General features: G+C 71.3%; 56 protein-coding genes (2 of these 56 only partly in view). 45 read left to right on the top strand and 11 right to left on the bottom strand.

Annotation, left to right across the window (positions count from 1 at the left end):
- The 8 genes from fliG to R3E98_15230 form a co-directional block, all read left to right on the top strand.
- A protein-coding gene (gene fliG / locus R3E98_15265; protein ID MEZ4424769.1) for a flagellar motor switch protein FliG crosses the window boundary here: on the top strand, positions 1–874 show its 3' portion. It extends 140 nt beyond the left edge of the window; 874 of the gene's 1,014 nt are visible here — the last part of the coding sequence; its start codon lies off the left edge, out of view; it ends in the stop codon at positions 872–874.
- Positions 861–1,505, top strand: coding sequence for a FliH/SctL family protein (locus R3E98_15260; protein ID MEZ4424768.1), 645 nt, complete (start codon positions 861–863; stop codon positions 1,503–1,505). Before fliG ends, R3E98_15260 begins: the two co-directional genes overlap by 14 nt.
- Positions 1,498–2,835 carry a FliI/YscN family ATPase gene (locus R3E98_15255; GenBank protein MEZ4424767.1) on the top strand — a complete coding sequence of 446 codons (1,338 nt, stop codon included), beginning with the start codon at positions 1,498–1,500 and terminating at the stop codon, positions 2,833–2,835. The genes R3E98_15260 and R3E98_15255 overlap by 8 nt, the downstream gene beginning before the upstream one ends.
- Positions 2,832–3,299 carry a flagellar FliJ family protein gene (locus R3E98_15250; protein MEZ4424766.1) on the top strand — a complete coding sequence of 156 codons (468 nt, stop codon included), beginning with the start codon at positions 2,832–2,834 and terminating at the stop codon, positions 3,297–3,299. The genes R3E98_15255 and R3E98_15250 overlap by 4 nt, the downstream gene beginning before the upstream one ends.
- A complete protein-coding gene (locus R3E98_15245; GenBank protein MEZ4424765.1) occupies positions 3,296–3,937 on the top strand; it encodes a hypothetical protein in 642 nt (213 codons plus the stop codon). The genes R3E98_15250 and R3E98_15245 overlap by 4 nt, the downstream gene beginning before the upstream one ends.
- A complete protein-coding gene (locus tag R3E98_15240) occupies positions 3,934–5,775 on the top strand; it encodes a hypothetical protein (protein ID MEZ4424764.1) in 1,842 nt (613 codons plus the stop codon). The genes R3E98_15245 and R3E98_15240 overlap by 4 nt, the downstream gene beginning before the upstream one ends.
- The gene (locus R3E98_15235) at positions 5,772–6,431 is read left to right on the top strand and encodes a flagellar hook assembly protein FlgD (protein ID MEZ4424763.1); all 660 of its coding nucleotides are present in this window, start codon (positions 5,772–5,774) and stop codon (positions 6,429–6,431) included. Before R3E98_15240 ends, R3E98_15235 begins: the two co-directional genes overlap by 4 nt.
- 76 nt (positions 6,432–6,507) lie before the next feature.
- Positions 6,508–7,755 (top strand): flagellar hook protein FlgE, encoded by a 1,248-nt coding sequence (locus R3E98_15230; protein ID MEZ4424762.1) that lies wholly within the window; start codon positions 6,508–6,510, stop codon positions 7,753–7,755.
- A 232-nt stretch (positions 7,756–7,987) separates the two neighbouring features.
- On the opposite strand, the gene R3E98_15225 is transcribed toward R3E98_15230, so the two are convergent.
- Positions 7,988–8,452 carry a hypothetical protein gene (locus R3E98_15225; GenBank protein MEZ4424761.1) on the bottom strand — a complete coding sequence of 155 codons (465 nt, stop codon included), beginning with the start codon at positions 8,450–8,452 and terminating at the stop codon, positions 7,988–7,990.
- 353 nt (positions 8,453–8,805) lie between these two features.
- Here R3E98_15225 and R3E98_15220 point away from each other — a divergent pair, with 353 nt between their 5' ends.
- From R3E98_15220 to flgK, 20 genes are all read left to right on the top strand, one after another.
- Positions 8,806–9,345, top strand: a complete 540-nt coding sequence (locus tag R3E98_15220; protein ID MEZ4424760.1) for a flagellar basal body-associated FliL family protein — start codon at positions 8,806–8,808, stop codon at positions 9,343–9,345.
- Positions 9,342–10,301 carry a FliM/FliN family flagellar motor switch protein gene (locus R3E98_15215; GenBank protein ID MEZ4424759.1) on the top strand — a complete coding sequence of 320 codons (960 nt, stop codon included), beginning with the start codon at positions 9,342–9,344 and terminating at the stop codon, positions 10,299–10,301. Before R3E98_15220 ends, R3E98_15215 begins: the two co-directional genes overlap by 4 nt.
- Positions 10,302–10,312: 11 nt before the next feature.
- Positions 10,313–10,690: a flagellar motor switch protein FliN gene (gene fliN / locus R3E98_15210; protein ID MEZ4424758.1), complete on the top strand. Its 378-nt coding sequence runs from the start codon at positions 10,313–10,315 to the stop codon at positions 10,688–10,690.
- The gene (gene fliP, locus R3E98_15205) at positions 10,687–11,778 is read left to right on the top strand and encodes a flagellar type III secretion system pore protein FliP (GenBank protein ID MEZ4424757.1); all 1,092 of its coding nucleotides are present in this window, start codon (positions 10,687–10,689) and stop codon (positions 11,776–11,778) included. The genes fliN and fliP overlap by 4 nt, the downstream gene beginning before the upstream one ends.
- Positions 11,775–12,041, top strand: coding sequence for a flagellar biosynthesis protein FliQ (gene fliQ / locus R3E98_15200; protein ID MEZ4424756.1), 267 nt, complete (start codon positions 11,775–11,777; stop codon positions 12,039–12,041). The genes fliP and fliQ overlap by 4 nt, the downstream gene beginning before the upstream one ends.
- A complete protein-coding gene (fliR, locus tag R3E98_15195; GenBank protein MEZ4424755.1) occupies positions 12,041–12,814 on the top strand; it encodes a flagellar biosynthetic protein FliR in 774 nt (257 codons plus the stop codon). The genes fliQ and fliR overlap by 1 nt, the downstream gene beginning before the upstream one ends.
- A gap of 4 nt (positions 12,815–12,818) precedes the next feature.
- The gene (locus tag R3E98_15190) at positions 12,819–13,919 is read left to right on the top strand and encodes an EscU/YscU/HrcU family type III secretion system export apparatus switch protein (GenBank protein ID MEZ4424754.1); all 1,101 of its coding nucleotides are present in this window, start codon (positions 12,819–12,821) and stop codon (positions 13,917–13,919) included.
- On the top strand, positions 13,916–15,988 hold the full coding sequence (gene flhA / locus R3E98_15185) for a flagellar biosynthesis protein FlhA (GenBank protein ID MEZ4424753.1): 2,073 nt from the start codon (positions 13,916–13,918) through the stop codon (positions 15,986–15,988). The genes R3E98_15190 and flhA overlap by 4 nt, the downstream gene beginning before the upstream one ends.
- Positions 15,978–16,802, top strand: coding sequence for a hypothetical protein (locus R3E98_15180; GenBank protein MEZ4424752.1), 825 nt, complete (start codon positions 15,978–15,980; stop codon positions 16,800–16,802). Before flhA ends, R3E98_15180 begins: the two co-directional genes overlap by 11 nt.
- Positions 16,799–17,650, top strand: a complete 852-nt coding sequence (locus R3E98_15175) for an AAA family ATPase (protein ID MEZ4424751.1) — start codon at positions 16,799–16,801, stop codon at positions 17,648–17,650. The genes R3E98_15180 and R3E98_15175 overlap by 4 nt, the downstream gene beginning before the upstream one ends.
- 5 nt (positions 17,651–17,655) lie before the next feature.
- The gene (locus R3E98_15170) at positions 17,656–18,396 is read left to right on the top strand and encodes a FliA/WhiG family RNA polymerase sigma factor (GenBank protein ID MEZ4424750.1); all 741 of its coding nucleotides are present in this window, start codon (positions 17,656–17,658) and stop codon (positions 18,394–18,396) included.
- Positions 18,397–18,411: 15 nt separating this feature from the next.
- Complete coding sequence (locus R3E98_15165) at positions 18,412–19,122, top strand: hypothetical protein (GenBank protein MEZ4424749.1); 711 nt, start codon at positions 18,412–18,414, stop codon at positions 19,120–19,122.
- Positions 19,123–19,259: 137 nt separating this feature from the next.
- Entirely contained in the window at positions 19,260–19,955 is a 696-nt protein-coding gene (locus R3E98_15160) for a flagellar hook-basal body complex protein (protein MEZ4424748.1), read from the top strand.
- A 31-nt stretch (positions 19,956–19,986) separates the two neighbouring features.
- A complete protein-coding gene (flgG, locus tag R3E98_15155) occupies positions 19,987–20,775 on the top strand; it encodes a flagellar basal-body rod protein FlgG (protein ID MEZ4424747.1) in 789 nt (262 codons plus the stop codon).
- Positions 20,772–21,467: a flagellar basal body P-ring formation chaperone FlgA gene (gene flgA, locus R3E98_15150; protein ID MEZ4424746.1), complete on the top strand. Its 696-nt coding sequence runs from the start codon at positions 20,772–20,774 to the stop codon at positions 21,465–21,467. The genes flgG and flgA overlap by 4 nt, the downstream gene beginning before the upstream one ends.
- The gene (locus R3E98_15145; protein ID MEZ4424745.1) at positions 21,464–22,078 is read left to right on the top strand and encodes a flagellar basal body L-ring protein FlgH; all 615 of its coding nucleotides are present in this window, start codon (positions 21,464–21,466) and stop codon (positions 22,076–22,078) included. The genes flgA and R3E98_15145 overlap by 4 nt, the downstream gene beginning before the upstream one ends.
- A 5-nt stretch (positions 22,079–22,083) precedes the next feature.
- A complete protein-coding gene (locus R3E98_15140; protein ID MEZ4424744.1) occupies positions 22,084–23,115 on the top strand; it encodes a flagellar basal body P-ring protein FlgI in 1,032 nt (343 codons plus the stop codon).
- The gene (locus R3E98_15135; GenBank protein MEZ4424743.1) at positions 23,112–23,453 is read left to right on the top strand and encodes a rod-binding protein; all 342 of its coding nucleotides are present in this window, start codon (positions 23,112–23,114) and stop codon (positions 23,451–23,453) included. Before R3E98_15140 ends, R3E98_15135 begins: the two co-directional genes overlap by 4 nt.
- Positions 23,450–23,956: a flagellar export chaperone FlgN gene (gene flgN / locus R3E98_15130; GenBank protein MEZ4424742.1), complete on the top strand. Its 507-nt coding sequence runs from the start codon at positions 23,450–23,452 to the stop codon at positions 23,954–23,956. The genes R3E98_15135 and flgN overlap by 4 nt, the downstream gene beginning before the upstream one ends.
- A gap of 3 nt (positions 23,957–23,959) precedes the next feature.
- The gene (flgK, locus tag R3E98_15125; GenBank protein MEZ4424741.1) at positions 23,960–25,342 is read left to right on the top strand and encodes a flagellar hook-associated protein FlgK; all 1,383 of its coding nucleotides are present in this window, start codon (positions 23,960–23,962) and stop codon (positions 25,340–25,342) included.
- A 75-nt stretch (positions 25,343–25,417) separates the two neighbouring features.
- On the opposite strand, the gene R3E98_15120 is transcribed toward flgK, so the two are convergent.
- The 4 genes from R3E98_15120 to R3E98_15105 all read right to left on the bottom strand — a co-directional run bounded on the left by R3E98_15120 (position 25,418) and on the right by R3E98_15105 (position 32,366).
- Positions 25,418–25,882, bottom strand: coding sequence for a TlpA disulfide reductase family protein (locus R3E98_15120; protein ID MEZ4424740.1), 465 nt, complete (start codon positions 25,880–25,882; stop codon positions 25,418–25,420).
- A gap of 35 nt (positions 25,883–25,917) precedes the next feature.
- The gene (locus tag R3E98_15115; protein ID MEZ4424739.1) at positions 25,918–28,125 is read right to left on the bottom strand and encodes a TonB-dependent receptor; all 2,208 of its coding nucleotides are present in this window, start codon (positions 28,123–28,125) and stop codon (positions 25,918–25,920) included.
- Positions 28,126–28,293: 168 nt separating this feature from the next.
- Positions 28,294–28,998 (bottom strand): hypothetical protein, encoded by a 705-nt coding sequence (locus R3E98_15110; GenBank protein ID MEZ4424738.1) that lies wholly within the window; start codon positions 28,996–28,998, stop codon positions 28,294–28,296.
- Positions 28,995–32,366 (bottom strand): response regulator, encoded by a 3,372-nt coding sequence (locus R3E98_15105; protein ID MEZ4424737.1) that lies wholly within the window; start codon positions 32,364–32,366, stop codon positions 28,995–28,997. The genes R3E98_15110 and R3E98_15105 overlap by 4 nt, the downstream gene beginning before the upstream one ends.
- Before the next feature lie 460 nt (positions 32,367–32,826).
- Here R3E98_15105 and lipA point away from each other — a divergent pair, with 460 nt between their 5' ends.
- The 7 genes from lipA to R3E98_15070 all read left to right on the top strand — a co-directional run bounded on the left by lipA (position 32,827) and on the right by R3E98_15070 (position 39,317).
- Complete coding sequence (gene lipA / locus R3E98_15100; GenBank protein MEZ4424736.1) at positions 32,827–33,954, top strand: lipoyl synthase; 1,128 nt, start codon at positions 32,827–32,829, stop codon at positions 33,952–33,954.
- A 71-nt stretch (positions 33,955–34,025) separates the two neighbouring features.
- A complete protein-coding gene (pdhA, locus tag R3E98_15095) occupies positions 34,026–35,108 on the top strand; it encodes a pyruvate dehydrogenase (acetyl-transferring) E1 component subunit alpha (GenBank protein ID MEZ4424735.1) in 1,083 nt (360 codons plus the stop codon).
- Complete coding sequence (locus R3E98_15090) at positions 35,105–36,097, top strand: pyruvate dehydrogenase complex E1 component subunit beta (GenBank protein ID MEZ4424734.1); 993 nt, start codon at positions 35,105–35,107, stop codon at positions 36,095–36,097. Before pdhA ends, R3E98_15090 begins: the two co-directional genes overlap by 4 nt.
- Positions 36,097–37,422, top strand: a complete 1,326-nt coding sequence (locus R3E98_15085) for a pyruvate dehydrogenase complex dihydrolipoamide acetyltransferase (GenBank protein MEZ4424733.1) — start codon at positions 36,097–36,099, stop codon at positions 37,420–37,422. The genes R3E98_15090 and R3E98_15085 overlap by 1 nt, the downstream gene beginning before the upstream one ends.
- Before the next feature lie 140 nt (positions 37,423–37,562).
- Entirely contained in the window at positions 37,563–38,009 is a 447-nt protein-coding gene (locus R3E98_15080) for a LuxR C-terminal-related transcriptional regulator (protein ID MEZ4424732.1), read from the top strand.
- A 266-nt stretch (positions 38,010–38,275) separates the two neighbouring features.
- Positions 38,276–38,836 (top strand): DUF4199 domain-containing protein, encoded by a 561-nt coding sequence (locus R3E98_15075; protein MEZ4424731.1) that lies wholly within the window; start codon positions 38,276–38,278, stop codon positions 38,834–38,836.
- A gap of 109 nt (positions 38,837–38,945) precedes the next feature.
- Positions 38,946–39,317, top strand: coding sequence for a VOC family protein (locus R3E98_15070; protein ID MEZ4424730.1), 372 nt, complete (start codon positions 38,946–38,948; stop codon positions 39,315–39,317).
- A 3-nt stretch (positions 39,318–39,320) separates the two neighbouring features.
- Here R3E98_15070 and R3E98_15065 read toward each other — a convergent pair whose 3' ends face one another.
- Both R3E98_15065 and R3E98_15060 read right to left on the bottom strand, forming a co-directional pair.
- The gene (locus tag R3E98_15065; GenBank protein MEZ4424729.1) at positions 39,321–39,776 is read right to left on the bottom strand and encodes a hypothetical protein; all 456 of its coding nucleotides are present in this window, start codon (positions 39,774–39,776) and stop codon (positions 39,321–39,323) included.
- Positions 39,777–39,917: 141 nt separating this feature from the next.
- Complete coding sequence (locus tag R3E98_15060) at positions 39,918–40,751, bottom strand: creatininase family protein (GenBank protein MEZ4424728.1); 834 nt, start codon at positions 40,749–40,751, stop codon at positions 39,918–39,920.
- Between the two features lie 237 nt (positions 40,752–40,988).
- On the opposite strand from R3E98_15060, the gene R3E98_15055 reads away from it, so the two are divergent.
- On the top strand, positions 40,989–42,404 hold the full coding sequence (locus tag R3E98_15055; GenBank protein ID MEZ4424727.1) for a Glu/Leu/Phe/Val dehydrogenase: 1,416 nt from the start codon (positions 40,989–40,991) through the stop codon (positions 42,402–42,404).
- 5 nt (positions 42,405–42,409) lie between these two features.
- Here R3E98_15055 and R3E98_15050 read toward each other — a convergent pair whose 3' ends face one another.
- Complete coding sequence (locus tag R3E98_15050) at positions 42,410–44,140, bottom strand: DUF2207 domain-containing protein (GenBank protein ID MEZ4424726.1); 1,731 nt, start codon at positions 44,138–44,140, stop codon at positions 42,410–42,412.
- A 5-nt stretch (positions 44,141–44,145) separates the two neighbouring features.
- Positions 44,146–44,688, bottom strand: a complete 543-nt coding sequence (locus R3E98_15045; protein ID MEZ4424725.1) for a LemA family protein — start codon at positions 44,686–44,688, stop codon at positions 44,146–44,148.
- Positions 44,689–44,968: 280 nt separating this feature from the next.
- Between R3E98_15045 and asnB the strand changes: the two genes are divergently transcribed.
- The 3 genes from asnB (at position 44,969) to R3E98_15030 (ending at position 48,720) form a co-directional block, all read left to right on the top strand.
- On the top strand, positions 44,969–46,633 hold the full coding sequence (gene asnB / locus R3E98_15040; protein MEZ4424724.1) for an asparagine synthase B: 1,665 nt from the start codon (positions 44,969–44,971) through the stop codon (positions 46,631–46,633).
- Between the two features lie 180 nt (positions 46,634–46,813).
- Entirely contained in the window at positions 46,814–48,217 is a 1,404-nt protein-coding gene (gene lpdA, locus R3E98_15035; protein MEZ4424723.1) for a dihydrolipoyl dehydrogenase, read from the top strand.
- A 23-nt stretch (positions 48,218–48,240) separates the two neighbouring features.
- Positions 48,241–48,720, top strand: a complete 480-nt coding sequence (locus R3E98_15030; GenBank protein MEZ4424722.1) for a MarR family transcriptional regulator — start codon at positions 48,241–48,243, stop codon at positions 48,718–48,720.
- A 32-nt stretch (positions 48,721–48,752) separates the two neighbouring features.
- On the opposite strand, the gene R3E98_15025 is transcribed toward R3E98_15030, so the two are convergent.
- Positions 48,753–49,982: a 4-hydroxy-3-methylbut-2-enyl diphosphate reductase gene (locus R3E98_15025; protein ID MEZ4424721.1), complete on the bottom strand. Its 1,230-nt coding sequence runs from the start codon at positions 49,980–49,982 to the stop codon at positions 48,753–48,755.
- A 269-nt stretch (positions 49,983–50,251) separates the two neighbouring features.
- Here R3E98_15025 and R3E98_15020 point away from each other — a divergent pair, with 269 nt between their 5' ends.
- The 4 genes from R3E98_15020 (at position 50,252) to R3E98_15005 (ending at position 53,338) form a co-directional block, all read left to right on the top strand.
- Positions 50,252–50,680: an FxsA family protein gene (locus tag R3E98_15020; protein MEZ4424720.1), complete on the top strand. Its 429-nt coding sequence runs from the start codon at positions 50,252–50,254 to the stop codon at positions 50,678–50,680.
- A gap of 184 nt (positions 50,681–50,864) precedes the next feature.
- Positions 50,865–51,938: a M42 family metallopeptidase gene (locus tag R3E98_15015; GenBank protein MEZ4424719.1), complete on the top strand. Its 1,074-nt coding sequence runs from the start codon at positions 50,865–50,867 to the stop codon at positions 51,936–51,938.
- Positions 51,939–52,074: 136 nt separating this feature from the next.
- Positions 52,075–52,545 (top strand): GAF domain-containing protein, encoded by a 471-nt coding sequence (locus R3E98_15010; GenBank protein MEZ4424718.1) that lies wholly within the window; start codon positions 52,075–52,077, stop codon positions 52,543–52,545.
- A 43-nt stretch (positions 52,546–52,588) separates the two neighbouring features.
- The gene (locus R3E98_15005) at positions 52,589–53,338 is read left to right on the top strand and encodes an MBL fold metallo-hydrolase (protein ID MEZ4424717.1); all 750 of its coding nucleotides are present in this window, start codon (positions 52,589–52,591) and stop codon (positions 53,336–53,338) included.
- A 65-nt stretch (positions 53,339–53,403) separates the two neighbouring features.
- Here R3E98_15005 and R3E98_15000 read toward each other — a convergent pair whose 3' ends face one another.
- A complete protein-coding gene (locus R3E98_15000) occupies positions 53,404–53,751 on the bottom strand; it encodes a hypothetical protein (GenBank protein MEZ4424716.1) in 348 nt (115 codons plus the stop codon).
- 230 nt (positions 53,752–53,981) lie between these two features.
- On the opposite strand from R3E98_15000, the gene R3E98_14995 reads away from it, so the two are divergent.
- Together R3E98_14995 and R3E98_14990 are read left to right on the top strand one after the other, a co-directional pair.
- The gene (locus R3E98_14995) at positions 53,982–55,394 is read left to right on the top strand and encodes an FAD-linked oxidase C-terminal domain-containing protein (GenBank protein MEZ4424715.1); all 1,413 of its coding nucleotides are present in this window, start codon (positions 53,982–53,984) and stop codon (positions 55,392–55,394) included.
- A 13-nt stretch (positions 55,395–55,407) separates the two neighbouring features.
- Positions 55,408–56,239 carry the 5' portion of an FAD-binding protein gene (locus R3E98_14990; protein ID MEZ4424714.1) on the top strand. 464 nt of this gene lie beyond the right edge of the window, so only the first 832 of its 1,296 coding nucleotides appear in the window; the start codon lies at positions 55,408–55,410; its stop codon lies beyond the right edge, outside the window.

Below are 56,239 nucleotides of genomic sequence, written 5' to 3'. Positions count from 1 at the left end.
CGCCCGCATGGGCGCCGTTCCACCGGATGTGGTGGACCAGGTGCTGGCCGAGTGGGAGCGCATGGAGTCGGCGAACACCTCCGTGTCCGGCGGCGTCGACTACGCCCGCCAGGTGCTCGAGAGAGCGTTCGGCGCGCGCAAGGCCGGTCAGCTTCTGGAACGGGTGGGCCCGCAGTCCACCGAACGCCCCCGACTGACCCTCTTCCAGGATGCCGAGCCCGCGCAGATCTCCCGTATGCTCGCGAGCGAGCATCCACAGACCGCCGCGTTGGTCCTCTCTCAGCTCGAGACCAACCAGACGGCCGAGGTGCTGGCCGCGCTCGACATCGACGAGTCCGCCGAGATCCTGCACCGCATGGCCGCCATGCAACCCGTGGCACCCGAGATCCTCGAGGTGATCGCGGGCGCCCTCGAGGCGGGCTCGGAGCTCTACCTGGCCGGTGCGGCCACGAACCCGGCCGGGCCGGATTCGGTGGCTGCCGTGCTGAACCGTCTTCCCGGCCAGAAGGAAGCGCTGCTTGCCGGGTTGGGCGAGCGGGATCCCGAGCTGCTCGAGCGCGTGCGCAACCTGATGTTCGTCTTCGAGGACCTGGTCAACGTGGACAAGCGCTCGCTGCAGACGCTTCTCCAGAACGTCGAGACCAAGGACCTGGCGCTCTCGCTGAAGGTGGCGAGCGAGGGCGTGAAGGGGGCCCTCCAGACGGTGATGAGCCAACGCGCGCTGTCCGCCCTGAACTCGGAGATCGAGTTCCTCGGGCCGGTGCGCGTGAGCGAGGTCGAGGAAGCCCAACGCCGCGTGATCGCCGTGGCCCGTCAACTCGAGCAGAACGGCGAGCTGATGCTGGCCAGCGGTGGGGACGATGCCCTCGTATGACGACGATCAGGGAGGCCCGGTCGTGAACCCGACCACCTGGGCGTTGGAGGAGCTCGACACGCTCGGCTTCGCGTCGACCGTGGAGCCCGTGGCCGAGTCCCCCGAGGACCGCCACCGCCACGAGGTGGAGGAGGCGTTCGAGCGTGGGCGGGCCGAAGGCCTGCGCGAAGGCGAAGCCCGGGCGCAGGCACGGCTGACCAGCGCGCTGCAGGCGCTGGAGACCGCGACGACCGGCCTCACCGCCGAGTCGCTGAGCTGGCGTGAAGCGCTCGCGCGCAACCTGCATGCGCTGGCGGTTGCCGTGGCGCGACAGATCGTGCAGCGCGAGCTGCGCACCGATCCCGAGCAGCTCGAGCAGATCGTCTCGCGCGCCCTTTCGCACTTCCAGATGGAGGAAGCGGTGACGGTGCGCCTGAATCCGGCGGACCTGTCCCTGCTGTCCACGCATGCGGTGGAGATCCAGAGCACGGGCGCTTCATCGGGGAGTCTGGCGGGCGGACGCGAGATCCGCTGGCGCGCGGACGCCAACGTGGAGCGCGGCGGCTGCGTGGTCGAGGGCGCCGAGCGGCTCGTGGATGGGCGCGTCGACACCGCGCTCCTGCGCATCTACCAGGGGCTGGGCGATGCTTGACGTCGAAGCCATGATCGAGCGCGTGGCCGACGTGCCGCGCTACGCGGTGGCCGGACGGACCACCCGCGTCGTCGGGTTGGTGATCGAAGCCACCGGCCTGGAGGACGTCGCCCTGGGCGAGCTGTGCCGGGTGACGTCCCTCTCGGACGAGCATTCCGTGCTCGCGGAGGTGATGGGCTTCCACGAGCGGGGCGTGTTGCTCATGCCGCTCGGCAACCTCGGTGGCATCCATCCCGGGAGCGCCGTCGAACCCATGGGCCGCTCGTTCGGAGTGGACGTCGGTCCCGGGCTGCTGGGACGCGTGCTGAACGGGCTCGGCCACCCGATCGACGGGAAGGGCGACCTGGGCGTCACGAAGCGCATGTCGCTGCTGGGCGAGCCGCCACACCCCCTGGAGCGCGAGATCATCGACGCGCCCTTCGAGACCGGCGTGCGTGCCATCGATGGCATGCTCACGCTCGGCCGGGGCCAGCGCGTCGGCATCTTCGCCGGAAGCGGTGTCGGCAAGAGCACCCTGCTGGGCATGATCGCCCGCCAGGCCTCCTCCGACGTGAACGTCATCGCGCTCCTGGGCGAGCGCGGCCGTGAAGTGCGCGACTTCCTGGAGAACGCGCTCCGGCCCGAAGGGCTGGCGCGTTCGGTGGTGATCGTGGCCACCGGCGACGAGGCCGCGCTGGTCCAGGCCCGTGGTGCCCTGGTGGCCACCGCCATCGCGGAGCACTTCCGGGATCAGGGCGCCAACGTGTTGCTCATGCTGGACTCGATCACCCGCGTCGCAACGGCGTGGCGCCAGATCGGTCTGGCGGCGGGTGAGCCCCCCACGACCAAGGGCTATCCGCCCTCGGTGTTCGCGGCCCTGCCGCGCCTGCTGGAGCGCGCAGGCAACGGCGCCCGCGGCGGCATCACCGGCGTCTACACCGTGCTGGTGGAGGGGGACGACCTGAGCGATCCCGTGGCGGACGCGACGCGCTCCATCCTCGATGGGCACATCGTGCTCAGCCGGCAGCTCGCCGACGCGGGGCACTTCCCCGCCATCGACGTGCTGAGCAGCAAGAGCCGCGTGCGCGACGGCATCATCGACGAAGGCCATCGCGGCGCGGCCGTGACCATGGCCCGCGTCCTGGCGGCGCATCGGGAGAAGGAGGACCTGATCTCGGTGGGCGCCTACCAGCGCGGCTCCAACCCGGACGTGGACGCGGCGATCGAGCTGCAGGACGACATCCGGGGCTTCCTGTGGCAGCGACCGGACGAGCGCACGCCCGCGCCGGTCACCATCCAGCGACTCGGCAGCATCGCCGGTCGCGCCGAAACGCAGCGGAGGACCCGTTGAGCAGGTATCGCTTCCCTCTGGAGACCGTGCGTCGGCTACGCGCCGAGCAGGAGCGCGCATCCGCGACCGAGCTTGCCCGCGCCATGACCGAGGCGTCGGCGGCCGACGACGCCCAGCGCACCTTGGACGAGCTGCGCCGGGTCGGGCACGAGAAGCTCCAGGAAGCCGGGGGCGACGTGGCGCGGGCCCAGAGCGTGGCCGTCATGCTCGAGCAGATCGGCGCGCATCTGGACGCGGCGTCCGAGCGCAGCCGCACCGCCTGGGGCGCCGTGCAGGAACGCTACGACGCCTTCGTGGCGGCGCTCACCGACCGCAAGGCGCTCGACAAGCTGGAGGAGCGCCGACGCGAGGAGTGGCTGCTGGAGCACCGGCGTCGGGAGCAGAACGCGCTCGACGACCTGTCCCTGCAACGGCGGGGACGTCCGGAGGCCGGTGAGGCCCCCGACGAGGACGACCCCCGATGAAGCAGATCATCCTGCCCCTGATCATCGGCCTCCTGGTGGGCCTCGGCGGAGGGACCGGCTACGTGATGTTCGTGGCTCCTCCACCCGCGTCCACCGAAGAGGCGGCCGAGGGCCATGAGGACGTGGCCGCCGCCGACGAGCATGCCGCCGACAGTGCCCAGGCGGACGACTCCACCCATGCGGAGGAGGAGACCGCGCCCTCGGGCCTCGACGCGTCCGAGCTCGCTGCGCTCGTGAAGCCGCCCTCGGCGGATTCGGCAGCGCCGACCGACGCCCACGTCGCCGAGACCACGGCGGAGGCCACGCCGGGCGAGGCGTCCCCCACCGAGGAGACGACTCCACCCCCCCCGCCCGACGCCACCCCGACCGCGGAGGCGACTGCCGCACCCGCCTCCACCACCGGCGCGGGCGCTGCGCCCGACCCGGAGGAGGCGGCGAAGCGGCTGGCCAAGATCTTCGGCACCATGCAGGCCCGGGACGCCGCCCGCGTGCTCGGGTTGCTCAAGCAGGACGAGATCGAACGCATCCTGCGTCAGCTCGACAACCGTAGCGCGGCCAAGATCCTCTCGAGCCTCGATGCCGAGCTGGCCGCCGCGCTCAGCAGCACGCTCATCCAGGGAGGAGGAGTGCCACGATGAGTCTGTTCGCTTCGACGTTCGTGGGAGCGAGCGGTGATCCGTTCACCGTGATCCCGGGCGTGGGCGGGCGCGAGAGCACCACGCGGGGCGCCGAGTCCCGTGGCGGGACCGTGCCCGAAGCACCCGCGCTGCCCTTCGCGTCCCTGCTCGCGGACGAGATCACGGACGGCTTCGCCGACGTGGACGCCGCGGAGCTCGGGCTCCCGTCCGATGCAACCGACGTGGAGGGTGAGGATGCGCTCGCGTCGCTGATCCTGGGTGCGCTGAACACGCGGGTCCTGGGCGCACCCACCGAAGGGGCGACCGAGACCGCGGGGATCGCAGCGGAGGTCGAGGGCGCCGCCCCGACCGACGGGGGATCCGACACCGACACCGTCACGCCGTTCACGACCGCCGCCCTGCCCCCGGATCCCGATCGGCTGCATCCGGAGCTGAGGGCGCGCCTGGAGCGCGTGATGGAACGCATGCGCGCCGAGTACGGGCACGAGGTGAAGATCGCCGAGGGCTACCGCACGCAGGAACGGCAGGCCGAGTTGTTCGCGCAAGGCCGCACGGCGCCGGGCCCGGTGGTCACCTGGACGCGCACCTCGGCCCACACCGACGGCCTCGCGGTCGACGTGGTCATCGACGGCACCTACGAGAACCCGATCGCCTACGAGCGCTTCGCACGGCTCGCGCGCGAGGAGGGGCTCGTCTCCCTGGCGCCGCTCGACCCCGGCCACGTGGAGCTGGAGGGCGAGCCCTTCGATGGCCGGGCGTTCGGCTCGTCCGTGCGGGTCACCCAGCTCGGAGAGATCGAGCGGCCCGCTCCGGTGGCGCGCCCCGCGCGTCCCGCGGACGTGGCGCGCACGGCTTCCGTGGCGCCCGTGGCCAGCGTGGCCCGCCCGGCCGACGTGGTGGGCGTGGCTCGTGTCGCCGCGGTCGCCCGCCCGGCCGTGCCCGGTGTGCAGAACGTCGCACCCGCGGCGGTCCCGGCCGCACCCACCGGTGGAGCCGTCCGCACGGCGGAGGCGTCCCCGGTCGCGACCCCGCTCGTCGGTGATCCGGCCACGCGGTCGACCGCGACCGCGACCGCCACCGCGGCGCGTCCCGACACGCCCGCTTCCGCCACCGCTGGCGGCGAGCCCACCCTGCCGTTGGCGTCTACGACCGCCTCCGGCGCCGCGCCGGCCGCTCCGACCGGTGGGACCGCCGAACCGGCCGCCGGCGCGCTGCAGGTGGCCGAGCATTCCGTGCGGACGAAGCCGACCGAGGAGTCGGACGCCTCCGCGCAGCCGCGCACCGGCGAGCCGAGCGCGCCTCGCGGCACGCAGGCCGCGCCGATCGCACCCCAGGGCAGCGAGCCCGCCGCTCCGTTGTTCCCGCGCGTCGAGATGCCGGGCGCCGGAGTGGAGGCGGCCGAGCGCGCCGAGCGCGTGCGTCAGGTCTTCGCCCAGGCGGCGCAGAGGCCCGTACAGCAGATGCAACTGGCCGTGGACTCGGGCACCGGCGACGAGACCCTGCTCAACGTCCGCGTCCAGGACGGTCGCGTGACCACGACGATCGGCGTGCGCGATCCGTTCGCAGCCGAGCGCATCCAGTCCGAGTCCGCCGCCCTGCGCGCGTCACTCGTCCGGCACGGTCTCGAGACGGACGGCGTCAACGTCCGCACGCTCGTGTCCGCCGGTGAGGTGGGCGAGGCGCTGCGCCGGGATGCGGTCCGCTCCTTCGTTCCCGGTCTGGCCGAGTCGGCCGGTCGGGACGCCAACCACCCAGGCACCGACAGCCGCTCCCGCGGCTTCTGGGATTCCCTGTACCGCGACCGGAACGACTCCGGCCGACGTGGAGGACAACGATGATCGATGGCATCCAGTCGACCGGGAGCTCCAGCCCCGGGAGCCTGTTCGCGCCGAACGACGCGATGGGCCGCGACGACTTCCTGACGCTCCTGGTGGCACAGCTCCGCAACCAGGACCCGCTCAGCCCGATGGACGGGAAGGAGATGGCGGTCCAGCTCGCGCAGTTCTCGAGCGTGGAGCAGCTCATCAACCTGAACGAGAACATGGAGGCGCAGGCGGCCTCCAACGCGGCCATGGGCGAGACGCTGGCGGCAACGCTGGGCTCCAGCCTGTTGGGCCGTGAGGTGCTGGCGGCCGGCGACCTGGTCTCCGTCCCCGCGCAGGACACCGTCACGGTGGACATGCCGGTAGGGGGTGGCGCGGTGACGGTGAAGCTCTTCGACGCCAACGGCACCGAGGTGGGCTCACAGCCCCTGGGGTCCGTGGGTGGCGGCCGACAGGAGCTGGACGTCTCCACCCTGACGAACGGACTGCCCGACGGTCACTACCGCTACGAAGTGGAGGCGGTCAACGCCGACGGCGACTCGTTGGCGGTGCAGACCTACACCAAGGCCGTCATCGAAGGCATGCGCTTCACGCCGCAGGGGCTGCGGCTGATCGCAGACGGAATCGAGATCCCCTTCTCCGCGGTTGCGGAGCTGGGCCTCGGCACCTGAGTGGACGCCGGGATCCGCCCGGACCACGAGGAAACGACTTGAACCTCATCCTCTCGAGATACAAGGAGTCGGTCACATGTTGAGGTCGTTCTTCGCGGGGGTCACCGGCCTCCGCAACCACCAGTTCCGGATGGACGCCATCGGGAACAACATCGCGAACGTCAACACGCTCGGGTACAAGGGCACGCGCGTGACGTTCAAGGACGCGTTCTCGCAGCTCTTCCAGGGCGCGAGCCGTCCCGGCGGCCTGGCCGGCCAGGGCGGGTTCGGGACCGACCCCATCCAGGTCGGTCTCGGCGTCACCGTCGGCAGCGCCGACATGATGTACACGCAGGGCAACCTGCAGAACACCGGCGTCAACACCGACCTGGCCATCCAGGGTGACGCCCTGTTCATAGTATCGGACGGGCAGCAGCAGTTCTACACCCGCGCGGGCAACTTCCAGTTCGACGCGCTCGGACGTCTGGTCAGCTCGTCCAACGGCTACATCGTGCAGGGTCGCAACGCCACGAACGGAGTGCTCTCCCCGGTGGTGGGGGACATCCAGCTCCCGATCGGCCAGAAGGTGGCCGCGCAGGAGACGCTGGTGGCCGAGCTGGGCGGCAACCTGGACGCGGGCGCCGCGGCCGGCGATACGCGTGAGTCGTCGATCACGGTCTACGACTCGCTGGGCCTCCCCCACGAGATGCGCGTGACGTTCACCAAGACGGCGAATGCCAACGAGTGGGACTTCGCCATCACCGTGACCGACGGCGCCATCGTGTCCGGCGACACCGGCACCCTGACCTTCGATGCCAACGGTGCCCTGATCGGGCCGGAGAACACTCCCCTGGTGTTCACGCCCACCAACACTGCGGTCAACCAGACGGTCGACGTGCAGTTCGGCACCACGGGCAGCATCCAGGGCCTGTCGCAGTTCTCGTCCGCGTCCACCGCGGTGGTGCGGCGGCAGGACGGCTACACGATGGGTGAGCTGCTGTCGATCGCGATCGACGCCAGCGGCACCATCACGGGTGCGTTCAGCAACGGGACGGCCCAGGTGCTGGCCCAGGTGGGCCTGGCCAACTTCGCCAACCCGGGCGGTCTGCTGCGCCAGGGTGACAACCTGTTCACCGAGACGGCCAACTCCGGTTCGGCCATCATCGGGTTCGCGGGCCAGGGGAGCGAGTCGTCCATCGCCCCCGGCACGCTCGAGATGTCGAACGTGGACCTGTCCGAGCAGTTCACGGACATGATCACCACGCAGCGCGGCTTCCAGTCGATCGCGCGGGTAATCACCACGTCGGACGAGATGCTCCAGGAGCTGGTCAACCTGAAGAGGTAATTCGGTTCCGGTCGGGGACGCGTCGACGCGCGCACGTTCCGCACGCGCAGATCGTCCCTCAAGCGGCGGGAGCGGTCCCGCCCGCGCCCTTCTCGGGCTGGCATGACCCTGGAGTGGAATGGAGGTCGTCGCGAAAGCGGCGGCCTCCATTCGGCTTTCCGGGGGCCCGGGGCGGCGTCATGTCGGGTCCCCGTCGACCCCGTGGGCGCCCCCGGCGACCGCGTGGGCGCGCCTAGACCCCGAACTGCCTGAAGTGGTGGTCGCAGTGCCGCCACCCCCACCGTCCCCAATCGCCCCGGGACATGGGACCGAAGAACGGGTGCACCACGGGAGGCACGTCCGGGAGGGCCGCGAACGAAGCCATGAGCCCCTCCAACCGGGCGCGATCGCGGGCGAACTCGGTGGGCCGTGTGCCATCCCGCTCCTGGTCCGCCTCGCGCATGGTGGGCACGCCACCCTTCGGCCACGGCAGCGGAAGCCGGAGCGCCACCCAGCGGAGCACCGGAGGGGGAAGGGGCGGCTTCCCCTCGGCCGTGGCCGGACGCTGCCCGAGGGACCAGGCGAACGCATCCGAGAGGTGGCAAACGGCCTGATGCGCATCCATGCGGCCCCACTGACGGGGCGCATCGGGCGTCAGGCGCGCCAGGCGCTGGGCCAGCGCGGCGCTGCCGCGGGGGTCGAAGAGCGAACGGGCCATGCTCCCAGGTAGGCGGCCCCGCCGCGGATCGCAATGCGGGAGGCGGTGGAGCCCTCCCCTCGAAGGGGGCGTGGGGTAGCGACGGGCGGCACAGCCCGGGGTGCTCCCCTCGCCCGGAATTTCCCGCCGCCCGAGGGCGGAAGAACTCCCCGACCCGGCCGATCCGCCCGGCGCCGCGCGTCCCGGGCGGAGCGCCGGCACTGCACGCGTAACACGTTGTCCGACCACGTCTTGAAGCCCGCGATCCGAGCGGTGGCGCGGACGCCCCCGCCTGGCCTGCGGCCTGCCTTTCCGGGTCGCCGCGCGGATCCCCCCGTCCGGGGGACGCGGCAGGTCCATCGAGGCGAGGAATCGTGTCGGACGACGCACAGCCGAAGGAAGAGGGACAGGAAGCGGAGGCCCCGCCCAAGAAGGGCAAGGCGCTCCCCCTCCTGCTCATGCTGGTGGGTCTGGGCGCTGGAGGCGCCGCCGGCGTCCTCGTGGTGGGCCCGGCCCTGGCCGCGCCCGGCGGCGGCGACCCCGAGGAGTCCGCCGAAGGCGGATCCTCCGGGGACCACGGCGGGGAGGGCGCCGAGGGCGAAGCGTCCGAGGGCGCTGCCGCGCTCTACCAGCTCCCCAACGTCATCGTGAACCCGGCCGGGAGCCCCTCCCGGTTCCTGCTGGTGGACCTGGCCCTCAAGCTCTCCACCGAGGCGGCCTCCGAGGAGCTCACCGCCCGGGAGGCCGAGGCGCGCGATCGTCTGCTCCAGATCTTCGGGCGTCGCTCCGTGGACCAGCTCTCCGACATCGCGCTGCGCGACAGCCTGAAGGCCGAGGTGGCCGACGCGCTTTCCGAGCTTCTGGAGTCGGGCGACGTGGTGAGCCTCTTCATGCCCCGGTTCGTGATCCAATGAGCGCCGAAGCCGTCGTCGACGAGCGCCCGGAGGATGCGGCCCCCGAGGAGGGCGATCTCCTCCGCTACGACTTCAAGAGTCCGCTCAAGGCCGGTCTCCCGCGCCAGGGTGAGGTCCTCGAGCTCATGGGCGAGTTCGCGGCCGAGTTCGAGGCCTGGCTGGGCTCGCGCTTCCGCGAGTCGGTGCGCGTCTCAATCAACGGCATCGAGCTGGCCCCGTTCCGCATCGTGCGGGAACGGCTACCCAAGCCCTGCTACACCTACCTCTACACGGTCAACGAAGCCGCCGACCGCGTGGCGCTGCTCACGCTGTCGCCGGACTTCTTCTTCTCGGGCATCGAGCGCCTCATGGGAGGCGGAGGCACCCCGGCCCTGATCCAGCGCGCCGCCAGCGAGCTGGAGATCCGGGCCATGGGGCTCGTGATCACGCGCCTGCTCGCCGACTTCACGCGCACCTGGCGCGAGCACGTCCCGCTGAGCTTCGGGCCGCTCGCGTTCGAGTCGGCACCGGAGCTGATGTCGATCGCGACCCGCGAGGATCGCTACTTCGGCGTGCAGCTCACGGTGCGCGGGGAAGCCTGGGAGGGCCAGGCCGACGTCTGGCTGCCCACGCAGGCCATGGACGAATACCTGGCGGCCAGTCCCGACGAGGTGGTGCAGCCCCGCGTGGATCCGGCCATCCAGCAGGACCACGACAACGTGCGCCGCACCCTCATGGGCGCGCACGTGGAGGTGAGCGCCCGGCTCCCGGCGTTCGGGGTTTCGCTCGGCACGCTCGCCCGTCTCACCGAGGGCATGGTCCTGCCGACGCGACTGTCCACCGACGCGCCGATCGAGCTGTGGATCGGCGGACAACGCCGCTTCCTCGGTAGCCCCGGCCGCTCGGGCAAGTCCCTCGCCGTACGCGTCACCGGACCCGCCCCGGCGGGCGGCGGTGGCAAGAACCCACAGACCTGAAGGAACGCACCGTGACCGATCCGACGCCGTCCCCGTCCGCGCCTCCGGCCAAGCCGGCCGCGGCTCCCGCCCCCGAAGCGGCTCCGCACGACTTCGCCGAGATCAAGAACGGCCATGCCACCGGTGGCGAAGCCCACCTGTCGGTGCTCTACGACCTGGACATGCCGGTCTCGGTGGAGCTGGGTCGGACCTCCATGAGCGTGCGGGATCTGCTGCACCTCTCGCGGGGCGCCGTGGTGCAGCTCGATCGACTCGCGGGCGAGCCGGTCGACGTGTTCGTCGGCGATCGCAAGCTGGCCGAAGGCGAGGTGGTGGTGCTGGGTGAGCATTTCGGTGTGCGGCTCACGCGGGTGATCGCCGGCGCGGCCGCTGGGATGGGGCCCGCGTGACCTTCCTGATCCTCACCGCGGGCGCCCTGGCGCTCTGTGGTCTCGCCCTGGTGCTCGCGCGGGTGCTGGCCGGCGCGCGGCGCCGCTTCGGCCCCCGTGGCTATCACGGGCGGGTGCAGGTGCTGGAGCGCGTCGCCGTGGGGCCGCGGCAGGGCGTGGCGGTGGTGCGCATCGACACGCGGCAGTTCGCCGTGGCGGTGGGCGAGGGCGGCGTGCGCATGCTGACGGAGCTCGATCCCGAGGGCGCGATCCCCGCGCTGGACGACGAGGAGTGGCCGGACGACCTGCCGCCCCGCCGTCGGGGCTGGCCCTTGCGCGTGTTGATGCTGGGCGTGGTGATCGGTCTGCTCCTGGTCCACGCGCCCGTCTCGGCGCAGGAGACGGCGACGGGCGGGCTGGGCACCCTGCTGGAGCTGGCCAGCTCGCCGCTGGGCGCAGCCGCGGGCGACGAGTCGCTCCGCCTGGAAGGGCCGGTGGGCGTCGCGGTCTTCCTGGGGCTCATGGCGGTGCTGCCCACGCTGGTGCTGCTCATGACCAGCTTCACCCGCACGCTGATCGTGCTGCACTTCCTGCGACAGGCGTTGGGCACCCAGAGCGCGCCTCCCGGCCAGCTCCTGGCCGCCCTGGCGCTGTTGCTCACCGCGTTCGTGATGGCGCCCACGTTCGACGTCGTCAACCGCGACGCGGTCTCGCCCTGGATGGAGGGCGAGATCGAGCAGGTGGAGATGCTCGACCGGGCCCAGGTGCCGCTGCGCGAGTTCATGCTGGCGCAGACGCGCGAGGCCGACCTCGGTCGCTTCATCGACCTCTCCGCTTCCGACGCGCCCGAGACGCCCGAGGACCTGTCGTTGCCCGTCCTCGTCTCCGCGTTCGTCACGAGCGAGCTGCGCACCGCCTTCCAGATCGGGTTCGTGCTCTACCTGCCCTTCGTCGTCATCGACCTCGTCGTGGCCTCCATCCTCATGAGCATGGGCATGTTCATGCTGCCGCCGGTGATGGTGTCGCTGCCCATCAAGCTGTTGCTGTTCGTGCTGGTCGACGGATGGGGTCTGGTGATCGAAGGCCTGGTCCGGAGCTTCGCGGCATGACGCCTTCGCTCGCGATCGACCTGGCGCGCGACGCCGTGCTGCAGGCGCTGCTGGTGGCAGCTCCCATGCTGCTCGTGGCCGTCGGCGTCAGCCTGGCGGTGAGCGTCTTCCAGGCCGTCACCCAGATCCAGGACCAGACCCTGTCCTTCGTGCCCAAGCTGCTGGCGGCCGTCGGCACGCTGATCGTCGGGCTCTCCTGGATGCTGCAGACGCTCGTCAACTACACGGCCGAGCTCTTCCGCTCGATCCCGAACCTCGGCTGATGGATTCCGGCTTCCTTCCTCCCGCGCTCGCCGGCCTGGCGCCGGGGCTGCTGCTCGCGGCCCGGGTGGGCGGCGTGGTGCTGGTGGCGCCGGTCTACTCGGCGCGCGTGGTGCCGGCGCGGATCCGCGCCGCGCTCGTCATCCTGTTCACCATCCTGCTGCTGCCCACCACCGTCACCGCCGAGGGCGCCCGCTTCGGGCTGGCTACCCTGCTGGAGGAGACGCTGATCGGCGTCCTGGTGGGCCTGGGCGCCGCGGTGTTCGTGGGGGCAGCCGAGGCGGCCGGTGAATGGCTGGCGGTGCAGATCGGCTTGTCCGGCGCCACCACGCTGGACCCGACGTCCTCCATCTCCACGCCCACGCTCGGTCAGCTCCTGAACCTCACCGTGACGGTGCTGCTCCTCACGATGGGGGGGCACCTGGTGATGCTGGAGGCGTTGAGCGCCACCACCGACATCGCGCCCCTGGGATCGGGCTTCGCGGCCGCGCGCGGTCTCGGCATGACGCTGACCGCCGGCACCACCCTCTTCGCGATGGGGATGCGCCTGGCCGCGCCCGTCGTGGCCGTGGTGCTCATCGCCAACGCCGCGCTGGGCGTGCTGGCCCGCACCGCTCCGCAGGTCAACCTGCTGCTCGTCGCCTTCCCGGTGCAGATCGGGATCGGTCTGCTCGTCCTCGCGCTCACGCTGCCCCTGGCCGCCACCACCTTCTCGGGGTGGACCGGCGACTACGAGGCGCTGCTGGGCCGCGTCTTCGGCCCCCTGCCCCGCTAGTCCCATGGCCGACGATCAGGAACGCACAGAGCAAGCGACACCCAAGCGGCGGGAAGACGCCCACCGCAAGGGGCAGGTGCCGCGTAGCCGCGAGCTGCCCACCGCCTTGCTGCTCCTCGCCGGCGCGGTGATCACCGGACCCATGGCCGAGGCGATGGGGCGGGGCCTCGTGGACCTGACCGGCTACACGCTGGCCAACCCGGCGGTGTTCCCGTCCGACGTGCCGAACGTGGCGGTGTGGCTGCGCTCGATCCTGACCGAGATGGTGATGCTCCTGGCTGCGCCCCTCGCCCTCGCCGTGCTGGTCACCGGGGGCACCGGGGCGCTGCAGGCCCGCGGCGTCCTCACCTTCGAGCCGCTGAAGCCGCAGTGGGAGCGCCTGTCGCCGGCCAAGAACGCCAAGCGCATCCTGGGGGTGCAGGCCGTGGCCGAGCTCGCCAAGTCCGTCCTCAAGCTCGGGATCGTGGGTCTGGTGGGGTGGCGCACGTTGCGGGGCAGCACCGAGGACATCTTCGCCCTGGCGCAGCAGTCCCCACTGGGGTTGCTCGCCGTGATCCGCGAGTACGTGCCGCGTCTGCTGCTGTCCACCGGTCTGGTGTTCCTGCTGCTCGCGCTGGCCGACTACGGCTTCCAGGTGTGGCAGCACGAGAAGCAGCTGCGCATGAGCCGCGAGGAGATCCGACGCGAGCGCAAGGAAGCCGAAGGCGATCCGATGGTCAAGACGCGCATGCGTGCGATGGCGCGCGCGATGACGCGCAACCGCATGATCGCCAAGGCGTCCGAAGCCGACGTGGTGGTGACCAACCCGACGCACATCGCCGTTGCGCTCAAGTACGACCCCGAGGTGGCCCCGGCGCCCATCGTGCTGGCCATGGGACAGCGCAAGGTGGCGCAGCGCATCAAGCAGATCGCGCTCGACGCCGGCGTGCCGGTGGTGGAGAACAAGCCGCTGGCGCGCGGACTCTTCGCGAGCGCCAAGGTCGGCTCGGTCATTCCCGCCGAGCTCTACGTGGCGGTGGCCGAAGTGCTGGCCTTCATCTTCCACCAGCGGCAGCGCGCGCGCTCGGAGCAGTACCGTCGTAGCACGCGGAGGCCAGAGGCATGAGCGCCGGTTCCGCCATCCGCATGATCGACCAGGGTTCCTGGAAGCACGCCGAGGTGGGCCTGGCCGGCGCCGTGGTGGCCATCATCGCGCTGCTGGTGGTGCCGCTGCCGCCGGTCGTGCTCGACCTGCTGCTGGTCCTGTCCATCGCGGCCTCGCTGGTCGTGCTGCTGGTTGCGCTGGAGACGCGCCGCGCGCTCGACTTCAGTGTCTTCCCCGCGATGCTGTTGCTGTTCACGCTGTACCGGCTGGCCCTCAACGTCTCCAGCACCCGGCTGATCCTGGGGCGGGGCGAGGCGGGGAAGGTCATCGACGCGTTCGGTAACTTCGTGATCGGCGGCAACTACGCGGTCGGCGTGGTGATCTTCCTCATCCTGATCGCCATCAACTTCGTGGTGATCACCAAGGGTGCGGGCCGTGTGGCCGAAGTGGCCGCGCGCTTCACGCTGGACGCGATGCCGGGACGCCAGATGAGCATCGACGGGGATCTCTCCGCCGGCCTCATCGACGACGTGGAGGCCAAGCGGCGCCGCGAGGAGATCTCGCGGGAAGCGGACTTCTACGGCGCCATGGACGGTGCCGCCAAGTTCGTGCGCGGGGACGCGATCGCGGGGCTGCTCATCACCGCCATCAACATCGTGGGCGGCCTGTTCATCGGGGTGGCCCAGCGCGGGATGCCCGTGGGACGGGCGCTGACCGAATACACGCTGCTCACGGTCGGCGACGGCCTCGTGTCGCAGGTGCCGGCCCTGATCGTCAGCACGGCCGCGGGCATCATGGTCACCCGCAGCGCGGGTGGCCTGCAGATGGGCGACGAGGTGGCCGATCAGCTCAGCACCCACCCCAACGCCATCTGGATGGCGGCGGGCGTGCTGGCCGTGATGGGCCTCATCCCGGGACTGCCGACCCTGCCGTTCTTCGCCCTGGCGGGTGGGACGGCCGCGGTGGCCCGGCTCGCCCAGGAGCGGCGCTCCGACAAGGAGAAGGCCGCGCAGGTCGGACAGGAGAAGAAGCCCGCCAAGACCGAGCCGGAGAACCCCGTGCGGGAGCTCCTGCAGCTCGACCGGGTGGAGCTGGAGGTCGGCTACGCGCTGATCAGCCTCGTGGATCCGAAGAGCGGTGGCGACCTTCTGGACCGCATCAGCCTGCTGCGCAAGCAGGCGGCCCAGGAGATCGGCTTCCTCATCCCGCCCGTGCGGATCCGCGACAACGTCTCCCTGCCGCCCGACGGGTATGCGGTGCGCATCCGCGGCGCCGAGGTGGCCAGAGGCGAGGTCATGCCGCGGCAGCTCCTCGCGCTCGACACCGGCAACGCCAGCCCCATCGAAGGCGTCGAGACCATCGACCCGAGCTTCGGGCTGCCGGCCCGCTGGATCGCGCCCAGCGCGCGTCAGACCGCCGAGTTGCGCGGCTACACGGTGGTAGAGCCGTCCACCGTCGTGGCCACGCACCTGATGGAGATCCTCAAGCGCCACGCCTCCGACCTCCTGACCCGTCAGGACGTGCAGGAGATGGTGGACACGTTGAAGGAGCTCTACCCGGCCCTGGTGGAGAACGTGGTGCCGGAGCGCGTGCCGCTGGGCACGCTGCACCGGGTGCTCCAACGGCTGCTGCGCGAGCGGGTCCCGATCCGCGACCTGGTGACCATCCTGGAGACGCTCGCCGATGCCGCCGAGGTCTCGAAGGATCCGGAGATCCTCACCGAACGGGTCCGCTACGCGTTGGCGAAGGTCATCGGCGATCAGTACGCCGACGAGAAGGGGCGCGTGCGCGGGATCACCGTCGGACCGCGGCTCGAAGCCTCGCTCATGCGGCTGTTCAGCCCCCGCGACGGGAACGCCGGCGCCCTGCTCGATCCCGACACGCTCACCCGCCTGCTCAGCCAGCTCGATCGGTTGGCGCGCACGCCGGGGGGCGACCACCCGCTGATCGCTCCGCCCGGCCTCCGGGTGGGCATCCGCCGTCTCATCGAACCGGTGCTGCCACAGGTGCCGGTGGTCTCGCTGTCCGAGCTGCCTCCGCAGCTCACCGTGAACTCGATCGCGACCTGGGAGCTTCCCGATGCAGCTTGAGATCTTTCGCGGGCTGCACCTCCACGAGGTGCTGGCGCACGCGCGCGCCGCGCTGGGAGACGACGCCGTCATCCTCAGCACCCGCCACTTCCACGACAACGGCACCCGTCAGGTGGAGGTCGTGGTCGTGGCCTCCGAGCGCCTGGGCGCGCTGCTGCGCTCGCTGGACCAGGAATCCGCCGCGTGCGCGCCCGAACGGCACGAGCGCCGGGTCATCGCCCTGGTGGGACCCACCGGCGCGGGCAAGACCACGACGGCCGTGAAGCTGGGCGTGCACCCGCAGGCGTACGGGGACCGCAAGGTCGGCTTCCTGAGCCTGGACACGTTCCGGGTGGCGGCGGTGGAGCAGCTGGGCCGCTACGCCGAGGTGATGGGCGCGCCGCTCGAGGTCGTCTACGGGGACGTGGACATCAAGGACGCGCTGCGCCGCCTGGCGGACTGCGACGTGGTCCTGGTGGACACGCCCGGCCGGGTCACCCAGGCGCGGGCCGGGACGGTCGAATGGGCGGCGTTGCTGGAGGCGCTCGAGCCCGACGAGGTCCACCTGGTGCTTCCGGCGCACATGCGCACGGACGCGGCCGCGGGCTTCCTCGACAGCTACGCCCGCTTCTCTCCCACGCACGTCCTGCCCACCAAGCTGGACGAGGTGCCGGACGAGAGCGTGGCCGCCGAGCTGGCCATCCGCCTGGGTCTGCCTTGCCGCTGGGTCTGCGACGGCCAGGACGTGCCCGCCCACCTCCACCCCGCGCGCTCGCGCCTCCTGCGCACGCTGGGCGTTCCGGATCCGGCGTCCGGGATCGAGAGGGTCGCATGAGCGGGCAGATGGCGTCCCTGCGCACGTTCCTGAACCAGCGCGGTCCCACCGACGCCGCCTCCGACGCGAGCCGCGTGATCGTGGTCGCGGGGGGCAAGGGCGGGGTGGGCACCTCCACGGTGGCCTCGCTCCTGGCGGTGGGTCTGGCGCGTCGCGGCGAGCGAGTGCTCCTCGTGGACGGCTCCCAGGGCTGGTTGCACATGCTGTTCGGGCTCGCCGACGTGCGCGGCCTCGCCGCCGTCCGGGCCGGCACCGCCGCTCCGGCGGACCTGGTCGTGCAGATCCGCGACGGCCTGGATCTGCTCCCGGCGGGGCCGGGCGACGAAGCGCTCCTGCTCGATGCCGGGCCGATGGAGCGACGTGCGCTCGCGCGCAAGCTGGGCGCGCTCTATCCCCGCTACGACGTCGTGTTGATCGATGCGGGCAGCCGCCTGGCCTCCGTGATCGAGGCCTGCGCGCTCGGAGCGGATCGCCTGGTGGCGGTCACGACCGCCGAGCGCCTCGCCGTCGCCTCCGCGTACGCGCTCCTCAAGGCGTTGCGGGGCCGCTATCCGGACCTGCGTCGGCAGCTCGTGGTCAGCCGCGAGGATCCCGACCGCGCCCGCCCCGTGGTGGCCTGCCTCGAGGACGCGGCCGCCCGTTTCGACACCGGGGCCATCGAGCACCTCGGGACCGTGCCGGTCGACGCCCGCCTGGTCGTGGGTCTGGAAGGCACGCGACCGATCCAGCACACCGCACCGGAGGCTCCCGCCGCCCGCGCGGCGATGGAGATGGCCGCCTCCATCCAACATGAACTCCACACCCGCGCCGCAGCAGCCGACGGCGATCGGGTCGTCTCCAGCACGTGAGAAGGATGATGGGACCGTACGCCGATTCCGGTTCGCTGTCCGACCTGGAGCGGAACCGTGAGGTCGAGAAGCACCTCAACCTCGTCTACCACGTGGCGCGCAAGCTGAGCCGCAAGCTGGGAGGCGACATCGAGTTCGAGGAGCTGGTCAGCGCCGGCACGCTGGGGCTGATCGACGCGCTCGAGAAGTTCGACGCCGACCGGGGGCACGCCTTCAGCACGTTCGCGGTGCCCCGCATCCGCGGCGCCATCCTGGACGAAGTGCGCAGGCTCGACCCCGTCCCGCGGTCGATCCGCGACAAGCAGCGCCAGATCGAAGGCGCGCAGGCCGCGCTCGAGCAGCAACTGGAGCGCGCGCCCTCCGACCTCGAGACCGCGAGCGAGATGGGTGTCGATGCGGACACGCTCTTCCGTTGGCGCTCCGAGACCGAGCACACCCTGCAGGTGTCCATCGACAGTCCGGGGCCGGAAGGGGACAGCGCAGCCGGCCGCCCCCAGCGCGACCTGCTCGTGGACGAGGGCGCGGAGGGCGCGGACGAGAGCGTCGACCGCGAACAGCGTCACGCCGTGCTGCTCCGAGAGCTGGAAGGCCTGGAGCCACAGGAGCGCACCGTGCTGGCGCTCTACTACTACGAAGAGCTGAAGCTGCGCGAGATCGGGGACGTCCTCGGTCTGACCGTCTCGCGCATCTCGCAGATCCGCACGGCCGCGCTGGCCAAGCTGCGGACCCGCCTCTCCTTCGCCTGACCGGAGTCGCGAACGATGCGTACCGCCCTGCCGTTCCTCCTGCTCCTGGCTGCCGCGACCCCGGTGCGGGGGGTGGCCGATCAGGACACCGCTGCTCCGCTCCCGTCGGCGCCGGCTTCGTCCGCCGTGGTCGCCGACGCGCTCCGCGAGCGCGCCGTCGGACTGCTCGACGGGTCGGGCCCGGACGAGATCGCGCTGGCCCAGCTCACCCGCGCGGCGCTGCTGGACCCCGATGCGCCCGAGACCTGGAGCGCGCTCCGTCGCGGCGCGGAGCGGATGTCGGGCAGACGCGCCCTCCCGGGACGCCTGGAGGACCTGCTGGCGGAGCACCTGCCGGTCGCCCTCCCGGCCCTGCACGCCGTCGAAGCGGGAGGGCGCGCCCTGGCCGCCCGCTGGCCGGCCTTCCTTTCCGGTCGGGTCGCGGGCGCCGTGGCCGGGCTGGTGGTCCTGTTCGGGAGCCTGGGGTTGATCGTCCGCCGCGGCCGGGCTGCCCGCCGGCCGGTCCACCCGGTCTCGGGCGCCCGGGGTCGGGTCGTCCTGCCCGGAGCGGCGAGCCCCGAGCCCATGCCCACGGTGATCACCGCTCCGGTGGCGGCGCCCGCCCCGACCGCGGTTCCGACCGATCGGGCCGCCTCCGCGGACGAGCAGGCCCTGGTGGCCTGGCTGGCCCGGCGGCGGGCGGGGTCGGGCGGATCTGCCGACCCCGGCATTCTCGCCCGAGCCTGAGCCCGGATGCCACCGATGAAGGCCACACCCCGTAAGCCGTGGTCCGACAAGCGTTTGAGGTGTGGGGACGCCCCTGGCCCGGAGAGGCATGTGCGTTGCCCCGACCGCGGTAGGACCTCTGTGAGGCACAGACCTGGATGAACACCGGACCGATCAAGAACGCCGCCCAGGCGCTCCGCTACTGGGAGCTCCGGCAGCAGACGGCGGCCAACAACCTGGCCAACGTGGGCACGACCGGCTTCAAGGCCGAGCGGGTCTTCGGCGAGGTGCTGCCCGACGGCCGCCTGGCTCCCTCCACCCGCACGGACTTCAGCACGGGTGTGCTCACCCAGACCGGCGCCACGTTCGACCTGGCCCTGGGCGGGGAGGGCTTCCTCGTGGTCAAGACCGACCAGGGGGAGCGTCTCGTCCGTGGGGGCTCCTTCTCGCTCGATCCCCGGGGGCGCCTCGTCGACGAGCGCGGCGACGCCCTGTTGGGTGAGAACGGCGAGATCCTGGTGCCGCCCGGAGACGTCGAGATCGACCGCTCCGGGCAGCTCAAGGTGGACGGTCAGACGCTCGAGCGTCTGCGCGTGGTGACGGTGGCCGATCCCCAGGTGCTCGACCACGCGGGCGAGGGGCGCTTCCTGGCCGCGGAGGACGCGCTCCGGGACATCCCGCCCGACGTGCGCCAGGTCCACCAGGGCCACCTCGAAGAGAGCAACATGAACTCGCTGGACGGTCTCATCGAGACCATCACCATCCAACGCGCCTACGGCTCCGTGGAGCGCGCGATCGGTGAGCTCGACCAGACCCTCCGTACGATCGCCAACGACCTCGCGCGACCGCTCTAGGCGACGCGCCCCTCACCCGAGAGAACCCGACATGGATCCGTCGCTCCGAACCGCCGCTTCCGGAATGATCGCGCAGCAGACGCGCATCGAGGTGATCTCCAACAACCTCGCCAACGTCAACACGACCGGCTTCAAGCGGAGTCGCGCCCACTTCGAGGACCTGCTCTACCAGAACGTGCAGGGCGCCACGACGGTGGACACGGCCGAGGCCGAGACGCTCGCGCCCATGCAGATCGGGCGGGGCACACGGCTCGCTGCCGTGCGGCGCATCGACCTGCAGGGCCCGGTGGAGATCACCGGTCGCCCGCTCGACCTGGCCATCGAAGGCGATGGCTATTTCCAGGTCGAGTTGCCCAGCGGGCGCACCGCCTACACGCGGGACGGCAGCTTCACGCTGTCCGATCGCGGCTCGATCGTGACGAGCAGCGGCTACGCGCTCGTGCCCGGTGTGAACGTCCCGGAGGATGCCGGCACGCTCAGCATCTCGTCCGCGGGCGTGGTGACCTTCACGAGCGGCACCAGCGGTCAGCCGATGGAGATCGGCCGGATCGAGCTCGCGCGCTTCACCAACACCGCCGGCCTCGAAGCGCTCGGTGAGAACCTGCTGGCGGAGACTCCCGCTTCCGGCGCTCCCATCCTGGGCTTTGCACAGGACGAAGGCTACGGACGCATCCTCTCCGGCACGCTCGAGGCGTCGAACGTCGAGATCGTGCAGGAGATGGTGGAGATGATCTCCGCGCTTCGCGCCTACGAGATCGGGTCGCGCGCGCTCGAGTCCAGCGAGCAGATGTCCGAGATCGCGACGCGCCTGGGTCGATGAGCGTCGCCTCCCGCCTCCCTCGGCTCGCCTGCGCGCTCATGTGCGCGGTCGGTGCGAGCCTGCCCGTCGCGCTCGCCGCGCAGGTGGACGCGCTGCCGGACGCCTGGCGTCCGACCGTCGTGCGCGCGCTGGCCGCGCGTCTGGGCGTGGAGGAGGCGCGGGTGGCCCTCGCTCCGGTACGCCTCCCCGCCGGGCGCCCGCTCGACCTACGGGTGGAGCCCACGCTGAAGGGCACGGGGAGCGGGGGCGTCTGGCTGCTCGAGGTCGCCGACACCGCGGGGGCGCGCGTCGGTGTGCAGGTGCGCGCGGGCGTGCGCGTCGCGGTGCCGGTGGCGGCGCGCGACCTCACGCGCGGCGAGGTCCTCGCCGCGACCGACATCGAGTGGCGCGAGGACGTCCAGTACGGTGGCCGGCAGGAGAGCGCCGCCATGCCTGGTTGGGAGGTGGCCCGGACCATCGCCCGCGGAGAGACGCTCCGGCCGCCGTCCGTGCGGCCCGCGCCCGCGGTGCGGTCCGGGGAATCCGTGCAGGTGATCTGGGCCAGCGAGCGCGTACGGCTCTCGCTGGAGGGCGTGGCGCTGGCCACGGCCGGCGCCGGCGAGCCCGTGCGTGTGCGTCTGGCCACCGGCCGACGTGTGCAGGGGATCGCCGAGCCCGGTGGTTCCGTCCGTATCGAAGGAGGTGCCCGATGAGGGCCTCGGTCCGTGTCGTTCCCGTCCTGGTGGTCCTGACGGCGTCCCTCGCGCTGGCGCGCGACGCGCACGCCCAGGATCCACCGACCACGCCGCCGCCCGCGGTGGCGCCTGCGCCACAGCGCACGTTGTCGTCGTGGACGTCCGATCGCCGGGACTTCGGCGTGGGTGACGTGCTGACCGTCTTCGTGGACGAGCGCACGTTCGCGAACGCGCGTGCGGACGAGTACGCCTCCGACGACCGGCGCTTCTCTCGCTCGGCGGCCATCACCCCGATCACGCGGTACGGCGCCATCCTGGACGGGGATCATTCCTCCGACCAGCGCGGGACCGCGCGCCGTGACGAGCGCTTCGTCACCGAGATCAGCGTGCGCGTGGTCGAACGCGGTGAGAACGGTCTGGTCCGGGTCGAAGGGCGCAAGGCCGTGCAGGTGGACGACCACCAGCAGGCCGTGGTGCTGCGCGGCTGGGTGCGCGCGCAGGACATCTCCGGACAGAACATCGTGGACGGCTGGCGCGTGGCGGATCTCGAGATCCTCTACGAATCGAACGGCGAGCTCACGAAGCCTGACAAGGGCATGCTGCAGAAGCTGCTCTCCATCCTCTTCTGACGACGATGAACCTCCGTCCTCTCTTCCTTGCGCTGCTCCTGGCCCTGGCCGCGGCTCCCGTGGCCGGACAGGTGCGGGTGCGCGACCTGCTCCTCCAGGAGCAGGACGTGCCGCGCCGCCTGATGGGCTACGGCCTGGTGGTCGGCCTCGACGGCTCGGGTGACCGCACCATCGGCAATCTGTCGGGCGCTCAGACCGTGCGCTCCGTGGCCAACCTGCTCCGGCGCTTCGACGTCGAGGTGCCGCCCGAGCTCCTGCGCACCCGCAACGTGGCCGCGGTGCTCGTCACCGCCGAGGTCTCCGCCTACCTGCGACCGGGCGGCCGCTTCGAGGTGCAGGTGGCCTCGCTGGGCGACGCCACGTCGCTCCGGGGCGGAATGTTGTGGACCACGCCGCTGGTGGCGGACGCGGGCGGTGCGCCCGTGGCCACCGCCCAGGGGGCCATGGTCATGAGCGACGGTCAGGACAGCCGCAGCGTCTACCCGGTGGAGACCAGCGGGCGCGTGCCCGGCGGAGGGCTCCTGGAGATCGAGTCGCCCGTGCCCGGCTTCGCGACGGCCGGCCGGCTCGTCCTGCGCGAACCCGACCTGGGGACCGCGCTCCGGGTGGCCGAGGCCATCAACGGCGCGGTCGGGGAGGGCACCGTGGCGGTGCTCGACCCGGGCGCGTTGCAGCTCACCCTGCCCGAGGACGGCGCCCCCGGTGTGGCGGCCCTGCTCGGCCAGATCGGCGACCTGCAGGTCACGCCCGACCGCAGCAGCCGGGTCATCATCGACGGGCGCGACGGCACCGTGGTGGCCGGCGGGGGCATGACCGTCGGCGAGGCCGTGGTCAGCCACCGGGGCATCACCCTCACCGTGGTCGGTGGGGGCGTCTCCACGCCGGAGACCGGCCTCGTGGCCGTGGAGCCCGGAACGAGCGTGCAGGAGGTGGCCGCGGCGCTCCAGTCGGTCGGAGCGCCTCCGTCGGCCATCGCCGCCATCTTCCACGCGCTCAAGGACGTGGGCGCCATGACGGGCGAGGTCACGGTCCGATGAGCCTCCTTGCGGGAATCACCGGCGCCGGCGGAACACCGCCCGCCGACGAGCGGGCGCGACTGAAGCAGACGGCCCAGCAGCTCGAGGCGGCCTTCTACGAGCAGATGCTCAAGGCGCTCCGGGCCACCGTGCCCGAGGGCAGCAGCACCTCCCCCGGCTCCCGGCAGGCCGGGGACATGTTCACCGACCTGCTGGACCAGCAGGTCTCGGAGGATCTGGCCGCCCGACAGGGGCCGGCCAGCCTCGGCCAGGCCATCTATCGCCAGCTCGCACGGGACGCGGGGTGGAGCATCAGCGGGCCCGGGGACAGCGGTTCCACGAGCGGAGGGGAGCGATGAGCGGGTCCGGCGGGACGGCGGGACTGGGGCGGCCCCAGGAGGCCCAGCAGCTCGTGGCGGCCATCGAGCGCGAGCGCGCGCTCCTGGACGACCTCAAGAGCGCCCTGGACCGGCAACGGGCGGCCGTGGCCGCCGACGATGTGGAAGGGATCGAGCAGGGGGTGCACGCCGTGCACCGGGTCCTGTTCACCCTGTCCGAGGCGAGCGCGCGCAGGCGGGGGATCGTCCGCATGCTGGGCGGGCGGGAGGACGCCCGCCTGGGTGAGCTGGCGGAGCTCCTGGGAACGGACGCGCCACCCCAGCTCCTGGAGGCGTTGCGCGCCTTGAGCGGGACGGCCGGGGTGGTGCAGGAGGCCCTGGAGCTGACCCGGCAGGTCCTGCGCGGTGCCGCCGAGACCGGAGACGCGCTCATCAAACGGCTGTCGGGCGCCGATACTCCAGGGGACGGCTATCCGGGCGGCGCGACCCGCCGTTCCGGGGCCCTCCTGAACCGAGAGGTCTAGCGTATGCCGGGTACCATCTCCGGACTCCTGTCCGTCGCCCGCTCCGGCCTGCTGGCCAGCCAGCGGTCGGTGGAGGTGGCGAGCAACAACATCGCCAACGCCAACACCCCCGGCTATTCGCGGCAGCGGGCCGACCTGGTCACCGGTCAGCCCGTGCAGCTCGCGACCATCCAACTGGGCACGGGCGTGCGGGTCCTGGACGTGGACCGGGTGCGGGACGGGCTGTTGGACATCGCCTACCGCGATGCCACGTCGGTCGGGTCGGGACACGGACAGCGCCTCTTCGTGCTGGAAGGCATCGAGGCGGCACTGGCCGAGCCCGGCACCAATGGTCTGGGAGCCTCGCTCGATCGCTTCTGGTCCTCGTGGAACGACCTGGCCAACGATCCGACCAGCACGGCGGCGCGACTGGCCGTGCGCGTCGCGGGGCAGGATGTCTCGTCCACGTTCCAGCGGCTGTCGGGCTCGATCGATGAAGCCCGGGGCTCGGCCACGCTGCGCTTGAACGGCATGGTGGACGAGCTCAACCAGCTCACCGCCCAGATCGGGGACCTCAACACCCGGATCCTCGCCGCGGAATCGAGCGGCGGGACCGCCGCGGTGCTGCGCGACTCGCTGGACAATGCCATCGACCGCATCGCCACCATCAGCGGCGTGCAAGTGGTGCAGCGCTCGGACGGGACGGCGGCGGTGCACCTGAACGGGAGCGCCCTGGTCGATGGTGGAGTGGCACGCGCGCTCAGCGTCACGTCGGGCCCGCCGCTCGGGCTGGCCCTGCCCGGCGGAACGCCGGTGACGCCGCCGGCGTCGGGCGCGCTGGGTTCGCTGCTCCACGCCGTCAACGTGGAGCTGCCGGGCCTGCAGGCGGACCTGGACGCCATGGCGGCGGCCGTGGTGTCGGCCGTCAACACGGTGCACCAGACGGGCACCAACCCCAACGGCAACACCGGCGTGGATTTCTTCGATCCTGCCGGGGTGACGGCCCGCACCATCGGGCTCTCGGCCGCCGTGCTGGGGGACGTGCAGGAGATCGCGGCGGGCACGCCCGACGGAACCGGCCTCTACCAAGCCGGTCAGAACGACGTGGCCCTGGCGCTGGCCGCGGTACGCGATCAAGCCCAGGCAGGCCTCGGCGGCATCAGCGTGACGGAGGCCTACGGGAACTACGTCTCCGACATCGGCGCGCGCGTCGCCTCGACGCGCACCGGGCAGGCCGCGCAGGAGAGCCTGCAGCTCCAGGCGGACATCCGCCGTTCGGAGGTGAGCGGGGTCTCCCTGGACGAGGAGATGGTGGACCTGGTGCGCTTCCAGGCCGCCTATCAGGCGTCCGCGCGCATGGTCACCGTCGCCGACGAGATGATCGGGACCCTCCTGCAGATGGTCTGACGCCGCGCGCGAAGCGCGGCGCTCGTACGTTCGCAGAGGGCACCGTCCCAGGTGTCGTCCCCCGCTGCGCTCCGCTCACCGCCCGGTCGGCTCCGCCAGCGTTCTCAGCCACGCCACCACCTCCGGGCGGTCCCATTCGGCCTCGCCATGGCGCACGTGCGCGATGCGCCCCTCGCGGTCGACCACCCACGTGGTGGGGATGCCGCGCAGCGGGAACGCCGGTGGCGCCCGTTGCTCCTCCACATAGAACGGCAGCGCGTACGAACGCGAGCGCAGGAACCGGCGCGCGCTGGCCTCGCTCTCGGCCGCCACCGCCAGGAACGCCACGTCGTGTTCGCGCAGTGCGTCCTGGAGCCGTTCGATGCTGGCCAGCTCGCGCACGCACGGCGTGCACCACGATGCCCACAGGTTGATGAAGAGCACCCGACCCCGGAACGCCTCCAAGGTGAGCGTCCCGCCGTCCAGCGCCCGCAGCGTCCACCCGTAGTCGGCGCGCGGGAGATCGGCCGGCGTCGTCTGGGCGGCCGCGCGCGCCGGCACGAGCGCACAGGCCAGGATCAGCCACGTGCGCGCGCTCAGCGGGCCACCCCGTATCGGAGGCCCAGGCGCAGGGAACGACCACGGAGCGGGCCGTAGACGTAGGACGTGTCGAACGCGTCGCCGAAGGGGCGTTCCGGATCCACGAGCGGGCTCGGCTGCACGTGGTCGAGCACGTTGGCGATCGCGAGGTAGAGCTCGGACTCCTGCGGTAGTCGCCACGCGAGCCGCACGTCGTGCAGCGCGAAGGTGGGAGAGCGCTCCGGCCGTTCGAAGGGGGCCGGATACGAAGGCAGTCGCATCGGTCCGGTCACCGTCGCCGAGTAGTCGAGGGTCAGCGGCAGAGAGCGCAGCGCCAGCGTGGCGCTGGCCACGCCGCGCAGCTCGGGCGCGAACAGCTCACGCGCACGCGCGCCGTCGGGCGCGACCTGGAAGACGTCCTGCCAGGTGACGCCGAACGAGTAGAGGAAGCGGTCGAAGCCCACGTTCTGGTTCAGCGCCAGCGAGACCCCGCGGCTGATCGCGTGTCCGTCCAGGTTGCCGTACACGATCAGGTCGGGATCCCGATCGTAGTCCGGGACGATCTTGTTGGAGAAGCGCGTGTGGAAGAGATCCAGGTCGATCATCATGGGATGGGGTCCCATCTCCACGACCTGGTTCAGGTTCAGCGTCACGCTGCGGGAGCGCTCCGGGGCGAGCGCGTCCTCCAGCACCACGTCCCGAGCGCCCGTCAGCGCTGCGTGGTCCTCCGTGAAGACGCTGACCACACGGAAGCCGGTCCCGGCGTTGAGGCGCACGGCCGTGTGCTCCCACGGTTCCCACTTCGCCGCCACGCGTGGAGAGAGGATGGTCCCGTGCTCCGCGTGCCGGTCGACGCGCAGGCCGGCCAGCAGCGACAGCCGGTCCCACCGCACCTCGTCCTGGACCAGCAGACCCGGTACGACCCGGCGCTCGGCGCGCGCCGTCGCGGGCGTGTCGTCGTCGTAGTGGAGGTGGCGCAGCGTCAGGCCCGCCAGCAGGTCGTGCCGGCCGGGGCTCGCGCTCCACAGCGCGTTGAGCAGCGCGGTGCGCTGGTCGGCCTGGAAGGGCGTCGCACCGTAATAGCTGTCCTGGGTGTGCAGCGTGAACGAGCCCTCGACGCGCAGGGAGGGCAGGGGTCCCGGGTGCCAGGTGCCGAGCAGCTCCATCCGTCCGGTGCGGATGGACTCGCCATAGACGCTGTCGCTCCCTCGATGTGTGGGCGTGAAGCCCTCGACCCCGCCGAAGCGCTCCTCGAAGAACGCGCGGGCCGTGAGCGCACCCCGGGGCCGGCCGTCCCGGTGCAGGTCCGCCTTGGCGAACAGCACGGCCCGTCGTTCGAGCGGAAAGTCGCTGAAGCCGTCGTCGTTGTCGTCCACGTAGCGGCCGTCGTAGGCCACGTTGCCGCTGAACAGGGCGCTCAGCTCCCCCGGCTCGGTCGTGAAGGCGAAATCGAGGTTGGCCTCGGCATCGTCGCTGGCCGAGGCGTCCACGGACCACCGGGGCGCGAAGCGCGGATCCTTGGTCACCACGTTCACCACGCCGGCCATCGCCTCGGAGCCGTAGAGCGTGGAGGAGGGGCCCTTCACGATCTCCACCTGCTCGATGAGGGACGGATTGATGCCGTTCAGACCGTAGACGGACGCCAGCGCACCCATGATGGGCATCCCGTCGATCAGGACCGCCGTATACGGTCCGGCCATCCCGTGGATGCGGATGCCGTTCGTGTAGCACACCCCGCAATCCAGCTGGGTGGCCACGCCGTTCACGTGTCGCAGGGCTTCGGTGAGGTTGTTGGTGGCGCTCCGAGCGAGCACCGCGGCGGGGATCACCTCGACCTTCACCGGGGAGGCCGCGACCGAGACGCGCTTCATGGTGCCCGTGACGGTCAGGGCATCGAGCGCCACCGGATCGGGACGCAGGACCACCACGAGGTCGTCCGCGGCCGGGACATCCACGCGGCGCTCGGTGACGCCGAAGCCGGGCGCCGAGACGACCAGCATGAGCGTGCCGCGCTGGAGCCCGGCCAGGCGGAAGCGCGCGTCCGCATCGGCCACGACCTGCGATCCGGCCGCGGCGACCGTCGCCCAGGGGATGGGCCGCCCGTCCTCCTGGAGCACGCGACCGCGCAGCTCCTCCGTCTGGGCCGCCGCCGGGGCGGCGCCGCCGAGGAGAAGCGCGAGCAGCGTGCCTACGCTCGCGCGCAGGCGATGAGGGGAGTCGATCATGGAAAGGCCCGGGCCTCGGGTCGTCGATTAGGCTTAGCTAAATACAGTGTAATTAGCCATGCCTAAATCATCAACCCGGGCGGCGGCCCCGGAGGTGGGGTCCCGGCACAGGCGTCGACGCTGCAGGTCGGGCGGACGGGCTGGGTGCCCGCGAGCCCGCCGATCCGGTCAGCGCGAGGTCGGCAGCGTCAGCCGGTACCCGCCGTCCGCAAGCGCATCCAGCGCTCCCCCGTCGCGGGCCCACCGATCCCGGAAGGCCGCGAGGCTGGTGGGGTCGACCGTGGGTGGCGGGGTGTCCAGCCAGGGCGAAAGGCCCCAGTCCTGACGGGCGCCCGACGGCGCTTCGATCCGCACGACCACCGTGTCGCCGTCCCGGGACCCCGACACCCGCACCCGGTCGCGCCCTTCCCCGAACGCGTGGCGCGCCGTGGCGGCGACCAGCAGCAGCAGGCTCTGCATCAGGAGGTTCCGGTCCACGCGCACCGCGGGTAGACCGGCGTCCAGCGCGGACTCGAGCTCGATGGCGCGCAGGCCATGGTGGTAGCGGGCCAGCTCCAGGGCCTCGGCCACGGACGGCTCCAGCGCGGTGCTGCGCAGGCCCTGCCCCTCGTGGCGCGGAAGCACCCGCAGCAGGTTCGCGAGCCGGACCAGCCGCTCGGACTCGCGCTCGATCTCGCCGACCACGAAGCCGGCCCGCATCGAGTCACGGTTGGCCAGGTGGGCGATGCTCGCGAAGGCGGAGGCGCGCCCGCCCAGCTCGTGACAGAAGCCCGCCAGCAGGCCGTCCGACAGGGACTGCCAGGCCGGGGTGCCGCCCACGGGATCGCCCGCGGCCGGCATCGATTCCATCTCCCGCTCCTTCTGCACCCTCACCCGGCCATCTCCTGCGCCATGATCCCCTGCTTCTCCAGGTAGGCGATCACCGCCTGCCCCTCCCGCTCGATCGCCGCGGCCAGCTGTGTGGCCTCCTCGAAGGCGCTGTTGCGCCCGGCGATCTCGATCTCCTTGAGCAGCGCGGCCAGCGTATGCGCACCGATGGTGGCCGCGGCCGATTTCAGCGAGTGCGCGGTCGCGGCCACCTGGGCGCCGTTGCCGCGCCCGATGGCATCCTGGAGCGCGCCGATCCGCCCCGGCGCGTCCCCGGCGAACACCCCGAGCGTCGTGGCCACCCGGTCCTCGAGGCCCACCTCCGCCATGGTGGCGCGGAAGGAGGCGAGGTCCACGGGCGGCGTGCCGTCGTCGCTGACCGGTGCCTCCGCTGCAGGCTCGTCGTCCTGGGACGCCGCCAGGGCCGCGCCCATCGCTCCCCAGCCCTCCACGGCCGCGAACAGCTCGTGCGGCTTGAAGGGCTTGGAGACGAAGGCGTTCATGCCGGCCTCGAGGCACTGGGTGCGCTCGTCGTTCAGCGCGTGCGCGGTCAGCGCCACGATGGGCAGGTCCTGCAGCGTGGGATCCTCGCGCATCAGCTTGGTGGCGGTGATGCCGTCCATCTCCGGCATCTGCACGTCCATGAGCACCACGTGGTACCGGCCGGCACGTACCGCGTCGACCGCGAGCCGTCCGTTCTCCACGACATCCACCGTGTGTCCGCGCTTGCGCAGCAGCCCCGCCGCGACCTGCTGGTTCACGGGATTGTCCTCGACGAGCAGGATGTCGAGCCGATCCCGCACCTCGTCGATGGTGTGACGCGTGATCAGCTCGCGCCGTTCCCCCGCTTCGCCGGCGCTCTCCATCACGGTGGCCGCCACGCGCAGCAGCTCATGCCGCGCGACCGGCTTGGGCAGATAGCCCAGGATGCCGAGGTCGCGACAACGCTGACCGTCGCCGTGCATCCCGGCGGAGGTCAGCATGATGATCTGCGTCTCGCCCAGCGTCTCGTCGTCGCGGATGGCGCGCGCCAGGTCGAAACCGGTCATGCCCGGCATGTTGGCGTCGAGGATCAGCAACCGGTACGGCTCCCCCGCCTCGGCGGCGCGCCGTACGCGCGTGAGCGCGCTGGCGCCGTCCTGCACTTCGTCGACGTCGGCTTCCGCATCGCGCATGACCCGGGTGACGAGACCGCGGCTGCGGTCGCTGTCGTCCGCCACCAGCACGCGCACGTCGGCGAGCGACCGGGGGCGACGGCGCGCGACCGGGCTCGTGCGTCGCTCGTCGATGCGCAGCGGCACCTCGAACAGGAAGCTGGAGCCGGTCCCCGGCGTGCTGCGCACGCTGATCTCGCCGCCCATCTTCTCGACGAGTCTGCGGGCGATGGCCAGGCCGAGGCCCGTCCCTCCGTACCGACGCGTGTAGGACAGCTCCGCCTGGGAGAAGTCGTTGAAGACCTGGTCGATCTTGTCGGAGGGGATCCCGATGCCCGTGTCCTGCACGGTGAACACGACGCGAGCCCGGTCGCCGAGGGACGAGACGAGCTGCACCGTCACGATGACCTCGCCCTCGTCGGTGAACTTGACCGCGTTGCCGACGAGGTTGGTGAGCACCTGGCGCACGCGGCCGGCGTCGCCCAGCACGCGGCGCGGGACGTCCGGGGCGACGTCGTAGAGCACTTCGACGCCCTTGGTCGAGGCCTCGATCGCCAGCAGCCGCACGGTGCCGTCCACCAGCGACGGCAGATCGAAGGAGATCTCCTCCAGGTCGACGCGTCCGGCCTCGATCTTGGAGAAGTCGAGGATCTCGTTGATGACCCGCAGCAGCGATTCGGCCGACCCGTGGATCAGCTCGGCGGAGCGGCGCTGCTCGGCGCTCAGCTCCGTGTCCAGCAGGAGCTCCGTCATCCCGATCACGCCGTTCATCGGGGTGCGGATCTCGTGGCTCATGTTGGCCAGGAAGGTGCTCTTGGCCTGCGCGGCGCGCTCCGCCAGCTCCCGGGCCTCCTCCAGCGCGCGGCGCGCGGCAGCGCGCTCGCTCACGTCGCGGGCGGTGCCGTGCGCACCGGCCACCCGTCCGCTCTCGTCGCGGATGACGCGGCCGGAGAAGCTGAGGTGGCGGGGCGATCCGTCCAGCGCGAGATGTACGGTCTCGTAGTCGGTGAGCTCGGCACCCGCCACCAGGTCGGCGAAGGCGCGGCTGTCGGGTCGGAGGCGCTCGGGATCGCAGCGCTCCAGGGCCGGTCGCCCGATCATCTGGTCCCGGGGCAGGCCGTAGATCTTCTCGGCTGAAGCGTTCAGGAAGGTCCAACGACCCTGGGCGTCGAGACTCCACACCATGTCCGACGACGATTCCACCAGGTCGCGGTACTTCCGCTCCGTCTCCCGCACCGCGCGCCGGGCACGCCGCTCCGCAGTGCGATCCTCGTAGAGCACGAGGACGTTCTCGCCATCGGCGTGCGTCACCGGTGCCGCCGCCACGTACAGGTCCAGCAGCCGTCCGTCCTTGCTGCGCCGCTCCAGCGTGGTGGAGACCGTCTCCCCCCGGCTCACCCGGCTCGTCAGGGCGCGGGCGGAGCCGCGCTCTCCTTCGGGCGTGATGAGCTCGTCCAGCTCGGCGCCGATCACCTCGTCGGCCGGATATCCGAACAGACGCTCGAAGGCCGGGTTGACCGCGATGACGGTCCCATCCGGCCGCAGGGCGGCCACCGCCGTGGGCGTGGCGGCGAAGAGCGCGCCGTAGAACGCCCGTTCCCGCTCCGCCCCGGCTTCGCTGATCTCGAGGCGCTTGCCGGTGAGCACCGCATCGACGAGCGCTTCGTGGAAGCGGACGTAGAGGGTGTGGAGAACGACGATGCAGATCCCGATGAGCGCCAGCCCCGTCAGCTGCGGGCGATCCATGCCGTTGAGCAGGGTGGCCGCGGCGAGGGGCAGGAGCAGGGAGGACAGCACGCCCACGAACGCCACCCGGTGGGCGGCCAGGGAGGACATGGCGCCCGCGAGCAGGCCGGCAGCGATGGCCGTGAACAGGCCGAGCTCCACCATGGTCAGCGACCGCGCGAACCACAGCGGGCCCAGGCTCCAGGTCAAGGCGCCCGCGACGGCGCAGACCAGGGTGCGGCGGAAGACCTGCGCGTCGCTTCCCGATCCCGTCCGCAGGTCCCGCCGGACCAGCAGGCGGACCACGGACACGACCCCGACGAGGGTGAACCAGGCGGCCAGTTGCGTGCCCGGGACGAGCGGCCAGAGCAGGAAGACGGCGAGGCCGCTGAGGAGGACGTACGCCAGCTCCGGGAGATAGCTCTCGCGGCGGAGGTGCGTGGCGAGCTCGTGCTGGAGCCCGGCTTCCACGTCCGGAAGCTCGTTGATGGCCAAGACCGGTCCTCGGGTTGGTCGAGCGCGGGAGTGATACGGTCCACCGCATGAGCAGAAAGCGTACCCGGGCGGGTCCACCGACCACAAGTCCTTGACATAGGTGTAGTTATCCTAGGAATACCCTTCCGCATCCAACCGTATGCGGAGGATTGCGCGACGCCCGTTCTGCCGTATGCGGCAAGGGGTTTCACCGTGTGCCACGGGCGCGGCGCGCAAGGCGGCAATTCCTTCCGGGGCGCGCCCGCGCGGAGGACGCGACGCGCCATGGGGTGCTCCCGCTCCCGCCACCGCGGTCCGGCCGGCGCGGGCGGAACGCCCGCAGGTGGGGTGCGGCTCCGTCCGTTGCCCGGCCCTTCCGGTCCTGGGTAGGTTTGACGGGCTGTACGGCCGGTGACGGCCGTGCGCGGCGGGGCCCCTGAAACGGGCCCCGTTTCCTTCGGATCCAACGCAGGACGGTGCCGTGTCGGACACCACGACCCAGACCCCTCGGGGATACGCGCCCGCCGGGAAGGACACCGGCGTGGTCAAGCCCAAGGGCTCGTCGCGGATCCGGGCCCACGAGGGCCTGGCCACCGTCGAGTTGCGGGCCCGCAAGCCCGAGTGGTTGAAGGTGCGCTCCCCGGGCGGGGCCAACTACCTCCGCCTCAAGAAGCTCATGCGGACCGAGGCACTCCACACGGTCTGCGAGGAGGCGGGCTGCCCCAACATCGGTGAGTGCTGGGAGGCCGGCACGGCCACCTTCATGATCCTGGGGGACGTCTGCACGCGCGCCTGCAAGTACTGCGGGGTGGCGCACGGCATGCCCACGGAGCTGGACCAGGACGAGCCGCGCAGGGTCGCGGAGACCGTGGCCTCGATGGGCCTGGAGCACGTGGTCATCACGTCCGTGAACCGCGACGAGCTCCCGGACGGGGGCGCGGGCATCTACGCGGAGACGGTCCGGCGGATCCACGCTGCGGTCCCGGGCTGCTCGGTCGAGCTGCTCATCCCGGACTTCAAGGGGGACGAGGAGGCGCTGGCCGTGGTGCTGGATTCCAGCCCCGCGATCCTGGGCCACAACCTGGAGACGGTCGAGCGGCTGCACCCGGACGTCCGTCCCGGCGGTCGCTACTGGCGTTCGATCTCCTTCCTCGGCGCGTCGAAGCGCATCCGGCCCGACATCCTCACCAAGACGGGGATCATCCTGGGCATGGGCGAGGAGCCGGACGAGGTCCGGCAGGCGATGATCGATCTGCGGGAGGCCGCGGTCGACATCCTCACCCTGGGGCAGTATCTGAGACCATCTCCCATGCACATCCCCGTGGCCCGGTGGGTGACGCCCGACGAGTTCGCGGAATGGAAGCGTGTGGGCGAGCAGGAGCTGGGCTTCAAGCACGTGGAGTCCGGACCCCTGGTCCGGTCGAGCTACCACGCCAAGGAGCAGGCGCGGGAGGTGGAGGCCGGGGGGCCCGGCCGCATCCAGAGCGTTCTGGAGGCGGACGTGCTGGCACCGGCCGAGCTGCCGACCGGGCACTTCGCCGGACTGGGGAACAAGCTGGTGCAGCTGGACGTCGGGCGGCCGGGGCGCGCCTTCGGCGACAAGTCCTGATCTTCAAGTCAGACCAACACGTGCAACGATCCATCAACGGCGGGCCACCGGTCCGCCTCGACGGGAGAGAGATGGCCGACACGCATACCAGGGAGGTCGAGGCGCGGTCGCCCGGCCGGGGCGGTGACGCGGACGGGCCCATGCTGGGCTTCTCCAGGACCCAGTGCCTGGACCTCCTGGCGGACATGCTCCTCTACCGCCGCTTCGAGGAAGCGGCGGAGGAGGCGTATGCCATCGGGAAGATCGGAGGCTTCTGCCACCTGCACATCGGGCAGGAGGCCACGGCGGCGGGGACCATCAAGCCGCTCCGGGATGACGACTACGTCATCACTGCGTACCGGGAGCACACCCAGGCGCTGGCCAAGGGCGTCCATCCCAAGCAGGTCATGGCCGAGCTGTTCGGACGGGCCGACGGTGCCTCCAGCGGGAACGGCGGCTCCATGCACATCTTCGATGCCGCGGCCGGCTTCATGGGCGGGCACGGCATCGTCGGCGCCCAGACGGCGCTGGCCACCGGGATCGCCTGGGCCATCCGCTACCGGGGGGGCGAGCAGGTCTGCATCTGCTTCATGGGCGAAGCGGCGGTCAACCAGGGGGCGTTCCACGAGTCGCTCAACATGGCGGCCATCTGGAGCCTGCCCGTCATCTTCGTCGTCGAGAACAACGACTACGGGATGGGGACCAAGTTCTCGCGCGTCTCCACCACCCCGATCGTGCAACGCGCCGCCTCGTACGACATCGCCACCAGCCAGGTGAACGGGCAGGACGTCCTGGCCACCTACCGGCACTTCGAGCGCCTGATCGCCGAGGTGCGTGCCGGGGGCGGCCCGCGCTACGTGGACGTCCTCACGTACCGCTTCAAGGGTCACTCGATGTCGGATCCCGTCTCCGGCACCTACCGCTCCAAGGAGGAGGTGGAGGAGCGCATCGCCCGCCAGGATCCCATCCACCTCCTGCGCGACCGGATGATGGAGGCGGGCTGGTTGGAGCAGCACCAGCTCGAGGAGATCGACCGGAAGGTGCGGGAGATCTGCAACGCGGCGGTGGAGTTCGCGGACAACTCGCCCCAGCCGCCCGAGACGCAGCTCTACGAGAACGTGTACGCCGACCTCAACGAGCACGGCCGGCTCTTCTTCGACGGGAGGGACCGGTGAGCGCGCGCCAGATCACGTACCGGGAGGCGCTGAACGAGGCGCTGGCCGAGGAGATGGCACGCGATGAGAGCGTCTTCCTCATGGGTGAGGAGGTCGCCGAGTACGACGGTGCCTACAAGGTCTCGAAGGGCCTGCTGGATCAGTTCGGGCCCCGCCGCGTGGTGGACACCCCCATCTCCGAGCTCGGCTTCGCGGGGCTGGGCGTAGGTGCGGCGATGGTGGGGCTGCGTCCCGTCATCGAGTTCATGACGTTCAACTTCTCGATCCTGGCGCTGGACCAGGTCCTCAACTCCGCGGCCAAGACGCTCTACATGTCGGGCGGCCAGATCGGCATCCCGATGGTGTTCCGCGGGCCTACCGGGGCGGCGTTGCAGCTCTCGGCGCAGCACTCCCAGGCCTGCGAGGTCTGGTACGTGCACGCGCCCGGCATCAAGGTGGTCACGCCGGGCACGCCCGCGGATGCCAAGGGGCTGCTCAAGGCGGCCATCCGCGACAACGATCCCGTGGCCTTCATGGAGGGAGAGCTCCTCTACAACGTGAAGGGCGAGGTGCCCGATCCCGCCGACGGAGACCACATCGTGCCGCTCGGCGTGGCCGACCTCAAGCGCGAGGGGTCGGACGTCTCCATCATCACCCACGGCAAGATGGTGCACCTGGCCCTGCAGGCGGCCGGACAGTTGGAGAAGGACGGCGTGCAGGCGGACGTGCTGGACCTGCGCTCGCTGCGTCCGCTGGACGTGGACGCCATCCTCGCCACGGTGCGCAAGACCAACCGCGTGGTCTACGTCGAAGAAGGGTGGCCGTACGCCGGAGTGGGCGCGCAGATCGCGGCCCTGATCCAGGAGGAGGCCTTCGACCACCTGGATGCTCCCGTGCTGCGCGTGACGCAGGCGGACGTTCCCATGCCCTACGCCAAGAACCTCGAGCAGCTCGCCAAGCCCACCGCCAAGCGGGTGGTCGAGGCGTGCAACAAGGTCCTGTACCGCTGATGGCTACCAAGGTGCACATGGAAGCCCTCTCTCCCACCATGGAGGAGGGGCAGGTCGTGAAGTGGCTCAAGGCGGAGGGCGACTCCGTCAGCAACGGGGAGCTGCTCGCCGAGATCGAGACCGACAAGGCGACCATGGAGCTCGTGGCCCGGGGCGAGGGCGTGCTCCGGAAGATCTTCGTGGCCGAAGGCGGTGTGGCCCCCGTCGGTGCGGTGATCGGTGTGATCGCCGGCGCGGACGAGGACATCAGCGGGATCTCCGGTCCTTCGGGAGGCGACGGCGCTGCCCCGGCCGCGAAGGCGTCGGACACGCAGGAGCCCGCAGCCGACGAGCCCGCGGCCGAGCCGGAGGACGAGGCGCCCGAGGCCGACGAGCCGGAAGCCGAGGCGGCGGGGACCGATGCCTCCAGCGAGGCGAAGTCGGCGCCGGCCGACGGCGGACGCGTGAAGGCCTCGCCGCTGGCGCGGCGCGTGGCCAGCGAGTCCGGCGTGGACCTCTCGCACGTGGAGGGTTCGGGTCCCGGGGGTCGCATCGTCAAGAAGGACATCGAGGCGGCGCTCGCGCGCGGACCGGAGAAGGCCGCGCCCAAGGCGGGCGCCCCGGCCCCGGCGCCGGTCATGACGCTGAGCGGACCCGAATCGGAGGACATCCCGCTCAGCCAGGTGCGCAAGACCATCGCGCGCCGCCTGACCGAGTCGCTGGGGCCGGTCCCGCACTTCTTCCTGAACATCCACGTCGACATGACGCGGATGCAGGAGGCCCGCGCGCGGATCAACGCCCTGCTCGAGCCCTACGGGGAGAAGGTCTCGCTCAACGACCTGATCATCCGCGCGACCGCCGCGGCGCTGACGCGCCATCCCGAGTGCAACGCGCACTGGCTGGGGGACAAGATCCGCCGCTTCAACCGCGTGCACATCGGCGTGGCCGTCGCCATCGAGGACGGGCTGATCACCCCGGTGGTGCGCGACGCGCATGTGAAGGGCGTGGCGCAGATCGCGCGCGAGGTGAAGGACATGGCCGGCCGCGCCCGCGAGAAGAAGCTGAAGCCGGACGAGTACACCGGCTCCACCTTCTCCATCTCCAACCTGGGCATGTTCGGGATCTACGAGTTCACGGCGGTCATCAACCCGCCGGAGGCGGGGATCCTGGCGATCGGCGGGATCGAGGAGTGGCCGGTGGAGGACCCGCTCGAGGGTGTGCGCTTCGTGCCGCGCATGAAGATCACCATGAGCTGCGACCACCGCGTGATCGATGGGGCCACCGGTGCGCGCTTCCTCCAGACACTGAAGGGGATGCTGGAGGAGCCGGGCGCGGTCCTGCTGTAGAGCGCGTCTTGCAGTCGGATCTTCCGACGCGGCGAGTGCGCGCCGGACATGGCGCCGATCCGGCCCGACCGGGGTTCGGAGCGGAGTTCGAACGGGCTCCCCCGCCGGGGGAGCCCGACGCGCATCCGAGGGACGGAGGCATGGGAAGGACGGTCCTGCTCTTCGGGGTCGTGGCGGGCGTGCTCATCGCGGTCCTGCGGTTGATCGAGTACCGATGGCTGGTCGTGGCCCACTCGGTCGAGATCTACGGCGCCCTGGTCGGCGCCCTCTTCGCCGGCGTCGGCATCTGGATCGGCCTGAAGCTGACCCGGCCCCGTGAGACCCTCGTGGTCCGGGAGGTGCCGGTCCCGGCTCCCGACACGTTCGTACGAAACGAGGCCCAGGTGGAGGCGCTCGGCCTCACCCCGCGCGAGCTGGAGATGCTGGAGCTGGCGGCGGAGGGCCTGAGCACCAAGGAGATCGCCGCCCGGTCCCATGTGAGCGCCAACACCGTGAAGACCCACCTGGGCAACCTCTTCACCAAGCTGGGCGCCCGGCGGCGCACCCAGGCCGTGCAGAGGGGGCGGGAGTTGGGGCTCATCCCGTAGGGGAGCTTCGTCCACGCGCCGCTGCCCCCCCTGGCCGACGCCGCACTCCCGGCGCTCCCGCCCGGACCTGCCCGCTGGCATCCACGGCCGCGACCGCGGAGGCCGAGGAACTCCATTGCACGCTCCCACAGCTTCCCAGGGGGCCCGTCACTCCCCCGTTCGTACGATTTCGGCCCGTGGAGGCCAGAATCGTCCTTTCGGGTGAGGCGGGTGAGGGCGGTCCGCGTTACCGTGGCGGGGTCGGATCCTCGAGCCCGGAGCCACCCATGCGCAGAATCGTCCTGACGTTCGGCCTCATCGGCGGCGGCCTGCTGTCCGCGATGATGCTGCTGGCCCTGCCGTTCCAGGACCGGATCGGCTTCGACAACGCCATGATCGTGGGCTACACGTCCATGGTCCTGGCCTTCCTGATGGTCTGGGTCGGCGTTCGGAGATATCGCGACACGGTCGCGGGTGGGACCATCGGCTTCGGGCGGGCGCTGGCCGTGGGTGCGGGCATCACGCTGGTGACGACCGCCTGCTACGTCGCGACCTGGGAGGTGATCTACTATGGATTCATGCCGGACTTCGGCGAACGCTACGGTGAGTACCTGCTGGAGAAGGAGCGTGCCGCGGGAGCGCCCCCGGAGCGACTGGAGGCGCGCGCCCAGGAGCTGGCGGACTTCCGCGATCTGTATCGCAATCCCCTGATCAACATCGCGTTCACGTTCATCGAGCCGCTCCCGGTGGGCCTGCTCTTCACGCTGGTCGCCGCGGGTGTGCACAGTCGCAAGCGCTCGAGGACCGGTGAGGCGCCGAGCCCGGGAGGAGCCGTCCCGGCCGGCTAGGCGGGAGGCGCGGCAGCGCTGGCCCATGTCCCCGTAGCGTCCGTCGGGGCGACCGGCGGCATCACCGACATCCGAACGGACCCCATCCCTCGACAGGAGAGAAGACGACATGGAACTGGGTGCATTCTCGATCAGCCTGGCCGTGAAGGACCTGCAGGCGTCGAAGGCCTTCTACGAGACGTTCGGCTTCCGCCAGAAGGGCGGCGACGTGAGCCAGAACTGGTGCGTGTTGAAGAACGGGAACGCCGTGATCGGTCTGTTCCAGGGCATGTTCGAGAAGAACATCCTGACGTTCAATCCCGGCTGGGACAGTGACGCGAAGGAGTTGGACAGCTTCACGGACGTGCGCGAGCTGCAACGGCACCTCAAGGAAGCGGGCATCACCCTGGTGGAGCAGGCCGACGAGTCGACCACCGGACCCGCCTATTTCACGGCCGTCGATCCGGACGGCAATCCGATCCTGGTGGACCAGCACCGGTAGGGGTCAGGAGGTTGGTGCCGGCCGGGAGCCATCGTCGCGTTCGAGGAGCGCGGAGCCGGTCACGTCGGCGAGGACCTCCTGCCGCGGCAGGAAGAGCGTGCTGCCGCCCAGGAAGACGGCCCGTACGTCCATGACGAAGAAGTCATGGCGCTCGCTCCCGCAGTGGGGGCAGCGACCGTTCGTGCCGACGAGGTCCGCCACCCACCCCATGCGGTCGCACCCGCGGCAGTACACGGAAGGGCGGACCCTCCGCCCCGCGAGGGGCACGAGCGGGAGCAGGAGCAGGAAGAAGACGCCCGCGCCTAGCGCTCCGGCGGCGGCGTGCGTCCAGACGGGGATGGCGCAGTCGTACAGGGGTGTGCCGTCGGGGCAAAGCCCGAGCGGTCGCGCGAGGAAGGGCAGTTCGCTCGCGTGCAGGCCGGCGACCAGGGCGCCGGAGACGACCGCGACGATCGCCACCAACCCGGCGATCCGGCGCCGCTGCCGCCCCGCCACCCGATCCCGGGTCCGCGGATCGTAGAGACGCCGGGGCGGTGGGGCGCTCGCCCCGCCACTCCCGGCGTCTCCGTCCTGGCCCCGCGCGCTCACACGGGGCGAGGGTCAGTTGGCCGCGATCTTCTCGCGGATCTGCTTCACCGCGACGTCCACCCGCATCTCCATGCCCTGCTCGCCGCGCTCGACCGACGCCCGCGTCGGGTCACCCGAGACCCCGCTGCCCTCCCCGCCGCCCAGCGGCGCGAGCTTGTCCATGCGGATGTGGTCCGAGTTCACGTACATGAGCAGCGACGTGTCCAGGATGCCGGCGTGGCTGCCCACGGCCTCTTCGGGCTCGCCCTGGGCCATCACCCACTCGCCGAAGCCGTTGGCCGAATAGTAGTCCGGGATGAAGTGCACGCGCGCCGGCGAGCCGCCCCACTCGGCGTTGAGCATGTTGGCGACCTCCTCCATGCCGCGCTGGTTGCCGCCGCTGTCGCCGATCAGCGCGATGTCCGTGAAGCCGTGCACCGCACCGCTGCGCGCTCCCCACTCGACGATCGACATGAAGACGTCGTTGGGCACGGTGATGCTGCCCGCGTAGCGCATGTGACCCGACGGCGGATCGATGTTGCCCTCGGGCACGTAGGTGACGGTGGGCGCCACGAGCGCGTTCCCCAGCTGCCGCGCGATGCGGTCGGCCGCCATCTCGATGATGTACCGATGCTTCCCCATCACCATGTGGGGGCCGTTCTGTTCGGTGCCCGCGGTGGGGATGATGAGCGTGGTCTTGCCCGAGTCGATGGCGGCGCGGATCTCCGTCCACGTCATCTCCTCGATGAAGACCGTGTCCACCGGACGCTGCTGGGCGGCAGGCGCCTCGGCGGCGGGGCTTTCCGGGGCGGGCTGGCACGCCAGGGCCAGGCCGAGCACGGTCGTGAGGAGGATCTTCGCTCTCATGGGACCTCGTTGCGGAAGAAGACGTGGCGCGCTGACGAACCGTAACGAGTAGGACGGTGACCCGGTGGGCGCCAGCCCCGCGGCCGCCAGCGCCGATCGTCGGCGACCCCCACCCCGATCGCGCGGTTGCGCGAAGCTGCTGCCGGGCGCGGCAGGGCGGGGACCGAACGCTTTGCTCCTCGCGGCGCGCCCCACCACGTTTCGGGACCCGAGCCGCTTCCTCCCCAGGAGACATCCGTGGCCTCCACCACCCCCAGCTTCTCCGCCCAGGTCGACCGCTACTTCGACAAGGCCGCTCCCTACACCGGCGTCGGCGCGGATCTGCTGCACCAGATCCGGACGTGCAACGCCGTCTACGCCTTCCACTTCCCCTTGAAGCGCGACGACGGGACCATCGAGGTGGTGCAGGCCTGGCGGGCCCACCACAGCGCCCATCGCACGCCCGTGAAGGGAGGCATCCGCTTCGCCGATCATGCCAACGAGGACGAGGTGATCGCGCTGGCGTCCTTGATGACCTACAAGTGCGCGATGGTGGACGTCCCCTTCGGCGGCGCCAAGGGAGCGGTGCGGATCGACCGCAATGCCTACTCCGACGCGGAGCTCGAGCGCATCACGCGCCGCTACACGTACGAGCTGGCCGTCCGCAACCTGATCGGGCCCGGGGTGGATGTGCCGGCGCCGGACTACGGGACCGGCGGGCGGGAGATGGCGTGGATCGTCGACACCTACGCGACGCTGGCTCCCGACAAGCTGGAGGCGGCCGGGTGCGTGACCGGCAAGCCGGTGGAGGAGGGCGGCATCGCCGGCCGCGTGGAGGCGACCGGGCGAGGCGTCCTGTTCGGGGTTCGGGAGCTCTGCGACGACACCGAGGTGATGAAGGGGCTGGGTCTCCCCCCCGGCCTGGCGGGCAAGCGGGTCGTGGTGCAGGGCCTGGGGAACGTGGGCTCACACGCGGCGCTGTTCCTCCAGGAGGCGGGGGGCGTGCTCGTGGCCCTGGCCGAATACAACGGCGCCATCGCGAATCCGGACGGGCTGGACGCGGAGACGGCGCTCGCGCACTTCCGCGAGCACGGCACGCTGGAGGGGTGTCCGGGCGCCACCCGGTTCCTGGCCCGCTCGGCGGACGCGCTCGAGCTGGACTGCGAGATCCTGGTGCCGGCCGCGCTCGAGAACGTCATCACCGAGGAGAACGCGCCCCGGATCCAGGCCCGCATCCTGGCCGAGGCCGCCAACGGCCCCACCACCGCCGGGGCCGCCGATCAGCTGCTTTCGCGCGGCGTGCAGATCCTGCCCGACATGTACCTGAACGCCGGTGGTGTGACCGTCTCCTACTTCGAGTGGATCAAGAACCTCTCGCACATCCGCTTCGGCCGGATGGAACGGCGCTTCGAGGAGGCCAGCAACCGCCGCATCCTGGCCGCCGTGGAAGACCTGGCCGGCCGTCCGCTCGACCCGCTCGTGCGCGAACGGGCCGCTGCCGGGGCAGGGGAGATCGACCTCGTACGCTCGGGTCTGGAGGACACCATGGTGGGAGCGTACCGGAACCTCGCGGAGGTGTCGCGCACGCACACCGTGGACCTGCGCACGGCCGCGTACATCCACGCCATCGGGAAGATCGCGCGGGTCTATCAGAACCGCGGGATCTTTCCGTAACTCCCCTACCAGCCGCCCCCGCCGCCACCCCCGAACCCGCCCCCGCTGAAGCCGCCCCCGCCGCTGAAGCCGGAGCTGCCGGAGGAGCCCGAAGACCGGGCCGGTGTGGAGGCCATGGCCCGGGACGTGGAGTCGGTCAGCCCCGACAGGTCCGACACCCAGAGGGCCGGGCGGAACGGCCCGCCGCGGTGGCTCGTGTACCACTGGGGCGGGGTCGTGTAGATCCCCTCGAACGCCTTGGCCCACCGACCCTCGACCCCGAGCGCCATGGCATAGGGCAGGAAGCGCTCGAAGGCCTGCGGGTCGATGCTCATGCGGCGCAGACGGTCCCCGTCCGCGCGGCTCAGGAACTCCTCGAAGCCCAGCACGTGCTCGAGCGCCTTGACGCCTCCGACCGTGCGCGCGGGCATGAGCACCGCGAAGGGGATGGTCAGGGCAGCCGTGCCGATGGTCGCCACGAAGATGGTGATCGTGGGCAGGAAGAAGCGCGCCGCCAGCATGACGCTCAACACCAGCGTGGCCACCACGGCCAGCAGGGCCAGCAGCGTGTACTTGGCCGCCACCTTGTCGGGACGCTCGTCGTAGAAGCCCTTCTGCAGCAGGCGGTCCCAGATCCCGTCCTTGATGCCGCCCAGGTGGACATAGAAGTCCTGCTTGAGCTCGTCCGTGGTGACGGTGTCGACGCCGCCTTCGAACAGACCCTCGAGCATCTTGCGCTCGTGCGCGTGCAGCTCGCTCCAGGTGGACCGGTCCTTCACGCGCTGGATCTGCATCGTGCTTCCGAACTTGAGCAGCCCTTCCCGGTCCACTTCCTCCAGGCGGATGTAGCCCCGCACCGCCAGGTCCACGAGCGTCGCCGTGATGTCGCGCATGTGCGGTGTGGCATCGATGAGCGTGCCCAGCTCCGCGGGCCGCAGGCCTTCGGGCGGGTCGTACTGCGCGGTGATGCTGCCCTTGGCGGGATCGCGCCCCTTCCGGCGCCAGAGCCCGAAGAACAGCCAGCCGAAGAACAGCGGGAAGGTCAACACCACGTTGGAGCGCAGGAAGCGGAGCGCCTTCGCGAGCGGCCCCGGCCGGGCCACCACGCCGGGGTTCCAGGCGATGGCCACGGTGAGGCCCTCGCGATACTGGAGCGGCGCGGTGGTCTCCACGTAGATCTCGTTGCCCTGCGCCTGGATCTCGGCGTTCTGGCTGGTGGCGCCGTACACGCCGGTCCAGGCGTTGGTGCGCACGTTCTCCACACCGGTCGGCAACGTGATGCGCGCGGACGCGGCCCCGATGCCGCCCTCCCACTCGTCCCCCGTCACGTTCCAGTAGAGCTCGTCGTGCTCCTCGAAGAACCGGAGCGCGTTCGGGACGCTGTAGCGGATGGCCACCGTGCGCGTGGCATCCACGGCCCCGGGGACGCGGATCTTCACCTGGCGGTGGCCCTGCTCGTCGGTGACCCAGTGCTCGAGCTCGGTCCCCGATTCGTCCGTGACGGATTCCACGTCCAGGAAGAGCTTGTACCCGAAGCCCTGCGGCGTCTCGTACCGCACCGGAATACGACGGAAGATGCCGTTCCACGCTCCGGTGAACGTGACCTCGATGCGCTCCCGCACTTCGATGGACCCGTCGGTCGCGACCTCCACGACCGCGTCGAACCGATCGAAGGCGATGCTGCGCTGCTGCCCCCGGGCGGGGGCGGCCGCGGCCAGGAGGACGAGGGCCGCGGCCGCTGATTCGCGCCAGCGCATGCGCGTCAGGAGAAGTCCACCTTGGGGGCGGCGCGCTCCGCCTCGTCCATCTCGAAGTACTCGCGCGTCTCGAAGTTGAAGGCGTTGGCCACCAGGTTGGTGGGGATCGTCTTCAGCTTGCTGTTGTAGTCGCGCACGACCGCGTTGTAGTAGCGGCGGGCCTGGCTGATCTTCTCCTCGATGTCGGAGAGCTGACCCTGCAGGTCCCGGAAGCCGCCCGCGGCCTGGAGTTGCGGATAGGACTCCGCCAAGGCGAAGAGCTGCCGCAGCGCTCCCGTCAGCACGTTCTCCGCCTGCGCCTGATCGGCCGGCCCGGACGCGCCGATGGCGCGGTTGCGGGCCTGGATGACGCGCTCCAGGGTCTCCTGCTCGTGCGAGGCGTAGCCCTTCACCGTCTCGACCAGGTTCGGCACCAGGTCGTAGCGGCGCTTGAGCTGGACGTCGATGTCGGACCAGGCGCCGTCCGCCCGCTCCCGCAGGCGCACGAGGCTGTTGTAGGCCATGATCCCGAAGAGGATCAGGGCTCCGACGACCAGGAGGATCCACATCGCTGGTTGACTCCGCTGAGGGTCCGAGGGCATGCGCGGTCTGCCCGCCGCTCCGGGCGGAATAGGGCCCGGTGGCGGTGCGCACACAAGGAGTACGGGATTCGGGGGCGTCTTCTTCGGCCGGGGGCGTGGCCCCCACTGCGGACCGGTGCGGAGAGCGCCACGGGCCGGGACAGGGCACCGCCGAGCACGCCGCAGGTCGCGGACCCGTGACGGCACAGGGCTTGGTCGCACCGCCCGCGCGACCTAGCATTCACGCGACCCACGTCCCCGACAGGCCATGTGCTCGATCCTCGGAATCCTCGACCTGCACTCCGACCCGGCCGCGCTGCGCGCCCGGGCCCTGGAGCTCTCCAAGCTGCAACGCCACCGCGGGCCGGACTGGTCGGGGGTCTTCAGCTCCGACCGGGCCATCCTGGTCCATGAGCGCCTGGCCATCGTCGATGTGCTGAGCGGCGCCCAGCCGCTGCATGCGCCGGACGGGGGCGCCGTCCTGGCCGTCAACGGCGAGATCTACAACCACCAGGAGCTCCGCGGCCGCCTCGGGGAGCCCTACGCGTTCCAGACGGCGTCCGACTGCGAGATCATCCTGCCCCTCTACCGGGAGAGGGGCACGGACTTCCTGAACGATCTCAACGGGATCTTCGCCTTCGTGCTCTACGACCGGGACGCCGACCGCTGGCTGATCGGACGCGACCCGATCGGGGTGATCCCGCTCTACACCGGCTACGACGAGCACGGCACGTTGTTCGTGGCATCCGAGATGAAGGCGCTCACCTCCATCTGCCACACGGTCCGGGAGTTCCCGCCCGGCCACCTCTGGGACAGCCGCGAGAGCGAGCCCCGCCGCTACTACGAGCCCACCTGGCGGGACTACGACGCCGTCGCCGGCGGTCCCACGGATCCCGCCCGGGTGCGCGAGGCGCTCGAGGCGGCCGTGCACCGCCAGCTCATGTCGGACGTGCCCTACGGGGTGCTGCTGTCGGGGGGTCTGGATTCGTCCATCATCTCGGCCGTGGCTCGGCGGTTCGCAGAGCGGCGCATCGAGGACGACGACCAGAGTCCCGCCTGGTGGCCCCGCCTGCACTCGTTCGCGGTGGGCCTGGAAGGCTCCCCCGACCTGGCCGCCGCGCGCACGGTGGCGGAGCACATCGGGACGGTCCACCACGAGTTCCACTTCACGGTGCAGGAGGGCATCGACGCGCTCTCCGACGTGATCTGGCACCTCGAGACCTACGACGTGACCACCATCCGGGCCGCCACGCCCATGTACCTGATGGCGCGGCGCATCCGGGCCATGGGCATCAAGATGGTGCTGTCGGGAGAGGGGTCGGACGAGGTCTTCGGGGGCTACCTGTACTTCCACCACGCGCCCGACGCCCGGTCCTTCCACGAGGAGACGGTGCGCAAGCTGGACCGGCTGCACCTCTTCGACTGCCTGCGCGCCAACAAGGCCATGGCGGCCTGGGGGGTGGAGGCGCGCGTGCCCTTCCTGGACCGCGAGTTCCTGGACGTGGCCATGGCGCTCGACCCGGCGGTCAAGATGGCCGGCAAGGGCCGCATGGAGAAGCACATCCTGCGGGAGGCGTTCGAGGATCTGCTGCCGGCCTCGGTGGCCTGGCGGCAGAAGGAGCAGTTCTCCGACGGCGTGGGCTACGGCTGGATCGACTCCCTGAAGGCGCACGCCGAGTCCTCCGTCACGGACCAGGAGATGGCCCGGGCGCCCGCGCGGTTCCCGATCCACCCTCCGGCCACCAAGGAGGGCTATTTCTACCGGACGATCTTCGAGCGCCATTTCCCCCTGGCCTCGGCCGCCGAGTGCGTGCCGGGCGGGCCCTCCGTGGCGTGCAGCACGCCGGAGGCGCTGGCGTGGTCGCAGGCCCTGTCCGAAGTGGTGGATCCGTCCGGGCGATCCGTCCGGGCGGTGCACGAGAAGGCCTACTGACGCCGGTCGCCTCCGCACCCCTGCCCGGCACGGCGTGCCGGCTGTCGCCTCGTCCTCCCCGCCGGGCGCCCCGCGCGGGCCGCCGGGCCCGATGCCACGGCAGACCCCGAACGCTTTACCCCCTCCCACCCCCGGCCTAGCTTTGGGGACTTTGCCGGCCTCACCAGGAAGGAGATCCACGTGGCTGATCAGTTCGACGTCATCGTCATCGGGAGCGGACCGGGCGGATACGTGGCCGCGATCCGCGCGGCGCAGCTCGGGCTGAAGGCCGCCTGCGTCGAGGTGGACAAGCTCGGTGGCGTCTGCCTGAACATCGGCTGCATCCCCACCAAGGCCCTCCTGACGAGCGCCCTGCTGGTCAACGAGATGAAGCACGGGGAGTCCCACGGCATCCTGGTCGGGGACATGAAGATCTCCCTGGGTCCCGCCCAGAAGCGCAGCCGGGGCGTGGCGGACCAGCTCTCCAAGGGCATCGGGTTCCTGTTCAAGAAGAACAAGGTCACCCACCTGCAGGGCTACGGCCGCATCAAGGGGAAGGGCGAAGTCGAGGTCCAGGGCTCCGACGGCCAGACCACCACGTACCAGACGAAGAACATCATCGTCGCGACGGGGTCGCGCCCCCGGAACCTGCCCAATCTCCAGATCGACGAGGAGCGCATCTGGTCGTCCACCGGTGCCCTCTTCCAGACCGAGGCCCCCGGCAGCCTGGCGGTGGTCGGCGCGGGCGCCGTGGGGATGGAGTTCGCCGACGTCTACGAGTCGTTCGGCTCCAAGGTCACCGTCGTCGAGGCGCTGGACCGCGTCCTTCCGCTCGAGGACAAGGAGTGCTCCGACCACGTGGCCAAGCGCTACAAGAAGCGTGGGATCGAGGTGCTGACCGGCGTGTGGCTGGAGGGGTCGCAGCGCACGGACCAGGGCGTGCAGCTCACGCTCAAGCTGCCGGACGGCAGCCAGCGCGTGCTCGAAGTGGACCGCGTGCTTTCCGCGGTCGGTCGGGTGCCCAACACCGAGGACGTGGGCCTGGACTCCGTCGGCGTGAAGATGAGCGAGAAGGGTGGCTTCATCGAGACGGACGAGTTCCTGCAGACCAATGTCGAGGGCGTCTACGCCATCGGGGACTGCACCAAGCCACCGCTGCTGGCCCACAAGGCCTCCCACGAGGGCATCGTGGCCGCCGAGCACATCGCCGGGCACGGGCACCACACGGTGGACTATTCCAACATCCCCAACTGCACGTACACCCACCCCGAGGTCGCATCGGTGGGCCTCACCGAGGAGCAGGCGCGGGAGGCCGGACACGAGATCGAGGTGGGCAAGTTCCCCTGGGTCGGCAACGGCCGCGCGCTGGCCATGGGCGACGCCGAGGGCTTCATCAAGGTGATCCGGGACACGAAGTACTCGGAGATCCTGGGCGCCCACATCGTGGGGCCGCACGCCACGGAGCTCATCGCCGAGTTCGTGCTGGGCCGCCACCTCGAGTCCACCGTCGAGGAGATGGAGCGGGCCATCCACCCGCATCCGACGCTCTCCGAAGCGATCGGTGAGGGCGCCCTGGCATCCCTGGGACGGCCCATCCACATCTGACGCCCGACCGGGGCGACGTCACCTTGGACCGCGAGGCCACGACGGACGATCGGGAGCTCCCCCAGGCGTTCGATCCGCTCTCGTTGAAGGTGTGGGTCGTGCTGGCCCGTTGCTATCAGTCGTTCTCGCGGCTGGTCGCGCACGACCTGGCGCGGCACGGGCTGACGACACCGCAGTTCGGCGTCCTGGAGGCGCTGTACCACCTGGGTCCGCTGACCCTGGGTGAGCTGGCGGGCAAGCTGCTCGTCACCGGTGGGAACATCACCTACGTGATGGATCGCCTCGAGCGTGAAGGCCTCGTGCAGCGGGTGCGCTCCGAGAGCGACCGACGCGTGGTGACGGCGGAGCTGACGTGCGAAGGCCGCGAGCTGCTGGACCGGATCTTCCCGGACCACGCGGAGATCATCGAGGAGGCCATGGGCGTCCTCGACACGAGCGAGCGGGAGGAGCTGCACCGCCTGCTCAAGAAGCTCGGCCTGTCCGTCCGCGACGAGCTGGACTGACGGCGAGGACGTCCACACGGGTCCCGCGGCCGCTAGGGCCGGGCGGGCTCCTCCACCTGCTGGGCGTCCACGCCCAGGATGGACAACACGCGCACGATCGCCTCGCCGATCTTGTTGTTGGGCGTGGAGGCACCGGCCGTGATGCCCAGCGTGAACGGTCCGTCGGGGAGCCAGTCCGTCGTCTCGGCTTCGGGCGTGTGCGGGTCCAATGCGGGCTTGTGCCGCACCGTGCCGGATTCCACGTCGATGCACTGCGCGTCGGAGATGTGATACGTCTCCGTGTACTCGCGGCAGATGTGGGCGAGGTGGTTCGTGTTGGACGAGTTGTAGCCGCCGATCACGATCATCCGGTCGGGCGGGTCCCGCATGAGCTTGAGGATGGCGTCCTGCCGTTCCTGCGTGGCCGAGCAGATGGTCCCGAAGGAGCGGTAGTGCGTGGAGGCGTGCTCCTCTCCGTAGCGCTCCACCATGGCGTCGCGCACCCGCGCCCCGATGGCCAGCGATTCGTTGGCGAGCATGGTCGTCTGATTGGCCACGCCCACGCGCTGCAGGTGCTTCTCCGGCTCGAAGTGCGGGGAGGACTTGAGCGCGAAGTGCTCGCGCAGCGTGTCGGCGTCGGGGGCCCCTGCACGACCTGCGATGTAGTCGCAGATCAGCATGGCCTCCTCCATGTCGCGTACGATGACGAACGTGCCGCCGGGATAGCGCTCCACCTGCGACGCCGTGGCCCGCGACTCCTCGTGCGTGTACTTCCCGTGGATCAGCGCGGTGAAGCCGTCCTTGGCGTAGCCCTCCACCCGCTTCCAGACGTGCAACACCGAGCCGCACGTCGTGTCCACCAGCACGCAGCCCACCTGGCGCAGCGTATTGAAGTCATGGATGGTGACGCCGAACGCAGGGATCAGCACCACGTCGTCGGGCGTGATGCCAGAGAAGTCGAAGGCGCCGTCCTCCGGGTAGAGGAAGACGATCCCCATCTCCTGCAGGCGACGGTTGACGTGCGGATTGTGGATGATCTCGCCGACGAGGAAGATCCGCTTGTCCGGGAACTTGAGGCGCGTCTCGTAGGCGTAGTCCACGGCCCGGTCGACGCCGTAGCAGAAGCCGAACTCCTCCGCCAGCCGCACCGTCACGGGGCCGAACGTGTCCTCGTAGCCACGGGCGCGGATCCGCTCCACCAGCGCCGAGTGGTACTCCCCGTCGACGAGGGGGCGGATGTCGGCGCGGAGGCCGAAGCCCTTCCTGAAGTAGGTCTGCTCCATCGCTCCTGGTCCCGGGGGCCCGACGGTCCGCGGCATGGCCGAAGGTCGGACCCCGGTCTGAGGGTGGTGGGCCTCGAGGAATGGACCCACCGGTTCGCGTCCGGCTCCGGACCTCCAAGCCTAATCGTCCGGACCCGCCCTACGAAGCAGGGGTACCCCCATGTCACCCGGACGTCCCCGGCCCATCGCGGGCGGGGGCGCGATGGGGTCGCCATCGGGCGACCCTCCGGGCCCGGACCGCCGGTCCACCCCTTCACGGAGTCCCCGCGTTGGCCCGTCTCGCCCTGCTCTTCGTGATCGTCCCGGTGCTGGAGCTCATCCTCCTGCTCCAGATGGGCCGCTGGGTGGGCTTCTGGCCCACGCTGGGCCTGGTGATCACGACCGGGCTGGTGGGCGCCGTCCTGGCGCGCATGGAGGGCCTGCGGGTCGTGCTCGGCGCCCGGCGCGAGCTGCTGTCGGGGCGCATGCCCACCGACGCGCTCCTGGGCGGCGTCTGCGTCCTGATCGGCGGCGCCCTGCTGCTCACGCCGGGCATCCTGACGGACCTCCTGGGGTTCTCCCTCCTCCTCCCGCCGAGCCGGCGGGTCTGGATGAAGCGCCTGCGCGCCATCGCCCGCAAGCGGGTGGAGAGCGGCTGGATGCAGGCCACCGTGATCCGGGTGGAGCCCCACGCCCCGGCGGGCCCGCCGGAGGCCTGAACGGGCGCTGCTCCGGAGCCCCATCCGGCCTTCGCGGCACGCCTCTCGCAAGTCCCCCGCAGGTTGTCCCATCCAGAACTGGCTGGGGCCCACGTTGGTCTCTAGGTTGCCACGCCCGCGAAGGCCGCGGGTGCCGCCCGTCCCCCGCCGGGGCTCCACGCCCACCGCCTCCCGAACAGGACCCATGAACAAGCCCACGGACTTCCTGACCCGTCTCCTCGACGCGCCGGGACCCTCCGGGTTCGAGCTTCGCGCCAGCCGCGTCTGGCGTGAGGAAGCCGCCACCTTCTCCGACGAGACCCGCACCCTGGTCACCGGGAGCACCGTCGCCGCCGTGAACCCGTCCGGTCGGCCCCGGGTCATGCTGGCCGGCCACATCGACGAGATCGGTCTCCAGGTCACCCACATCGACGAGAAGGGCTACCTGTACGTCAGCGAGATCGGGGGCTGGGATCCCCAGGTCCTCGTGGGGCAGCGGGTCCGCGTGCTCGGCGCCAAGGGGGATGTGATCGGGGTGATCGGGAAGAAGCCCATCCACCTCATGCGCGAGGAGGAGCGGGGCAAGGCTTCGAAGACCCGAGAGCTGTGGGTGGACGTGGGTGGGGCCGACCGCGCGGCGGTGACCCGGATGGGCCTGTCGGTCGGCGACCCGATGGTCGTGGACGCGGGGCTCGTGCCCCTGGCGGGAGACCGCATCGCCAGCCGTGCCATCGACAACCGCATCGGCGCCTACACGGTCCTGGAGACCCTGCGGCTCCTGTCCCGCAAGCGGAAGTCGCTGAAGGCCTGCGCGATGGCCGTGGCCACCACGCAGGAGGAGATCGGCTACTCGGGCGGAGGTGCCCGTACGTCCGCGTACGACCTCGAGCCGGACGTGGCCCTGGTGGTGGACGTCACGTTCAGCACGGACGTCCCCGACGCGGAGAAGAAGGAGCTGGGCGAGCACGAGCTGGGCGGTGGTCCGGTCATCACCCGCGGGTCGGCCGTCCACCCGCTGGTCTTCGAGCGCCTGGTGGAGGTGGCCCGCAAGAACCGGATCAAGCACACCATCCAGGCCGCGCCCCGGGCCACACGCACGGATGCGGACGGGATCTACCTGGTCCGGAAGGGCGTCCCCACCGGGCTGCTCTCCATCCCCAACCGCTACATGCATTCCCCCAACGAGGTGGTGAGCCTCAAGGACGTGCAGGCCACGGCCCGGCTCATGGCGGCGTTCATCGAGAGCCTGACCCCGAAGACCTCGTTCATCCCGGAGTAGGCGAGGCGGCGGGTAGGGCGGGGCCGTCCCTGGAGCGGCAGCGAGGGGCGGGGCCCCGCTGCCATGCGCTTGACTCCCCCGGGCGCCGGGTCTACGCTTTTCTGCTTACCCTCAGCCCTTTTCCCGGAACTGGTTCATGGAGAACGTAGGCAAGCTCATCGCCGAGCTGCAGGAGATGCAGGACAACGGCTACCTGTCCGACGCCCTCCTGCGCGCGGCCGTCCGCAAGCTCAAGGAGTCCGACTCCCGCTACGACTGGGTCGGCGTCTACCTGCTGAACCACGAGGCCGGCGAGCTCTGGCTGCACAACTACGTCGGCGCCGGGACCGAGCACGCCAAGATCCCCGTGGGCACGGGCGTCTGCGGCACGGCTGTGTCGGAGGGTCAGAACCAGCGGATCGACGACGTCAGCACGGTGGAGAACTACCTGTCGTGCGATCCGGACGTGAAGTCCGAGATGGTCGTGCTCATCCGCAACGCCAGCCAGATCTTCGGCCAGATCGACGTCGACAGCAAGCAGAAGGCGGCGTTCTCGGAAGAGGACGAATTCGAGGTCAAGATGATCGCCGACAAGCTGGCCGAGCAGATCGCCATCGAGCGCGCATGATCTCCGCCCCTCGGGGGCGACGGACGAAACCAGGGGGAGACCGATGACGGACGCCGTCGACGGTCTCCCTCTTCGTTTCGTCGATGCCGGCAACGCCGGGCCCTTCACGCTGGAGGGCACGCGCACCTGGCTGGTCGGGAGCGGGCCGGTCGTGGTGATCGATCCCGGCCCCGACCGCGAGCCGCACCGCCGGGCCCTGCTGGACGCGCTGGCGGGGCAGGACCGCGTGATCGTGGCCCTCACGCACGCCCACGCCGACCACGCCGCGGGAGCGCCTGCCCTCGCGGCTGCGCTGGGCGCCCCGGTCGTGGGGCCCGGGGATCCGGGGGAGCGCGCCCTCGCGGACGGGGAGAGCCTCGCCGTCGGGGATGGGCACCTGGTGGCCGTCGCCACGCCCGGCCACGCACAGCGCCACCTCAGCTTCCTGTGGCAGCCGCACGGGCTCTTGTTCTGTGGCGATCTCCTGCTCGGGTCTGGATCGACCACCTGGGTGGGAGGCTACCGCGCGTGCGTCGCCGACTACCTCGCGTCCCTGGACCGCATCGAGGCCCTGGCCCCCCGCCGCATCCTGCCGACGCACGGCCCCCCCATCGAGGATCCCGCGGAGGCCATCGCCCGCTACCGCGCCCATCGCCGGGAACGGATCGAGCAGGTGCGCCGCGCCCGCGCGGCCGAGCCGGGCGCGGATCTGACCCGCCTGGTGGACCTGGTCTACGGTGCGGCGCTCCCGTCCGGGATGCGGCGCGCCGCCGAGACGTCCGTGCGGGCCATCCAGGACTTCCTGGACGGCTGAACGGGGGCGGACCCCGCAACCCCGCCGTCACCGGCCGGGACGGCGCCCACGGCTGGGCGGGCCGGTCAGGCCCGGGCCCGCGCCCCCCGCCGCCCCAGGGCTGCGCCGAGGGCTCCACCCAGGGCGCCGGCCACGCCGGAGGAGAGACTGCCCGCCACCAGCAGGAAGGGCTCGACGTGCCCGAGTGCCACGGCCAACAGGAGGCCCAGCAGGGCGGGGATCAGCCCGACCAGGAAGCCCGACCGGGCGCTCGGCCCCGCACCCTGCCCTTCCGTGGCGCCCAGCCACACCCCCACCACCAGGGGGATGCCCACCCCGAAGAGGCCGGCGTACGCGCCCACGGCGGGCGAGGCCTCGGCACCCAGGACATGGGCGAGCTGCAGCACCAGGCTGACGACGTAGTAGCGGGTCATCGGGGTTCTCCGGGGTTCGCGGAACGTGGGGCGCCGGGCGCAGGAGCGGCGCTGAGATGTGATATTATCATCACATATCTACGCGCGCCAGCCGGGGCCGTTGCACCCTCCTCGGGCAGCGGTGTACGATCCCGCCGCCTCGCGCCGGAACGCCGTTCCAGACCGGCGCGGGCCCCTTGCTCCGGATTCGGGGTGATCACGTCTCCAGCCATGTGCCGGACCTGCCCACCATGACCGCTCCCGCCCTCAGCCCGCGCCTCGTCCAGGCCCTCGGCGGGGTCGTCGGTGCCCAGGCGGTCCTGACCGATCCGGGACGCCTGCTCGTGTACGAGTCGGACGGCCTCACCGCCTACCGGCACGCGCCGCAGGCCGTGGTGCTGCCGGCCGACACCGACGAGGTCCGGGCGGTGGTGACCCTCCTGGCCGACGCCCAGGTGCCGATCGTGCCCCGGGGCGCCGGCACCGGTCTGTCCGGGGGCGCGCTTGCGTCGAAGGGCGGGGTCATCGTGGGCACGAGCCGCATGAACCGCATCCTGGCGCTCGATCCCGACAACCGCACCGCCCGCGTCCAGCCCGGGGTGATCAACACCGCGCTCTCCGAGGCCGCGGCCGTGCACGGGCTCTACTACGCGCCGGATCCGTCGTCCCAGAGCGCGTGCACGCTGGGCGGCAACGTCGCCGAGAACTCGGGTGGACCGCACTGCCTGAAGTACGGCGTGACGTCGCGCTACGTGAGTGGCCTGACGCTGGTGCTGAGCGACGGCTCGGTGGTGGAGCTCGGGGGGCTGGGCCGGCAGGACGACCCGCTGGACCTGGTCGGCGCCGTGACCGGCTCGGAAGGCTGCTTCGCATTGACCACCGAGATCGAGGTGCGCCTGCTTCCGCGCGCGCCCGGCGTGCGCACCCTGCTCGGCATCTTCGATTCCATGGAAGCGGCCGCCACCGCCGTCACCGCCATCATCGCCCGAGGGCTGCTGCCCGCGGCGCTGGAGATCATCGACGCCAACACCATCCGCGCGGTGGAGGCCAGCGTGTTTGCTGCGGGCTACCCCGTGGATGCCGGCGCGGCGCTGGTGGTGGAGTTCGACGGGCTCGAAGCGGGGCTCGACCTGGAGGCGGAGCAGGCGGCGGAGGAGTGTCGGCGCGCGGGCGCGCGCGAGGTGCGCTCGGCCCGCGACGCCGAAGCGCGCGCGGGCCTGTGGAAGGGCCGCAAGAAGGCGTTCGGCGCCATGGGTCGCATCGCGCCGGACCTGCTGGTGCAGGATGCCACCGTGCCGCGCACGCGTCTGCCCGCCGTGCTCGCGGCCATCGACCGGATCGCCTCGGAGTACGGCCTGCAGGTCGCGAACGTGTTCCATGCCGGGGACGGCAACCTGCACCCCAACATCCTGTTCGATCGGCACGACGTGGACCAGGTGGAGCGCGTGGAGCGGGCCTCCGCGGAGATCATGCGCATCTGCGTCGACGTGGGTGGCACCATCACCGGTGAGCACGGCGTCGGGGTGGACAAGCGCAAGTACATGCCGCTCGTCCACGATCGCACGGCGCTCACGGCCATGGCCGACCTGAAGCGGGCGTTCGATCCCGCGCTCCTGCTGAATCCGGGGAAGGTGCTTCCCGACGACGTGTGGGCGGACGCATGAGGTGGGAGAGCGCATGGGCAGCGTGACCGCGCAGCGCGTCCTCGACGCGCTGCCCACCGACGTGCCGCGTCTCACGGGCGCCGCCTGCGAGGCCTGGTCGGTCGGCGGCGAGCCGCCGCAGGCCGTGGTGGAGCCGCGCGACGCCGCCGAGGCCGCGCTCGTGCTCGCGAGTCTGGCGGCTTCCCCGGTGCGCGTGGCCTGCGTGGGCGCCGGGCATCATCTCGCGGCCTCGCTGCACGCCGCTCCGGTGGACCTGATCGTGAGCGCCCGGCGGCTCGCGGGCATCACCCACTACGAGCCCGCCGACCTCACCTTCACCGCCGGCGCCGGCACCGCGCGCGCCGACCTGGACGCCGCCACGGCGCCCCATCGGCAGATGCTGGCGCTCGATCCGCCCGGGGCGTCCCGCGCCACGCTGGGCGCGCTCGCGGCCACCGCCCTCGCGGGTCCGCTGGTCACCAGCTACGGCCGCACCCGCGACCTCCTGCTGGGCGCCACCCTGGTGACCGGGGACGGCCGGGTGCTCCGCCTGGGTGGACGGGTCGTGAAGAACGTGGCGGGCTTCGACCTCCTCAAGCTGGCCGTCGGCGGCCGGGGCCGTCTGGGCCTGCTCACCGACATCAGTGCCCGCCTGCACCCCCGTCCGGTCGCGGACGAGCTCCGGGTGTTCGCCGGCGACGCCCGCGAGGTCACGGTGCTGGCGCGCGCCCTGGCCACCGCCCCGGTGGTGCCCACCGCGCTCGAGGTGCGTCCCGCCTCCAGCCTGCCCGGGGGCGGCGCGGGCTGGTGCGTGCTGCTGCGGATGGCGGGGGGCGCCGAGGCCACCGAGGCGGCGCTGGCGATCC

It is taken from the genome of Gemmatimonadota bacterium, assembly GCA_041390125.1.
Classification (GTDB): Bacteria; Gemmatimonadota; Gemmatimonadetes; order Longimicrobiales; family Gaopeijiaceae; genus JAGQIF01.
The sequence above is the reverse complement of the archived record's forward strand: the minus strand, read 5'-3'. Positions and strand labels throughout refer to the sequence as shown.

Coding starts and splice junctions, on each gene's coding strand:
- R3E98_15260 (MEZ4424768.1), top strand. CDS start 861: ATGCCCTCGTATGACGACGATCAGGGAGGCCCGGTCGTGAACCCGACC.
- R3E98_15255 (MEZ4424767.1), top strand. CDS start 1,498: ATGCTTGACGTCGAAGCCATGATCGAGCGCGTGGCCGACGTGCCGCGC.
- R3E98_15245 (MEZ4424765.1), top strand. CDS start 3,296: ATGAAGCAGATCATCCTGCCCCTGATCATCGGCCTCCTGGTGGGCCTC.
- R3E98_15240 (MEZ4424764.1), top strand. CDS start 3,934: ATGAGTCTGTTCGCTTCGACGTTCGTGGGAGCGAGCGGTGATCCGTTC.
- R3E98_15235 (MEZ4424763.1), top strand. CDS start 5,772: ATGATCGATGGCATCCAGTCGACCGGGAGCTCCAGCCCCGGGAGCCTG.
- R3E98_15230 (MEZ4424762.1), top strand. CDS start 6,508: ATGTTGAGGTCGTTCTTCGCGGGGGTCACCGGCCTCCGCAACCACCAG.
- R3E98_15225 (MEZ4424761.1), bottom strand. CDS start 8,452: ATGGCCCGTTCGCTCTTCGACCCCCGCGGCAGCGCCGCGCTGGCCCAG.
- R3E98_15215 (MEZ4424759.1), top strand. CDS start 9,342: ATGAGCGCCGAAGCCGTCGTCGACGAGCGCCCGGAGGATGCGGCCCCC.
- fliQ (MEZ4424756.1), top strand. CDS start 11,775: ATGACGCCTTCGCTCGCGATCGACCTGGCGCGCGACGCCGTGCTGCAG.
- fliR (MEZ4424755.1), top strand. CDS start 12,041: ATGGATTCCGGCTTCCTTCCTCCCGCGCTCGCCGGCCTGGCGCCGGGG.
- R3E98_15190 (MEZ4424754.1), top strand. CDS start 12,819: ATGGCCGACGATCAGGAACGCACAGAGCAAGCGACACCCAAGCGGCGG.
- flhA (MEZ4424753.1), top strand. CDS start 13,916: ATGAGCGCCGGTTCCGCCATCCGCATGATCGACCAGGGTTCCTGGAAG.
- R3E98_15180 (MEZ4424752.1), top strand. CDS start 15,978: ATGCAGCTTGAGATCTTTCGCGGGCTGCACCTCCACGAGGTGCTGGCG.
- R3E98_15175 (MEZ4424751.1), top strand. CDS start 16,799: ATGAGCGGGCAGATGGCGTCCCTGCGCACGTTCCTGAACCAGCGCGGT.
- R3E98_15170 (MEZ4424750.1), top strand. CDS start 17,656: ATGATGGGACCGTACGCCGATTCCGGTTCGCTGTCCGACCTGGAGCGG.
- R3E98_15165 (MEZ4424749.1), top strand. CDS start 18,412: ATGCGTACCGCCCTGCCGTTCCTCCTGCTCCTGGCTGCCGCGACCCCG.
- R3E98_15160 (MEZ4424748.1), top strand. CDS start 19,260: ATGAACACCGGACCGATCAAGAACGCCGCCCAGGCGCTCCGCTACTGG.
- flgG (MEZ4424747.1), top strand. CDS start 19,987: ATGGATCCGTCGCTCCGAACCGCCGCTTCCGGAATGATCGCGCAGCAG.
- flgA (MEZ4424746.1), top strand. CDS start 20,772: ATGAGCGTCGCCTCCCGCCTCCCTCGGCTCGCCTGCGCGCTCATGTGC.
- R3E98_15145 (MEZ4424745.1), top strand. CDS start 21,464: ATGAGGGCCTCGGTCCGTGTCGTTCCCGTCCTGGTGGTCCTGACGGCG.
- R3E98_15140 (MEZ4424744.1), top strand. CDS start 22,084: ATGAACCTCCGTCCTCTCTTCCTTGCGCTGCTCCTGGCCCTGGCCGCG.
- R3E98_15135 (MEZ4424743.1), top strand. CDS start 23,112: ATGAGCCTCCTTGCGGGAATCACCGGCGCCGGCGGAACACCGCCCGCC.
- flgN (MEZ4424742.1), top strand. CDS start 23,450: ATGAGCGGGTCCGGCGGGACGGCGGGACTGGGGCGGCCCCAGGAGGCC.
- flgK (MEZ4424741.1), top strand. CDS start 23,960: ATGCCGGGTACCATCTCCGGACTCCTGTCCGTCGCCCGCTCCGGCCTG.
- R3E98_15115 (MEZ4424739.1), bottom strand. CDS start 28,125: ATGATCGACTCCCCTCATCGCCTGCGCGCGAGCGTAGGCACGCTGCTC.
- pdhA (MEZ4424735.1), top strand. CDS start 34,026: ATGGCCGACACGCATACCAGGGAGGTCGAGGCGCGGTCGCCCGGCCGG.
- R3E98_15085 (MEZ4424733.1), top strand. CDS start 36,097: ATGGCTACCAAGGTGCACATGGAAGCCCTCTCTCCCACCATGGAGGAG.
- R3E98_15080 (MEZ4424732.1), top strand. CDS start 37,563: ATGGGAAGGACGGTCCTGCTCTTCGGGGTCGTGGCGGGCGTGCTCATC.
- R3E98_15075 (MEZ4424731.1), top strand. CDS start 38,276: ATGCGCAGAATCGTCCTGACGTTCGGCCTCATCGGCGGCGGCCTGCTG.
- R3E98_15070 (MEZ4424730.1), top strand. CDS start 38,946: ATGGAACTGGGTGCATTCTCGATCAGCCTGGCCGTGAAGGACCTGCAG.
- R3E98_15060 (MEZ4424728.1), bottom strand. CDS start 40,751: ATGAGAGCGAAGATCCTCCTCACGACCGTGCTCGGCCTGGCCCTGGCG.
- R3E98_15050 (MEZ4424726.1), bottom strand. CDS start 44,140: ATGCGCTGGCGCGAATCAGCGGCCGCGGCCCTCGTCCTCCTGGCCGCG.
- R3E98_15045 (MEZ4424725.1), bottom strand. CDS start 44,688: ATGTGGATCCTCCTGGTCGTCGGAGCCCTGATCCTCTTCGGGATCATG.
- asnB (MEZ4424724.1), top strand. CDS start 44,969: ATGTGCTCGATCCTCGGAATCCTCGACCTGCACTCCGACCCGGCCGCG.
- R3E98_15025 (MEZ4424721.1), bottom strand. CDS start 49,982: ATGGAGCAGACCTACTTCAGGAAGGGCTTCGGCCTCCGCGCCGACATC.
- R3E98_15015 (MEZ4424719.1), top strand. CDS start 50,865: ATGAACAAGCCCACGGACTTCCTGACCCGTCTCCTCGACGCGCCGGGA.
- R3E98_15010 (MEZ4424718.1), top strand. CDS start 52,075: ATGGAGAACGTAGGCAAGCTCATCGCCGAGCTGCAGGAGATGCAGGAC.
- R3E98_15005 (MEZ4424717.1), top strand. CDS start 52,589: ATGACGGACGCCGTCGACGGTCTCCCTCTTCGTTTCGTCGATGCCGGC.
- R3E98_15000 (MEZ4424716.1), bottom strand. CDS start 53,751: ATGACCCGCTACTACGTCGTCAGCCTGGTGCTGCAGCTCGCCCATGTC.
- R3E98_14995 (MEZ4424715.1), top strand. CDS start 53,982: ATGACCGCTCCCGCCCTCAGCCCGCGCCTCGTCCAGGCCCTCGGCGGG.